This window comes from Streptomyces sp. x-80 (genome assembly GCF_046549095.1).
GTDB lineage: Bacteria > Actinomycetota > Actinomycetes > Streptomycetales > Streptomycetaceae > Streptomyces > Streptomyces celluloflavus.
Genome location: NZ_JAJPWM010000018.1, coordinates 172,202 through 215,156 on the forward strand (window position 1 = coordinate 172,202; position 42,955 = coordinate 215,156).

Sequence of the window (42,955 nt, forward strand, 5' to 3'; positions counted from 1 at the left end):
CGAGCCTGGCGGCCGTCTCACTGCGCCGGTTGGGCCTGACCCGGGCCACCGACCTGATCGGCGGCTTCCAGGCATGGCGGGCGGCGGGACTGCCGGTGGTGGCACCGCCTGCGGAGTCCCAGTGATGGCCGGGGCTCCGGGGTGGCTGCGGGATGGCAGCGGCCAGGGGGACGGCCAGGGTCACGGTGACGGCCGGGGGCACGGTGGCCCGCACGTGGATCGGGCCGAGCGCAGCGGGAATGTGCAGGCGATTGGGCTGACAAGCCGGTAGACCACGGGAGTTGAGGCGGTTTCGGGCGCGGCCCGGTGCGGAGCAGGGCATGCGTGGCGCCGCCGTCGGCGACCGGGAGCAGGGCAGCCGTGGCCGCCCCGGCGGGGTGTGCCACGGCGTGACGTGGTGGGGCGCGGCGTGATGGGGATGTGCCGCAGCTTGACGTGGCGGGCGCGGCTTGATGAGGCGGGGCCGGGGCCGTCCGCCCACGGCGTGACCGAACGCCTCGTCGCACGCCTCGTCGAATGCCTCGCCGGACCGGAGGCCAGAGATACGGCGCGCGGAGATCGGGACCGCGGCCCGCCCGGGGACCGAGGAGACCGCGAAGCCCCCGTGGCTCGTGGCCATCAGCACGTCGCACACGACAGGCCGGAGGGCGGCGGAGGCACGGCGCCTTCGCCGGTCCGGTCCGAGTGCCTACGGCAGGCCGGCGTCCCCCTGAGACCGGCCACTCCCCCACTCTCCACGGACCGGCAGCTCCCACCCACCCACGGCCGGACGGACCGATCCTCAACTCCCGTTCACCGAAGTCCCATTACCGCACGAAGAAACTCGGCTCGCCCCTCGACTCGGTAGTCAACTCGGCCCTCAACCCGGCCCCTTGAAGGCCGACGCCCCTCGGCCATTCGCAGGAGGTCGCCCGTCGGCACCCGCGAGCCGGGCGTCCGTCAGTCGTCGGGCAGATGCCGCTCCAGCAGCTCCGGGTCCTCGCCCTCCTCTTCCAGGGCCCGGCGGACGACCCGCAGGGCGAGGCCCTCCGGGTATCCCTTACGGGCCAGCATCCCGGCCAGGCGGCGGAGACGTTTCTCGCGGTCCAGTCCTCTGGTCGTGCGCAGTTTGCGGTCGACCAGTTCGCGGGCCGTGGACTCCTCCTGGTCGGCGTCGAGGCGGCCGACGGCCACCTCGATCAGCGCGGAGTCCACGCCCTTGGTGCGCAGTTCGCGGGCGAGCGCGCGGCGGGCCAGGCCACGCCCACGGTGGCGGGACTCCACCCAGGCGTCGGCGAAGGCCGCATCGTCGATCAGTCCGACGCCCTCGAAGCGGGACAGCACTTCCTCGGCGACCTCCTCGGGGATGCCCCGCTGATGCAGGGCGTCCCCGAGCTGCTTGCGCGTCCGCGGATTCCCGGTGAGCAGGCGCAGGCAGATGGCCCGCGCCTGCTCCTCGGGCGTACGCGGTGGCCCCGGCTCGGCCCTCGACGAGGCGGGGCCACCGCTGCTCTCCCGGCCCTCCCGGCCGTTACGGTTCTCGGCGTCGCCCGCAGCGCTGCTGGTGTCGCACGCGCTGCCCGGCCAGTCCGTTCGCCGTGTCATGACGGGCTAGCTCTTGGCCGCGGCGGCCTTGGCACCCTTGGCGCCCTTGGCCGCCGGTGCCGCGACGGCAGCGGTCTGGCCGCCTGTCGCGCCTGCGGCGTCCGGACCCGGCTCCGCCGCCGGCTCCTGGGGCCGCACGCCGACGCCGAGCTTCTCCTTGATCTTCTTTTCGACCTCATTGGCGAGGTCGGGGTTGTCCTTGAGGAAGTTGCGGGCGTTCTCCTTGCCCTGGCCGAGCTGGTCACCCTCGTAGGTGTACCAAGCGCCGGACTTGCGGATGAAGCCGTGCTCCACGCCCATGTCGATCAGGCCGCCCTCGCGGCTGATGCCCTGGCCGTACAGGATGTCGAACTCGGCCTGCTTGAAGGGCGGCGCGACCTTGTTCTTGACGACCTTGACGCGGGTGCGGTTACCGACCGCGTCCGTGCCGTCCTTGAGGGTCTCGATGCGGCGGATGTCGAGGCGCACCGAGGCGTAGAACTTCAGCGCGCGCCCACCCGTCGTGGTCTCCGGCGAGCCGAACATCACGCCGATCTTCTCGCGGAGCTGGTTGATGAAGATCGCGGTGGTCTTGGACTGGTTGAGCGCGCTGGTGATCTTGCGCAGGGCCTGGCTCATCAGCCGGGCCTGGAGGCCGACGTGGGAGTCGCCCATCTCACCCTCGATCTCGGCCCGCGGCACGAGCGCGGCGACCGAGTCGATCACGATCAGGTCGAGCGCGCCGGAGCGGACCAGCATGTCCACGATCTCCAGCGCCTGCTCGCCGTTGTCCGGCTGGGACAGGATCAGGGCGTCGGTGTCCACGCCGAGCTTCTTGGCGTATTCGGGGTCGAGCGCGTGCTCGGCGTCGATGAAGGCCACGGCGCCGCCGGCCTTCTGTGCGTTCGCCACGGCGTGCAGCGTCAGGGTCGTCTTTCCGGAGGACTCCGGGCCGTAGACCTCGACGACACGGCCGCGGGGGATGCCGCCGACGCCGAGTGCGACGTCGAGCGCGGTCGACCCGGTCGGGATGACCTCGATGGGTTCGTTCGGCCGCTCCCCCATGCGCATCACGGCGCCCTTGCCGAATTGCCGTTCAATCTGTGCGAGTGCGGCGTCGAGCGCCTTCTCGCGGTCAGTGCCTGCCATGGGTTCCACCCGATTTGCTTGAGTCGATCGCTTCACGTCCACGACGCTAACGCCTGCCACTGACAATGCGCCCGGACCCGCCTCCGACCTGTGGATAACTCTGTGGAAAGTCACCAGAACACCGGCCGGACCCCTAATGAGAATGGATGTTCGATTTTGGTGTCAAGCGCACCACGTCACGCCCGGGGCAGGATGCCCCGCGCCACTGAAGGTAGAGCGCCCGTGAAGGTTGAGCGCGGGCAATCGAGCCTTCAGTGGCGCAGGACACACGGACCGGGACCGACCGGAACAGGTCGGGTGCGCGCCGCTGGACTCCGGACGAGCGGTGGCGCCGCGGACCGTACCTCGACCGCCGTGTCCAGCCGGGCCGGCCGGACGGCGCCGCATTCCCATCGCGGCGTCCCCGGCCGGGGCCCTACGAGGACCGGCGCGCTCGCTGGATCATCCGCAGCTCCGCTTTTGCCACTCCAGCAAGAAACTTTGTCACCCACGAGGAATGGGCGGACTCTCTCCCATGAACGGAGGTACCGCGCATGACCGAACAAAAGGAACAGACAGTGGCCGCTGACCTGACGGGTGCGGAACGGCACCGGAGTGGGGAACGACACCATGACGTCGTGGTCGTCGGTGGTGGCGCCGCGGGGCTGAGCGCGGCGCTGACCCTGGTACGGGCGCGCCGCTCGGTACTGGTGATCGACGCCGGGCAGCCGCGCAACGCTCCGGCCGCCCATGTCCACACGTACCTGGCGCGCGACGGTGTATCCCCCTCGCAGCTGCTGGCCGCGGGCCGTGCCGAGGTGACCGGTTACGGCGGCGAGATCGTGACGGGCGAGGTCCTGGCGGCCGAGCGTCTGGCCGCCGGGGGCTTCCGCGTCGTACTCGACGACGGATCCGCGGTCGCCGCGGACCGGCTGCTGGTGACCACCGGCCTGGTCGACGAACTCCCCGACGTGCCCGGGGTGGCCCAGCGGTGGGGACGCGAGGTCCTGCACTGCCCGTACTGCCACGGCTGGGAGGTGCGCGACCAGGCGATCGGCGTCCTGGCCACCGGGCCACTGGCGGTCCGGCAGGCCCTGCTGTGGCGGCAGTGGAGCAAGGACGTGACGCTCCTCCTGCACACCGCGCCGGAGCCGGACGACGACGCGTACGAGCGGCTGGCCGCCCGGGGCATCGCCGTGCTGGACGGCGCGGTGACCGGCCTGGAGGTGACCGGCGACCGGCTCACCGGTGTGACCCTGGCCGGTGGCCGGCGGCTGCCCTGCCGGGCTCTGGTGGTCGCCCCGCGCTTCACCGCGCGCGCCGACGTCCTCACCGGCCTGGGCCTTGAGACGGCCGAGCAGGAGGCGGACGGGCACGCCCTCGGCACCTGCGTCGCCGCCGACGCGTCCGGGGCGACCGCGGTGCCCGGGGTATGGGTGGCCGGCAACGTCACCGCGCCGGCCGAGGCGGTCATCGGCGCCGCCGCAGCGGGGATGCGCGCCGCCGAGGCGATCAACGCCGACCTGATCGCCGAGGAGACCCGCCGGGCCGTCGTCGCCCGCCGCCGACCCTTCTCCCCGGGGATGGAACGGGAGGTCAGCGCGCGCGTACTCGGCGACCGCCGGCACGGCCTGTCCCCGCGCCCCGTATGACGGCACAAGGGCCCGAAGACACCGGGACGTGAGGAACGGCTGGAGCTCGAAGACTCTTGGGCACGGAGGCGCAGAGGCACGGAGGCACGGAGGCACGAAGGCGTGAAGGCGTGAAGGCTGAAGGCGCGAAACATGCGGCACGAAGACGCCGAGACCCATAAGACGCGGGGCACAAGGCGCGGGGCGGAAAACGCGGGGACACGAAGTCGTCGAGGAGGGCACGTCGACGGCTGGTGGCCACGGTGGCCGCAGCACCTCGCACGAGGAGTTCCGGGACACCCGTCCCGTACCACCGCCTGAGCGACCTGCTCCGGTGGGGGGGGATCCCCCCCCCGTCCCGGTACGTGAAACCGCCGGTCCGATGTCAGGCAGGGCGACGGGCCCGCAGGGGGCGCCGGGCGGCCGGGACCGGCACGCGAGGGATCAGCGCGCGAGGCGCCGGCTCCGGATCAGCGGCCGCCCGAGGCCACCTGCGGGTCCGGCTCACTCTGCCCGTCCGGCTCTCCCCGCCCGTTACGCCCGTCCTGCCCGTCCCGTTCGCCTCGCAGGGTGCGCCGGAGCTGTGCGAGGGCCCTGGCTCCCCCGCCACGGCGCTTCCCGCCGTGTACCCGCGGATCGTCGGTGACCTCGTACCGCTTGACGTACGCGCCCAGGAACGCCTGCAACGTCGCGGTCGCCGGGATGGCGATCAGCGCGCCGACCGCGCCCATCAGGGCCGTACCGGCGATCACCGAGCCGAAGGCGACGGCCGGGTGGATGTCCACCGTCTTGGCCGTGATCCGCGGCTGGAGGAGGTAGTTCTCGAACTGCTGGTAGATCACCACGAACGCGAACACCCACAGCGCGTACCAGGGGTTGATGGTGAACGCGATGAGGATGGGCAGCGCGCCCGCGAGATAGGTGCCGATGGTCGGGATGAACTGCGAGATCAGGCCCACCCACATGCCCAGCGCCGGGGCGTACGGCACGCCCAGGACCTCCAGCAGGACATAGTGCGCGAGCCCGGATATCAGCGCCATCAGCCCGCGGGAGTAGAGATATCCGCCGGTCTTGGCGACCGCGATCTCCCAGGCACGCAGCACCTCCGTCTGGCGGCTCGGCGGGAGCACGGAGCACAGGGCACGGCGCAGCCGGGGGCCGTCGGCGGCGAAGTAGAAGGAGAACAGCGCCACCGTCAGGAGATTGAACAGACTGCCGAGCACCGTCGCGGAGACCGCCAGGACGTTGTTGGCGCTGTCCTGGACGTACTTCTGCAACCAGTCGGAGTTGAGCAGGTTGTTCTGCACCTCGACCCGCGAGAGGTGAGTGTGGAAGGTGCTGTTCGTCCAGCTGATGACGGAGTCCAGATACTGCGGCAGTTCCTCGACCATCGTGGCTATCTGGCCGGCGAGCATGGATCCCAGGAGCGCGAAGAAGCCGGCCGTGGCGACGAGGATGCCGAGGAACACCGCGCCGGTGGCCACCCCGCGCCGCATGCCCCGGGCCGCCATCCAGTCCACCGCGGGCTCGACGGCCAGCGCGAGGAAGAACGCGATCAGCACATTCAGCAGCAGCGAGATCAGCTGGTGGAACGCCCAGCTGCCGAGCTGGAAACAGGCCACCAGGGCGAGCGCGAGCACCATGGCGCGGGGCAGCCAGCGCGGCATCCGCGCACCGGGCCGGTCCTCGGGTCGTGGGGCATCGCTGCTGGTGATCTCATCTGTCGCTGACACGGGCCAAGTGTCGCGCATGGGTGTGACAGTCCCGGGCCTGCCCCGTGCCACCGCCGCCGACCGGCCGGTCCGCCGCCCCGGCAGAGCCGCCCACAAGCAGGACGGGAAGACACTCCAGCTCCGCCCCGCCCCACTCACTGCTCACTGCTCACTGCTCACTGCTCACTGCTCACTGCTCACTGCTTGTCGTACGGCACATCCATCGACGAGCACACCACCCGCCACACCTCTTTGGCGCTCCATCCCGCGTCCAGCGCCTGGTGGACGGTCCGGCCGCCGAGTCCGGACATCACGTGATCGCGTGCGAAGGAGTCGGCGTACGCCGCACCGAAGTGATCCGCCATCCGCTGCCAGAAGACCGTCAACCGCATGCTCTCTGCCCCATGTCCACTCTGACCTGCACGTTTCCCTCCCCTTACGCTCGCCGGCCCCAGCCGGGAGCGTCCAGGGAGTTCCCTCCCCACGGAACCAAGCATCCATGACGCCGCAGCCACGCACGTCCGCATCAGACCCGAAGCGCGGGCACGCGAGCGTCCGCGCACCTACGCAGGGTGAATCCTGATCGGTGTGCCCCGGCCAACGGGCAAGGGAGACGATCGGTTCCCGCAGCAGGTGGTCGGTCTGTGATCCCGCGCAACGGTGACAGCGTCACGGGCCCACGGGACCGGAAGCGCGGGTGCCCCGGCAGCGGCCAGGCAGCCGCTACAGAGTTCCGGCGTCCGGCCAGTGGGACCAGTGGGTGTTCGCCGGGAGCGTCGGCCGGTACCGGGTCGGGTCCCCGGATTCCAGCACCTCGGCGATCATCTGGAAGGTTTCGTGCTCGCTGGGCCTGACGTCCCGGAACTCCTCCGGCTGATTCCACTCGTCAAGCCGCAGCAGCTCCGGCAGGTCCGAGGGGATGCCGGCCCGCAGCTCCGTCTCGTCGCAGAAGCCTCCTGCGCGCCGGGGCCAGCAGCCGGAACAAATCCTGGAGCGGTGTGCCGCGTTCCAGGAAGAGGCTCAGGGCCGCGTTGACGAGCGCTCTGCGTGTGGCTGCCTTCTTGTGCTTCCGTCGGCCCGTTGCCAGTGCTCGTCGTCATGACTTCACGGGTCCAGCCGAGTGTTCCTCGTCGGCGACGCCGCGCACATCCATCTGCCTGCCGGAGGGGCAGGGGCTCAACCTGGGCGTACAGGACGCGAGATAGCCAGTTTCGGCCTCCCCAAGGTGTGCGACGAGGGACCAAGGCGGGAATCGGCCAATCCATCGGCATCGGCATCGGCATCGGCATCGGCATCGGCATCGGCATCGGCATCGGCATCGGCATCGGCATCGGGGATGATGCCCCGGATCGGCGCCCGGCAGCAGGTAGGTCAGTGGCCGACCGGCGGCGTCAGGCAACCGTGCTCGATGTAGCGGCCGTTGACATCGGCCCATACCTTCTCCCGGTTCACCGCACCGGTCACGCAGCCCGTCTTGCCCACCCAGATTCCGTAATCCGTGCCGTCGGTCTTCTTGTTCGCCGCACCGACCAACAGGACCCCGGCCGCTACACGGCGACCGTCGGCGGCCTGTTCGAGGAGCGGGCGCACCTCATCAGGGCTGATCCTGCCCTGCTTACGCAGTCGCTCCAGCCCTGGCCCCACCACACCCGCGATCCGCTTCGCCACCGCCTCGTCCTCGGGGCTCATGTCCTGCGGCCACTTGTGCCGGTTGTTGTCCCAGTAGTGGGGAACCGCCGGGTCCACCTGCCTCGACCCCACCGACGGCGACGCCTCCGCAGAAGGCTCGGCGCCGGCCTTCGGGTTGTAGTTCTTGAACAGTTCGTCCTCGGCCGGCTTCCCGCATCCGGTTACCCCCAGCACCGACACCGCGGCGGCCACCGAACGAACAAGCACGCTCCGTATCTTCATGCCCGGCATCCTCCCGTCTCCAGCCGCATACCGCAGGAGTATCTCTGCTCGCGCCAGACGCACCTTCTGCCGTGAATCCCGCACCCCGAAGCAGCCGGCGCTGAGGGGTGGCGTATTCGGCGGCGTCCCGGATCCGGCGCGGCTGTGCCTCTGGAGACCGCACACGGAGGCCGCGGGCCCGCAGCTGCCGGGGAACAGGCGGCTCAGGATGACGCGAAGTCGCCAGGTGCCCATGCCCACCCCGATCTCGGCGTCGGTCCCCCCCCCGTCCCGGGGCAACGGCCTCGATCCCAGGGTCCCAGGGTCCCGGGATCCCGAGATCCCAAGGTCGCGAGATCCCGTGCCCGGATCCGTGGAATACCCCCCGGGGTATGCCTGCTAACGTAAGGGAACGATACCCCCGGGGGTACACCGATCGGAAAGGAGCCATCACCGTGTTCTTCGTCGACACCCTGGAATTCGAGGGGCTGGGCAACCGCAGCTATCTGGCCGGCGGGTCCGGTGCCGCGGTGGTGGTGGATCCGCCGCGGGACATCGACCAGGTCATTGCGGCCGCTGCCCGGCGCGGGGTGCGTATCGCCTACGTGGCCGAGACCCACCTGCACAACGACTACGTCACCGGAGGGCTGGAGCTGGCACGCGTGAGCGGCGCCCGCTATCTGGTGCCGGCCGGCGCTTCGGTCGCCTTCGCCCGTACCCCGGTCGCGGACGGTGACGCCGTCCCGGTGGACGAGGGTCTGGCGCTGCGGGCGATCGCCACCCCTGGCCACACCCCCCACCACACGTCCTACGTCCTGGAGCAGGACGGCCGAGGGGTCGCGGTGTTCACCGGCGGGTCGCTGCTGATCGGCACCGTGGGGCGGCCGGACCTGGTCGAGCCGCGTCTGACCGAACAGCTGGCCCGCGCCCAGCACGCCTCGGCCCGCCGCCTGGCGGACGAACTCGATGACGAGGTGCCGGTCCTGCCCACGCACGGGTTCGGCAGCTTCTGCTCCTCGGCACAGGCCGAGGGCGCCACGACCACGATCGGCGCGGAGCGCGAGCACAATGACGCGCTGACCAAGGACGTGGACAGTTTCGTCGCCGAGCTGCTCGCCGGTCTGGAGGACGTACCCGCCTACTACGCGCACATGGGCCCGGCCAACGCCGCGGGCCCCGCCCCGGTGGACCTCACCCCGCCGCGGCGAGCCGACGCCGCGGAGATCGCCGCACGGCTGGCGGCCGGGGAGTGGGTGGTGGACCTGCGTAACAGGGTCGCCTTCGCCGAGGGGCATGTGGCCGGCTCGTTGAACTTCGAGGGTGCGGGACGGCTCGCCACCTATCTGGCCTGGCTGATCCCGTGGGGCAAGCCCGTCACGCTGCTCGCCGACACCGGCGAGCAGGTCGCCGACGCGCAGCGGGAACTGGTCCGGGTGGGCATCGACCGCCCGAGCGCCGCCGCCACCGGCGATCCGTATTCCTGGATCCGCGAGGGCGAGCGCTTGAGTTCCTTCCCGCGCGCCGCCTTCGCCGACCTGGCCGCGGCCCGTACCCGCGAGGAGCGGATGGTGGTGCTCGACGTGCGCCGCGACTCCGAGCGCGCCGGCGGTTTCATCGACGGCTCCGTACACATCCCCGTCCACGAGCTCCACGGCCGCCTCGGCGAGGTGCCGCCCGGGGTGGTGTGGGTGCACTGCGCGGGAGGCATGCGCGCGGCGATCGCCGCCTCCTTGCTGGACGCCGCGGGCCGGACGGTGGTCGCCGTCGACGACGGTTTCGACGCCGCCGACCGCGCCGGGCTCCCCCTCGCCCAAGCCGACAGCGCTCGCTGAGCGACGCTCCGCGCCACCCCCCACCTGGAGTGATCCCTCATGTTCTGCCGTCGCGGCGCCGGCCGCCGCTCCCCCGCACACACCCACCGGCACACCTCGGGCGGCCGGGCCGTCCTGCCCGGGGTCCGCGCGGCAGCCGAGCGGCCGGCCGGGTACGTGCCCGGCGCACCGCACCTGCCGCCGAGCCGCCTCCCGGCCGCCGCACCCGGCAAGCCCGTGTGGACGATCTGCCGCGACGGCCGCCGTTCCCGGGAGGCCGCCGAGGTACGGGCCGACGGCGAGGCGCGCGGCGTGGCGGGCGGCAGGGCCGCCCGGGTCCGTGGCGGTCTGCCGGTCACCGGCCGGAACGGCAGTACCGGAGTCGTATCGTGACCGCGCTGATCCTGTCCCTGGTCGCCGGCGGCGTGGTCGGTCTGACGCTCGGTGCCCTCGGCGGGGGCGGCAGCCTCCTGGCCGTACCCGCACTGATCTATCTGCTCGGCTTCACTCCGGCCGCCGCCACCACCGCCGGTCTCCTGATCGTCACCGCCACCTCCGTCACCGCCCTGTACACCCACGCCCGCGCCGGGAACGTGCGGTGGAGAGCGGGTGCCCTGTTCGCCGCGGCCGGGCTCCTGCCCGCCGCGGCGGCCGGCGCCGCCGCGGCCCGTCTGCCGCAGCCGGTGCTGACCGCCGCCTTCGCCGCCGTCGCCGCGCTCGCGGCCGTCAAGATGCTGCGCCCCGCCCGCGCGACGGCCGGCCGGGGCGGGGCCGCGGTACGGCCGGCCGGTGCCGCCGCGGCGGGTGCGGGGCTGGGGGCGCTGACCGGGCTGCTCGGGGTGGGTGGGGGGTTCCTCGCCGTCCCGGCGCTGGTCACGGTGGTGCGGTTCGAGATGCGGGCCGCGATCGGCACCAGCCTGCTGGTCATCTCGGCGAACTCGCTGGCCTCCCTGGCCACCCGTGGAGCCACCGCGGACGGACTCGACTGGGCGGTGATCGCGCCGTTCACCGCGGCCGCGATACTGGGCGCCTGGGACGGCAGACGCCTGGCCGCCAAGGTCGCCGGCCCCTTGCTGCAACGCGCTTTCGCGGCGGTGCTGCTGGCGGTGGCCGCCTTCATGCTCGTCGATGCCCTGGTCTGACCGTCCCTGGCCTGAGCGGGACGCCCCGGTCCGGCCCGCTCAGGCCAGGGAGAGGAAGAGCTTCTCCAGGCGGGCGCGGATCTGCTCCCGGTCGCCCCCGGCGGCGATGTCCGAGTCGGTCAGGCAGTGCTCCAGACCGGTGGCGATGATCGCGAAGCCCGCTCTGTCCAACGCTTTCGAGGCGGCGGCGAGCTGCGTGACCACCTCCTCGCAGTCCCGGCCCTCCTCGATCATCTTGATCACTCCGGCAATCTGGCCCTGTGCCCGGCGCAGCCGGTTGACCACCGTCTTCAGTTCCTCGGCCGCCATCGCCAGTTCCACAACCACTCTCCGTTCCGTATACCCCCGCGGGTATCATACCCAGCACAGAAAAGGAAAATCCGCACCATGAACGCCACCACCGCCCTCACCCCGGAGCAGGCCCGCGCCCGGCTCACCGAGCTGACCGTCATCGACGTACGCACCCCCGGCGAATACGCCTCCGGCCACCTGCCCGGCGCCCACAACATCCCCCTGGACCACCTCGACCGGGCACTGCCCGCCCTGAGGACCGCGGCCGATCGCGGTGTCCTCCTCGTGGTGTGCGCCTCCGGCAACCGCTCCGCGACGGCCTGCGAGCGACTCGCCGGGCACGGCATCACCGTCGCCTCCCTCACCGGCGGCACCGCCGCCTGGACCCGGCTCGGCCACGACCTGCACCACCCCTCGCACGATCGCGCGGCCTGGGCCATGGAGCGCCAGGTCCGGTTCGCCGCCGGGTCCCTCGTCCTGACCGGGCTGGCCGCCGGACTGCGGTGGCGCCCGGCCCGCTGGCTGTCCGCCGGTGTCGCCGGTGGTCTGGTCTTCTCGGCCCTCACCGACACCTGCGGCATGGCCCGGCTGCTGGCCAAGCTCCCCCACAACCGGCCCCGCGCCACCGACCTGGACGCCACCCTCACCGCCCTGACCACCTCGTGACACCGCACCAGGGTTCGTGACGCCGCGACCCGCCTGATGACGCCGCGTCACCGTCTTGCGAGACGGCGACGCGCGACAACGGGACGACGGGACGACGGTGCGTGCGCGACGGCCCGACGACCGCCCGGGTATCGGGGCCGTCGCCGTACCGGGTGCCTTACGGGCCGCCGGCTTACGTGGCCCAGGAGCCCAGGGCCCAGGAGCCCGGGGCCTCGGGGTGACTCCACGCCTGCTGTTGGCCGGCAGCGCACGGGACCTGGCCGTAGGAGAGGCGGGCGGAGCCGGGGCCGGCCGTACCACCATCGGCGTGGATGCGACCGGCAGAGGTGCGTGTTGGCGCTGTCCGCCGGGGAGCGCTTCATACGTTCGCCCCATGACGGCGAAACTCAGACATACCGCATATGGCGGCCGCAGCGGGGCCCGCCGGGTACGCGGCTGGGCTGTGGCCGGGCTGGGTGTGCTCAGCGTGGTGGCCACGGCCCTCGGCCTGCCGGTCACCGCCCAGGCGCAGCCCGCGGGCGTGCCACTGGTGAACGAGACGTTCACCGGGGCCACGGCGCATCCGGAGTTCGAGGGCTTCGGGCCCGCGTGTCTGACCGGAGCACCCCAGGGGTCCGCCCCCGGACCGGGCACCCATCCGCTCACCGGCTGCCCGGCGGGTGCGGCCGGCCCCGTGCCCCCGGACAACGCCGCACCGCACGGCTATCTGCGGCTGACCAGTGCCAACACCGACCAGTCCGCCGCGGTGCTCTACAACCACGCCCTGCCCGCCAACCAGGGTCTGGTCACCACCTTCGACCAGTGGCAGTACGGCGGCACCACCACTCCCCCGGCCGACGGCATCTCCTTCTTCCTCATCGACGGAGCCGCCTCCCTGACCGCCCCGGGTGCCTTCGGCGGCAGTCTCGGCTACGCGCAGAAGCTGCCCGACGACAACCCGGCCGAGCCGTTCCTGCCCGGTGTCAACCACGGCTATGTCGGCGTAGGGCTCGATGTCCTGGGCAACTACTTCGGCGACTGGGAGCACCGGGGCAACGGCTGCGCGACCCGTTCCCCGGCCGGCACCGCGTTCCGTATCCCCGCACCGGGCGAGAACATGGTGACGCTGCGCGGACCCGGCGACGGCACCGAGGGTTACTGCTTCCTGACCGCGACCACCAGCAACTTCTCCACGACCGGCCCCTGGCCCTCCACCTTGCCGGGGCTGCTGCACGGGCCGGCCACCTCGCTGCCCGCTAGCGTCACCCCCGTGGAGGCCGAGACACTGCTGGAGCCCTCACGGCGCACCGTCACGGTGGAGGTCTCGCCGGCTCCCGATCCGGTGATCACGGTCTCGATCGACTTCCACGACGGCAACGGCACCCGGCAGGTCCTGTCCACCCCGGCCCCGCAGCCGGTGCCGAGCACGTACAAGTTCGGTTTCGCTGCGTCGACCGGCAGCTTCACGGACGTCCACCTCATCCGGAACGTCTCCGTGCACCCGGCCGCCGCGCTGCCGCAGCTGAACCTGGTCAAGCAGGTTCCCGAGAATCCCCCGGTGCCCCTGCCGCTGACGCCGGGCCGTCAGGTGCCCTACCAGTACGTGGTCACCAACAGCGGAAACACCACCCTCACCGGCGTGACCGTGACGGACGACCACGTCACGGACATCACCTGCCCGAAGACCACCCTGGCCAGCGGCGAGACCATGACGTGCACGGGGACGTACACCGTCACCGACGCGGACGGCCAGGCCGGTTCGGTGACCAACACGGCCGTCGCCCGGGGCAGCTCCGACGGTACGGAGGTGACGTCGCCACCCGATGACGTGACCCTGCCGGTCCAGCGGGGACCGGGCGTGCGGCTGGTGAAGTCGGCCGACGAGACCCGGGAATACCGCGTGGGTGACCAGATCACGTACACCTACACCGTCACCAACACCGGCCCGCAGGAGCTGACGGGACTCACCGTCACCGACGACCACGTGGACGGGATCACCTGCGCGTCCACCACCCTTGCCCCGGCCGGGCAGAGCGATGACAGCACCACCTGTACGGGTACGTACACGGTCACCGCGGCGGACGGCCGGGCCGGATCGGTGACCAACACCGCCATCGCGCGGGGAGAGTCCGACGGCACCCCGGTGGAGTCACCGCCGGAGAGCGTGACGCTCGCGGTCGCCTCCGAACTCTCGCTGGGCCTGGAGAAGAGCGTCGACAACTCGCACGCCTACCAGGTGGGGGATCAGGTGACCTACACCTACCGGGTCACCAACACCGGGGACCAAGAACTCACCGGCATCGCCGTCACCGACGACCGCGCCACCGACGTCACCTGTGAGGCCACCACGCTGGCCCCCGGAACGACCACCACCTGCACCGGCACCTACACCATCACCCAAGCCGACGCCCAACACGGCAACGTCACCAACATCGCCGTCGCACACGGACAATCCGACGGCACCCCCATCGAATCCCCACCCGACACCGCACGCGTAGACGTCACCACCACCCCCACCCCCCAACCCGCCCTCCAACTCCACAAAACCGTCAACAACACCCACCCCTACAACATCGGAGACCACGTCACCTACACCTACACCGCCACCAACACCGGAAACCAACAACTCACAGACATCCACATCACCGACGACCACGTCACCAACATCACCTGCCAAACCACCACACTCGCCCCCGGAGCAACCACCACCTGCACCGGCACCTACACCATCACCCAAGCCGACGCCCAACGTGGCAGCGTCACCAACGTCGCCGTAGCGACCGCCGACAACGGCACTGTCCGCTCGGAACCCGCCCGCGCCACCATCCAGGTCCAGAAGAAGCCCTGTCACGGCAAGGACTGCAACAAGCCGTGCCACGGCAAGGAGTGCAAGCCCTGTCATGGCAAGGAGTGCAACAAACCCTGCCGTGGCAAGGACTGCAAGCCCTGTCACGGCAAGCACTGCGACAAGCCCTGCCGCGGCAAGCACCACGACAAGCCGAAGTTGAGGCACGCGATGCAGAAGTGAGGCACGCGCACCGCTGAACCTCGCATCAGGGGCGTCCGCCGGCCACCGGCGGACGCCCCCGTTTGCGCTTGCGGCCACGGCTGCCCGTGTCATGGCCACCGCCGCCCAGGAGGCGGCCTCACGCGGTCGACGGCAGCGGCGCTGCGGTGCTTGAGGGGCACCCACGGCGCGGGGACCGGCGCCCGGATGGACCGGGTGCTCTTCCTCAGGTTCCGGGCTCCGCACAACAGTGCAGGTCATAGCGCGAATTGACGAGTTTCCCGGCAGACCGGCGGAGGATCCGCCGCCGGACGGCCGTCAACCGCATGCCTTCGGTTCCCGCCCTGGGAGGGCAGCCGTCCACCTTCGCGCCGCCGGGGGGATTTCGCCCCTACGGTCGGGCCATGGCCGAAAACGCAAGTCCCCCACCGACCCCTCTGGCGCGCGCCGAGCGCTTCGTCTGGCTGACTGCCCGGGTGCTCGAACAGCGGCTCTTCGAGCACCACTTCCTCGGCGGCACGGCGGACGCGGTCGAGACCGCGCTCGCCGCGTACCGCAACGATGACAACGGCTACGGCCACGCTCTGGAGCCCGATCTGCGCGGTCCGGTCAGCCAGCCGCTGCACACCGCGCACGCGCTGCGGGTGCTGGACCGTATCGGGCGCTGTGACGGCCGCCAGGTGGAGCAGATCTGCCGCTATCTGACGAGGATCTCGACCCCGGAAGGCGCACTGCCCGCGCTGCACCCCTCACAGCGCGGGTATCCGGCCGCGCCCTGGATCCCGGTGGTCGACGATCCGCCGAGCGCCCTTCTGGCCACCGGCCCGGTGGTGGGTGTGCTGCACCGCAACGAGGTGTGGAACGCCTGGCTCTTCCGGGCCACGGACTACTGCTGGGCGGCCGTGGAGTCGCTGGCGCAGACCCATCCGTACGAGGCCGAGGCGGCGGTGGCCTTCCTGGACGGCGCCCCGGACCGCCCGCGGGCGGCCGCCGCGGCGCATCGCCTGGGCCGGCTCGTCCGGGACCAGGGCCTGGTACTGCTGGAGCCGGAGCGGGCGGCGGAGGTCCCGGTGGCGCAGGGGTACGCCCCGGGGGAGCACCACTTCGCGTACGACTTCGCGGCCGCACCCGGCTCACTGGCCCGCCGCTGGTTCACCGACGCGGAACTGGACCGGTCGCTGGACCATCTCGCGTCGCTCCAGCAGGAGGACGGCGGCTGGCCCGTCAACTGGCGGGCGTGGGCACCGGGGACGGCGCTGGAGTGCCGCCCGATGGTGACACTCGACGCGCTGCTGACCCTGCACGCGTACGGGCGTCCCATCGGCTGACCCGGCGGGGCGGGCCGTTCCCCGGCGGCCCGACGCGGTCATCCGCCCAGGGCCCGCACCCCGGCGGTGATGATCACCGCGAGGCCGACGACCAGGAGGAACGGCGCCCGCAGGACGAGCGCGCCGGCCGCGGCGGTGAGCGGGTTGCCGCCCGCGGCGAGCGCACCGACGAGGGCGAACTGCGAGGCCCCGGTGAAGACCAGCAGGCTCAGCGCGCAGGTCTGGAAGATGCCGAGGCCGGCACCGGCCGAGGTCACCCCGAAGGCGAAGCCGGAGAGGCCGACGGCGACGCCGACGCCCAGGGAGTCCCGGATGACGGCGGAGTCGGGCCGGGCCGCTCCGGGTGGTCCGGCCCGCTCCGTGGTGGAGGTACGTATGTCCGACTGTTCTGCCACGCCCGGGACCTTAGGAGGCGGCGCCCTCAGCGGTCTTGTACGTTCTTGCGCCCCCGGGCCGCGCCGCGCGCTCCCTGCGGTACGCGCCGGGCGGTACGCCGACGATCCGGGTGAAGTGCCGGTTCAGGTGCGGCTGATCGGTGAAGCCGACGGCGAGGGCGGTCTCGGCGGGTGCGCCGCCCGCCTCCAGCAGCCTGCGGGCGCGGCGCACCCGGGCATCGGTGAGCCAGGTGTGCGGCGGCATCCCGTACACGTCCTTGAAGGCCCGCAGCAGGGCGAACTGGCCGGTCCCGAGCTCCTGCGCCAGCTTCGCCAGCGAGGGCGGGTGGGCCATCCGCTCCTCCAAAACGGCCTTGGCGCGGGCGGCGGTGGCGGCGCCCGCCGTACGGGGCGGGCGGACCGGCAGCGGGCCTCCGTAGCGGCACAGCAGCCGGGCGACGGAGATCCGCAGCAGGCTGTCCGCGGTGAGGGCGTCGCCGGCCTCGGCGGCCCGGTGGACGCCGAGGATCAGGCGGCCCAGGTGCGGGTCGTCGGCCACGGTCTCGGTGAATCCCGCGGTGCCGCGCAGGGTGGTGGTCTCCGCGGCGATCTCCGCGACCAGCCCGGCGGACGGGTAGAGCGTGGCGTACGCCCAGCCTTCGGGGACGCCGGCCCGCGCGGTGTGCGGAACCTCCGGATTGATCATGATGACGCCGCCGTGGCCGCTCCGTATGGCGCCCGCCGGGAGCCCGACCTCCTCGATCCCCCTCGTGACCGCGCCGACGACATAGCCGTCGTGGGAGTGGCGCGGGAAGGAGTGCCGTACGTAGCGGGCGCGCAGCAGGTCGAGGCCGGGCAGTGCGGCGTAGTGCCAGTGGCGGGCCCATTCCCCGCCGCGGCCGCCCGCTTCCCCGCCCACCGGCCCGCCGCGGTCGTCCGCCGCCCCGCCGCCCACGTCCCCCTCGACCATGGGCCCATTCTGCGCCCGCGCCGCGGCCGCCGGCCCGCCCGTCCGCGCCGTGGGCCGCCCGGGACCCCGTGAACGGCCCGGACCCGGGCGGCCGCCGGACCCCGCACACCCCTCCGACCTGGGCAAAGGCGTGCCGGGCGGTGTCGCGGGACCGCCGGGGCGCCGCATTGTCAGTGGTCCGGTGCACGATGGGGGACATGGCCAAGGCAGCGCTCGACTCCTTCTCCCCCGCGACCCGCGGCTGGTTCGCCGGGGCGTTCAGCGCGCCCACCAGCGCGCAGGAGGGCGCCTGGCGGGCGATCGGCGAGGGGGCGGACGTCCTCGTGGTGGCGCCGACCGGTTCCGGCAAGACCCTCGCCGCCTTCCTCGCCTCGCTGGACGCCCTGGCGTCCACGCCCCCGCCCGCCGAGCCGAAGAAGCGCTGCCGGGTGCTGTACGTCTCGCCCCTGAAGGCCCTCGCCGTCGATGTCGAGCGCAATCTGCGCAGTCCGCTGACGGGTATCCGCCAGGAGTCGGTCCGGCTGGGGCTGCCCGAGCCGGACATCACGGTGGGCATCCGTTCCGGCGACACTCCGCCCGCCGAGCGCCGGTCGATCGCCAACCGCCCGCCGGACATCCTCATCACGACCCCCGAATCGCTCTTCCTGATGCTGACGTCCTCAGCCCGGGAGGCGCTGGCCGGCGTCGAGACGGTCATCCTGGACGAGGTGCACGCGGTCGCCGGTACCAAGCGCGGCGCGCACCTGGCGCTCTCCCTGGAGCGGCTGGACGAGCTGCTGGACCGCCCGGCCCGCCGGATCGGCCTGTCGGCGACTGTGCGCCCGGTCGAGGAGGTGGCCCGCTATCTGTCGCCGCGGCGCCGGGTGGAGATCGTCCAGCCGCCGTCCGGCAAGCGCTTCGACCTGTCGGTGGTCGTCCCCGTGGCGGACCTGGGCGAGCTGGGCGGTTCCCCCGTCCAGGAGGGCGACACCGGCGAGCGGCCGTCCATCTGGCCGCATGTGGAGGAGAAGATCGCCGATCTCGTCCAGGCCCACCGCTCCACCATCGTCTTCGCCAACTCCCGCCGCCTGGCGGAGCGGCTGTGCAACCGCCTCAACGAGATCGCCTACGAGCGCGCCACCGGAGAGGCCCTGCCGGAGGCGCACTCCCCCGCGGAGATCATGGCCGAGTCCGGTGCCGCCAAGGGCGCGCCCCCGGTACTGGCCCGCGCCCACCACGGTTCGGTGTCCAAGGAGCAACGCGCCCAGGTGGAGGAGGACTTGAAGGCGGGCCGGCTGCCTGCCGTGGTCGCCACCTCCAGCCTGGAGCTGGGCATCGACATGGGCGCGGTCGATCTGGTCGTCCAGGTCGAGTCACCGCCGTCGGTCGCCTCCGGCCTCCAGCGGGTGGGCCGGGCGGGCCATCAGGTCGGCGCGGTGTCGACGGGCATCGTCTTCCCCAAGTACCGCGGTGATCTGGTCCAGGCCGCCGTGGTCACCGAGCGGATGCGCGCCGGTGCCATCGAGGCGCTGCGGGTGCCCGCCAATCCGCTGGACGTGCTCGCCCAGCAGATCGTCGCGATGACCGCGCTGGACAGCTGGGACGTCGAGGAGCTGCTGGCCGTCGTGCGCCGGGCCGCGCCGTTCGCCGCGCTCCCCGAGTCGGCGTTCACGGCGGTGCTGGACATGCTGGCCGGCCGCTATCCGTCCGACGCCTTCGCGGAGCTGCGGCCGCGCCTCGTGTGGGACCGCGTCGCGCAGACCGTCACGGGCCGCCCCGGCGCCCAGCGGCTGGCCGTCACCTCCGGTGGCACGATCCCCGACCGCGGCCTGTTCGGCGTCTTCCTGGCGGGCGGCGACACCGGCAAGGGCGGCGGCCGCCGGGTCGGCGAGCTGGACGAGGAGATGGTCTACGAATCCCGCGTCGGCGATGTCTTCACGCTCGGCACGACGTCCTGGCGCATCGAGGACATCACCCGCGACCGGGTGCTGGTGACCCCCGCCCCCGGGGTCCCCGGCCGGCTGCCGTTCTGGAAGGGCGACCAGCTGGGCCGCCCCCTCGAACTGGGCCGTGCGCTCGGCGCGTTCCTCCGGGAGCTCGGCTCGCTCGCCCCGCCGGACGCCCGCGCCCGGCTCTCCGCCGCCGGCCTCGACGAGTGGGCGGCCGACAACGTCCTCGGCTATCTCGCCGAGCAGCGGCAGGCGTGCGGGCACGTCCCGGACGACCGCACGATCGTCGTCGAGCGGTTCCGTGACGAGCTCGGCGACTGGCGGGTCGTCATCCACTCCCCGTTCGGCGCGCAGGTCCACGCCCCGTGGGCGCTCGCCCTGGGCGCCCGGCTCGCCGAGCGCTACGGCATGGACGCCCAGGTGATGCACGCCGACGACGGCATCGTGCTGCGGCTGCCCGACGCCGACCTGATGGGCCTCGACCTCCTCGACGGCGGTTTCGGTCCGGCCGCCGCGGGCACGGAGTACGACCCGGAGCAGTCCCCCGTGGGCGCCGCCGATGTCGCCTTCGACCACAACGAGATCGACCAGCTCGTCACGGACCAGGTCGGCGGCTCGGCGCTGTTCGCCTCCCGCTTCCGCGAATGCGCCGCCCGCGCCCTGCTGCTGCCGCGCCGCAGCCCCGGCAAACGCACCCCGCTCTGGCAGCAGCGCCAGCGCGCGGCCCAGCTGCTCCAGGTGGCGAGCGAGTACGGGTCCTTCCCCATCGTGCTGGAAGCCGTCCGCGAGTGCCTCCAGGACGTCTTCGACGTACCGGGCCTGACGGAGCTGATGGGCGACATCGAGGCCCGCCGGGTCCGGCTCGTGGAGGTCACCACCCCCGAACCGTCCCCGTTCGCCCGCTCCCTGCTCTTCGGCTATGTCGCCCAGTTCCTGTACGAGGGCGACTCCCCCCTCGCCGAACGCCGCGCCGCCGCCCTCTCGCTGGATTCCCGGCTGCTCGCCGAACTGCTGGGCCAGGCCGAGCTGCGCGAGCTGCTGGACGCCGGCGTCCTGGCCGAGCTGGAGCGCGAGCTCCAGTGGCGTACGGACGACCGCCGCGCCAAGGACGCCGAGGGCGTCGCCGACCTGCTGCGACTGCTCGGCCCGCTGACCGATGCCGAGCTGGCCGAGCGGGGCGCGGAGCCGGCCTGGCCCCGGGAGCTGGCCGCCGCCCGCCGCGCCATCACGGTGCGGATCGCCGGTGCCGACCACTGGGCGGCCGTCGAGGACGCCGGGCGCCTGCGCGACGCCCTGGGCACGGCCCTGCCGGTCGGCGTCCCGGAATCCTTCACCGAGCCGGTCAAGGACCCGCTGGGCGATCTGCTCTCCCGGTTCGCCCGCACCCACGGCCCGTTCACCTCCGAGCGGGCGGCCGCCCGCTTCGGCCTGGGCACGGCCGTCACGGACGGCGCCCTGCACCGCCTCACCGCCGCCGGCCGCGTCGTCCAGGGCGAATTCCACCCCGCCGGGACGGGCCAGGAGTGGTGCGACGCCCAGGTGCTGCGCAGACTGCGGCGCCGCTCGCTCGCCGCGCTGCGCGAGGAGCTGGAGCCGGTGCCGCCCGCCGCGCTCGCCGCCTTCCTCCCCCAGTGGCAGCATGTCGGCCCGCCGCCGCCCGCGCCGGGCACCGGGGGCCGGGCAGCGCGCGGCACCGCGCACGGCCTGCACGGCGTCGACGGCCTGGTCCGTGCCATCGAGCAGCTCCAGGGCGCACCGGTCCCCGCGTCGGCCCTGGAGAAGCTCGTACTGCCCTCCCGGGTCGGCGACTACACCCCCGCCCTGCTGGACGAACTCACCGCCACCGGCGAGGTGTTGTGGGCCGGTGCCGGTGCCCTGCCCGGCAAGGACGGCTGGCTCTCCCTCCATCTCGCCGACTCCGCCCCCCTCCTGCTCCAGCCGCCGCTCCCGCTCGAACTGTCCGCGCTGCACGAGTCCGTGCTGACCGCCCTCGCCCCCGGCTACGGCCTGTTCTTCCGCCAGCTCGCCGACCGGATCCGCGCCACCACCCACCCCGAGGTCACCGACCCGCAACTGGCCGACGCCCTCTGGGAGCTGGCCTGGTCGGGACGGCTCACCAACGACACCCTCGCCCCGCTGCGCGCCCTCCTCGGCTCGGGCCGTACGGCCGGCTCGACCGCCCACCGCGCCCGGCGGACGGTGCCCCGCGGCCGGTACGGCTCACTGACCGCCGCCACCGGCCGTACGGGCCGTCCCACGGCATCCCGCTCCGGCCCGCCGACGGTCGGCGGCCGCTGGTCCCTGCTGCCCGCCGTCGAACCGGACGCCACCCACCGCGCCCACGCGCTGGCCCGCACGCTCCTGGACCGGCACGGCATCGTCACCCGCGGCGCGGTCGCCGCCGAGGGGGTCGCGGGCGGGTTCTCGGCCGCGTACCGGGTACTGGCCGCGTTCGAGGAGTCCGGCCAGGCGCGCCGCGGCTATGTCGTCGAGGGGCTGGGCGCCGCCCAGTTCGCGATGGACGGCGCCGTCGACCGGCTGCGTGCCGTCAGCACCCAGCGGGAGCGCACCACCGACGCCCTGCCGGACGGCGGTGCGGCCGGGTCCGCGCGCGGCGGCCCGCGGCGCGCCGTCGTGCTGGCCGCCGCCGACCCGGCCAACGCCTACGGCGCCGCCCTGCCCTGGCCCGATCCGCCCGCGGGCTCGACACACAAACCGGGCCGCAAGGCGGGCTCCGTCGTCGTCCTGACCGACGGTGAACTGGCGCTCTACATGGAGCGCGGCGGCAAGACCCTGCTGCTCTGGCCGCTCACCGACGACCCGGCGGGCCACCCCGCCGACGCCCGCCTCCACTCCGCCGTCACCGCGCTCACGGACGCCGCCCGCGCGGGCGCCCTCGGCACGATCACCACCGAACGCATCAACGGCGCCGCGGCCCTCACCTCCCCCTTCGCCCCGGTCCTGGAGGCCGCCGGTTTCCACCCCACCCCGCGGGGGCTGCGGCTGCGCGGCTGACGGGACGCGGCCACCGGCCCCGGCGCCACGGCCGGCCGCCGCGCAGCCCCGGGCCGTCCCCGGGCTCCGGCCCCGACCGGCGGCCCGGAGCGGATGCGCCGCCCGCCCCGCCGTTCCCCCTGCGCCGGGAGGTCCGCGCCCCGGTCCGCCTGCCCCGGCATGATGGCTGCCATGCCCGAAGGTGACACGGTCTGGCGCACGGCCCAGCGCCTCCACGACGCGCTGGCCGGACAGCCGCTGACCCGCTGCGACCTGCGCGTTCCCCGGCTCGCGACGGTGGATCTGACCGGCCGCCAGGTGCTGGAGGTCCGCTCGCGCGGCAAGCATCTCCTCATCCGCTTCGCGGGCGGTCTGACCCTCCACTCCCATCTGCGCATGGACGGTGCCTGGCGGCTCTACGCCCCGGCGGAACGCTGGCGCGGCGGTCCCGCCCATCAGATCCGGGCGGTCCTCGGCACCGCCGGCCGCACCGCCGTCGGCTACCGTCTCCCCGTCCTCGACCTGCTGCGCACCGCCGACGAGTGCCGCGTCGTCGGCCACCTGGGCCCCGATCTCCTCGGCCCCGGCTGGGATCCGGCCGAGGCACTGCGCCGCCTGCTCGCCGCCCCCGCACGCCCGCTCGGCGAAGCCCTGCTGGACCAGCGCAATCTCGCCGGCATCGGCAATGTCTACAAGTCCGAGCTGTGTTTCCTGCTGCGCGCCTCCCCCTGGCTCCCCGTCGGACGCCTGCCCGCCCCGGAACGCGCGCCCGCGCTCGCCAAGAAGCTCCTCGAAGCCAACAAGCGCCGCCCCGCGCGCCGTACCACCCCCGACCCCCGCCCCGATCGGCGCCTGTGGGTCTACGGCCGCGCGGGCCGCCCCTGTCTGCGCTGCGGCACCCCCGTCCGCACCACCGACGGGGGCCCCGCCGTGGAAACACGCGCCACCTTCTGGTGTCCGGCCTGCCAGCCCGCCCCACCCGACTGACCTCGCCGCACTCCCCCTCCGTCCCGCGAACCCGGCCCCGACTCTCGACCCCCGAGACGTCAACAAGCACCCTCTGCACGCTAATTGACGCTCCGTCAGATCTGTCCCTACCCTCACCTCATGCCCCTCAGCGCGTACGACCTCACGGGCCGCACCGCGATCGTCACCGGCGCGGCGAGCGGTATCGGCCGCGCCACCGCCGTGCTCCTCGCCGAGGCCGGCGCCACCGTCCACTGCGCGGACCTCGACGGCGAGGGCGCCCGCGCGACCGCCGCGGCCATCGCGGACGCCGGCGGCTCCGCCCGCCCCCACCGCCTCGACGTCACCCGGCGCGACCAGATCGCCGCCGCCGTCGACGAGGCCCGCAGGCACACCGGCCGCCTCGACGTGATGGCCAACATCGCCGGGATCATGCACACCTCCACCGTCCTGGAGACCGCGGACGCGGATCTGGACCGGGTGTGGAACACCAACTTCAAGGGCGTCCTGTACGGCTGCCAGGAGGCCGCCCGCGCCATGATCGCCGCCGGTACCGGGGGCAGCATCGTCACCATGGCCTCCGGCGCCATCGACACCGGCGCCGCGGGCCTGCTCTGCTACGGGGCGGCCAAGGCAGCCGTCGTCCAGCTCACCAGGACGCTGGCCACCGAGGTCGGCCGGCACGGTATCCGGGTCAACGCCGTCGCCCCGGGCTGGGTCCGTACGGCGATGACCGACCGGCACACCGCCGAGGCCCGGCGGCAGGCCGAGGAGCCGATGAGCCGGCGCTCCCCCCTGGGCCGGGTGGGCGAGCCCGAGGACATCGCCCACGCCGTACTGCACCTGGCGTCGGACGCCTCGTCCTTCACGACCGGCCAGATCCTCCGCCCGAACGGCGGCGTCGCCATGCCGTGGTGAGCGCCGCCCGCCCGCCCCCGCGCCGCACCGCTCCCGTGGGCGCCGCACCGCGCGCCGCCCACGGAACGCAGTGCACGGGCAGCAGACTCAGCCCCCAGCCGCCCGCCGCCACCGCACCCTCGATCACGCCCGCCGAGTGGGGCCACAGCGTCAGCCGGAGCACGGCCCACCACCACAGCCCGCCGACGAGCGCCGCGGCCGTCCAGCGCCCCGGACCGGCCCCGGAACGCCCTCGGCGGCCCGGTATCCGGTCACCGGCATCCCGTGCGACCGGTCCGCGCGCCGCAAAGTCGTGCCACGCCATGGCTGCCTCCTCCGGCCGACGCTAGACGGGGCCCGCCATCCGGCGGCAGGGCGCACCGGGGCATTTCCGGCGCGACGCGGGGCACCCGCCCACCGCTCCGGGGGCGGCACGGCCCCTCAGCCGACGCCGCGGCCCGTCACTGGGACTCGGCCTGGAACATCCAGTGGTGCTTCTCCAGGTCGGCGGTCAGGCCGATGAGGATGTCCTGGGTGACCGGGTCGGGCTCCGCGGTGTCGGTGATCCGCCGACGCATCCGCCCGATGACCGCGGCCAGGGCCGCCACCAGCGCGGCCACGGCGTGGTCATCCTTGATCCAGCCGTCCGTCACCTCGCCGATACCGCTGGTCTTGGCGACGGTCACGGACCGGCCGTCGGGCGAGACGCTGATCGCCGCCGCGCGCTCGGCCACCGTGTCGGCGTGCAGGCGGGCGGTGGCGACCACCTCGTCGAGCTGGAGATGCACGGAGCGGAAGCGCGGGCCGACGACGTTCCAGTGCACCTGCTTCGCGACGAGGGAGAGGTCCACCAGGTCGACCAGGGCTCCTTGCAGAGCGTTCCCGACCACGGTGCGGTCGGCGTCGGACAGCGTGCTTGTGACAACAGACATCCGGATACTCCTGTTCGGGGCGAATGCACCTATTGCGTCATCGTATAAACGATGTCGCGAGGTGAGCGGGCCAAACGGTCCACGCGGGCGCGTCCCCTCCGGTCCGTGCCCGGACGCACACAGCCCGAAGCCCCGGCCGGCTGTTGCCGACCAGGGCTTCGGGCAGGTTCAGGGATGTCAGGCCGCGACGACATCCACGACGTCTGCCGGCGACTTGATGGTCACGCGGTCCTCCGGCACACCGGCCAAGGAGGCGACGGACACCGAATTGAGCTTCGGCCGTACCGGTGCGTGCACCGGGTCGCTCGCGGCGGCGGACTGTGCGAGTTCGGCGAGTGCCAGCTCGTCGCTGACCTCTCGCATGAGTTCGGACATGCGCACATCCAGCGCGTCACAGATCGACGAGAGCAGTTCGGAGGATGCCTCCTTCTGCCCCCTCTCGACCTCGGACAAATAGCCGAGCGACACCCGGGCGGAGGAAGAGACCTCGCGCAGGGTTCGGCCCTGGCGCTGACGCTGTCGGCGCAGCACGTCACCCAGCAGGCGACGAAGCAGAATCATCGCTGGCTCCCTCCTCGGACCTCGGATCCGGATCCTTCTCGACCCACCGTACCGCCTCGGGCGGTAGCCGTGCCGGGCGCAAGTTCGTGTTCTCTCAGGGCTGCAAACATCCATTCCCCCCGTGTTGTTCCGTATCCTGTGCCCGCGCATTTTCTGTCAGTTCGCTCAGCAGCAAGGCGAGCACGGCTTCGACGCTGTCCGTGCGGATCCGCGCACGATCCCCGGCCAGCGTGAGCCGACGGACCGCTCCGGCGCCCGCCGGCCCCCGGACCGCGACGAAGACGGTGCCCACCGGCTGCCCGTCCTGGGGATCGGGCCCGGCGACCCCTGTGGTGGCGAGGCCCCAGTCGGCGCCCAGCACCCGCCGCACGCCGTCGGCCATCTGCCGGGCGACCTCCCCGTCCACGGCCCCGCGCGCGGCGAGCAGCGCCCCGTCCACGCCCAGTACGTCCCGTTTGAGGTCGGTGGCGTAGGCGGTCACCGCGCCGCGGACGACCCGCGAGGCGCCGGGGACGGCGGTCAGTGCCCCCGCGACCAGTCCGCCGGTCAGCGACTCGGCCACCGCCAGCGTCTGCCCTCGGCCGGCGAGCAGCGTCAGCGCTCCGGCCGCCGCGTTACCCGCCGGTCCGTTCACCGTTCGGCGTCCCGCCCGGCCCGCTCCCGGGCCAGCCCGGCCCGGCGCAGCACCACGGCCTGGCGGACGTAGTCCAGCCCCGTGGCGACGGTCAGCACCACCGCCACCGCCATCACCCACCAGCGGAAAGTAGCCAGCGGGCCGGTCAGCACCAGGACGTACATACCGACCGCGGTGCCCTGGGCCAATGTCTTGATCTTGCCCCCGCGACTGGCCGGAATGACACCGTGCTTGATCACCCAGAACCGCATCAGCGTGATGCCCAGCTCGCGGAAGAGGATCACGCCCGTCACCCACCAGGGCAGATCGCCCAGCACCGACAGGCAGATCAGCGCGGATCCCATGATCGTCTTGTCCGCTATCGGGTCGGCGATCTTCCCGAAGTCGGTGACCAGGTTGTACGCGCGTGCCAGATGCCCGTCGAACACGTCGGTGATCATGGCGACGGCGAAGGCGGCCCACGCGAAGGCGCGCCAGGACGGGTCCGTGCCGTCGCCGTGCATCAGCAGCATGACGAAGGCCGGGACCAGCAGCAGCCGCAGCATCGTCAGGACGTTGGCGATGTTCCACAGCCCGGCCTGCCGGACGGCCGGCGCCGGGCGCGGCCTGCCGGCTGCGGAAGCCGGGACTCCGCTCATCTGCCCGCCTCCTCGGCACGCTCCGGACCGTCCACCGACAGCACCTCGGCCACCAGGTCCACGCCCTCGCTGGCCACCACCTTTGCTTCGACCATACGACCGGGTGCGAGCTCCCGGCCGGTCGAGAGCAGGGTGACTCCGTCGGTCTCCGGCGCCTGGTGCGCGGCCCGCCCGACGACGCCCTCCTCCTCGTCGATCCGGTCGACCAGCACCCGGACGCTCTCGCCGACCCGCTCCTCCGCGCGCTGTGCGGTCAGCTCCTCGGCCAGCCAGGAGACCCGCGCCAGCCGCTCGGCGACCACCTCCGGGTCGACCTTGTCCGCGTATGACGCGGCTTCCGTGCCGTCCTCGTCCGAGTAGCCGAAGATGCCGATGGCGTCGAGCCGGGCCTCGGTGAGGAAGCGTTCCAGCTCCGCGACGTCGCTCTCGGTCTCGCCCGGGAAGCCGACGATGAAGTTGGAGCGGGCGCCGGCCTCGGGCGCCTTCGTCCGGATCTGCCGGAGCAGTTCCAGGAAGCGGTCGGTGTCACCGAACCGCCGCATCGCGCGCAGCACACCCGGCGCCGAGTGCTGGAAGGACAGATCGAAGTAGGGCGCCACCTTGTCGGTGCCGGTCAGCACGTCGATCAGTCCGGGGCGCATCTCGGCGGGCTGGAGGTAGCTGACCCGGATCCGCTCGATGCCGTCGACGTCCGCCAGCTCCGGCAGCAGCGTCTCCAGCAGCCGGATGTCGCCGAGGTCCTTGCCGTAGGAGGTGTTGTTCTCGGAGACCAGCATGATCTCTTTGACGCCCTGGCCGGCCAGCCAGCGGGTCTCGCCGAGCACATCGGCGGGCCGGCGCGAGATGAACGAGCCGCGGAAGGACGGGATGGCGCAGAACGAGCAGCGCCGGTCGCAGCCGGAGGCGAGCTTCACCGAGGCCACCGGGTTGCTGCCGAGCCGGCGGCGCAGCGGCGCGCGCGGCCCGGAGGCGGGCGCGACGCCCTCGGGCAGGTCCTCGGGCGGGGTGTCCTGGGCGTGGCCGGGCAGCGCCACATCGGCGGCGCCCTGGCGCTCGGCCGGGCTGATCGGCAGCAGCTTGCGGCGGTCGCGCGGGGTGTGCGAGGCGTGGATGCCGCCGTTGAGGATGGTCTGGAGGCGGTCGGAGATATCGCTGTAGTCGTCGAAACCGAGCACACCGTCGGCCTCGGGCAGCGCCTGGGCCAGTTCCTTGCCGTAGCGCTCGGCCATGCAGCCCACGGCCACCACGGCCTGGGTCCTGCCGTGATCCTTCAGGTCGTTGGCTTCGAGCAGGGCATCGACGGAGTCCTTCTTGGCGGCTTCGACGAATCCGCAGGTGTTGACGACGGCGACATCGGCATCGGCGGCTTCTTCGACGAGCTCCCAGCCGTCCGCTGCCAGGCGGCCTGCGAGCTCCTCCGAGTCCACCTCGTTACGGGCGCAGCCAAGAGTGACAAGGGCGACGGTACGGCGTTCGGGCATGGGGCTCAGCCTACTTCGTCCCGGTCGTGCCCATGGCGTGCAGGTCTGCGGCCGCCGTCCCAGGGCACCCCGGCCGGGGAGCGCTGGGGCAGCGGCCGCAGCTCAGACGCGGTCTCAGCCCGCCTGGGGGTCTCCGGGGGTGTAGCTCAGCCGCTCCACGGACCCCTCGTCGCCGACCTCCTTGACCTCCTTGCCGTTGACGTACAGCTGCACGGCTCCGGCGTTGCCCAGGACCAGGTCGATCCGCTTCTTGTCGGTGAAGGTCATGGACTCGCCCTGCTCCAGCAGGCCGTCCTCCAGGAGCTTGCCGTTGGCGTCCTTGGCGGAGACCCAGCTCTTGCCGTCCCGGGCGGTGACCTTGATCGTCACCTTGTCCTTGGGCAGCCCGGCGATGGCGCCGTCGGAGGGCTCAGGGGCGGGCTTGGCCGGCGGTGCGGAGCGGCTGGGCGCCGGTGCGGGCTTCTCGGCGTCGGCGGAGTCCCCCGCGGCGACCGGGTTGCCGGTGGTCTTGCCGCCGCTGAAGAGCGTGAAGCCGACGAAACCGACGACCGCGACGATCGCCGCGACCATGGCGGCGGTCCAGTTGGGCCGGCGCCGCTCGGGCCGGATCCGCTCGGCCTCGAACAGCGGCGCGGCCGGGGTCGGTGCGGGCCGGCCGCCGTGCTCGGCGTCGTACCGGGCGATCAGCACCTCGGGATCGAGCGAGACGGCGCGGGCGAGCGCACGCAGATGCCCCCGCGCATAGACCTCGCCGCCACAGCGCGAGAAGTCGTCCATCTCGATCGCCTGCACGATGGGGATGCGCACCCGTGTCGTCGTACTGACCTCTTCGACGGTCAGTCCTGCGTCGGTACGGGCCTGCTGGATGGCGCGACCGACGGAAGGCCGGTCGGCTTCGGGAGAGTTGCCGATGGACACGGGGGCGCCTTTCGAGCGTGTAGCCACCTGCTGGAGGTTCAGTCTAGGGGTGGACCGAAAGGGTGGGGCAAGCGGGAGAGCGGAGTTTGTACGCCATCAGAACGCCCGTGGACGGCGCCGCCGGGCCTGCATGATGAAGCATCGTTCCCTCACCTCCTTCCGCTTGACGTATCAGCAGGCGAAACGGTTGCTTTCTCTCGTACGAGTGACCCGCAAATGGGTGCTACGCCGGAGAGTCCCCCCGGATCAGGGCGAGTGCCCCGTCCAGTTCGTCCGGCTTGACCAGCACGTCGCGGGCCTTGGAGCCCTCGCTCGGCCCGACGATGTTCCGCGACTCCATCAGGTCCATCAGCCGCCCGGCCTTGGCGAAGCCCACCCGCAGCTTGCGCTGGAGCATCGACGTCGATCCGAACTGGGTGGACACCACCAGTTCGGCGGCCTGGCAGAGCAGATCGAGGTCGTCGCCGATGTCCTCGTCGATCTCCTTCTTCTTCGCCGTACCGACGGTGACGTCCGCGCGGAAGACCGGCGCCATCTGGTCCTTGCAGTGCTGGACCACCGCCGCGACCTCGGCCTCGGTCACGAAGGCGCCCTGCATACGGACCGGTTTGTTGGCGCCCATCGGCAGGAAGAGCCCGTCGCCCTTGCCGATCAGCTTCTCGGCGCCCGGCTGGTCGAGGATGACCCGGCTGTCGGCGAGCGAGGAGGTGGCGAAGGCGAGCCGGGAGGGCACATTGGCCTTGATCAGACCGGTGACGACATCGACGGACGGGCGCTGGGTGGCCAGCACCAGGTGGATGCCGGCGGCGCGGGCGAGCTGCGTGATGCGGACGATGGAGTCCTCCACGTCCCGCGGCGCGACCATCATCAGGTCCGCCAGCTCGTCGACGATGACCAGCAGATACGGGTACGGGGCCAGCTCGCGCTCGCTGCCCTCGGGTGAGGTGACCTTGCCGTTGCGCACCGCTTCGTTGAAGTCGTCGATGTGCCGGAAGCCGTACGCCGCCAGGTCGTCGTAGCGCAGGTCCATCTCGCGCACCACCCACTGGAGCGCCTCGGCGGCACGCTTGGGGTTGGTGATGATCGGCGTGATCAGGTGCGGGATGCCCTCGTAAGCGGTCAGTTCCACCCGCTTGGGGTCGACCAGCACCATCCGCACGTCGTCCGGGGTGGCGCGGATCATCACCGAGGTGATCAGGCAGTTGATGCAGGAGGACTTGCCGGAGCCGGTCGCACCGGCGACCAGGACGTGCGGCATCTTCGTCATGTTGGCCATGACATAGCCGCCCTCGACGTCCTTGCCGAGCGCCACCAGCATCGGGTGGTCGTCGCCCGCGGCGTCCGCGAGCCGCAGGACGTCGCCGAGGTTGACCATCTCGCGGTCGGTGTTGGGGATCTCGATGCCCACCGCGGACTTGCCGGGGATCGGGCTGATGATGCGGACATCGGGGCTGGCCACCGCGTAGGCGATGTTCTTGGCCAGCGCGGTGATCTTCTCGACCTTGACGGCCGGACCCAGCTCGACCTCGTAGCGGGTGACCGTCGGCCCACGGGTGAAACCGGTGACCGCGGCATCGACCTTGAACTCCTGGAAGACCGTGGTCAGCGCCGCCACTATCGCGTCGTTGGCGGCGCTGCGGGTCTTGCCGGGGCCCCCGCGGGAGAGCAGGTCGAGGGAGGGCAGCGCGTAGCTGATGTCACCGGCCAGCTGGAGCTGTTCGGCGCGCGGCGGCAGATCCGCGGGCGGCTCCGGCGCTGCCTTGGTGAAGTCCGGCACCGACGGGGTGGGCTCGGCGCCGGCCGGCTGCGCGCCACGGGCCGCCGGCACAGCGCCGCTGTCCGCCCCGGCCCGCTCCCGCCGCTCCCCGGAGATTCCGCTGCTCAGGCCCGCGACGAGCGGGGACGGCTGGACGCCGTGCAGCACCGCGCCGTCCAGCGCGGCGGCGGCCGCGGCGGCCACGTCGACCGCGTCCATCGGCCGGTCCGGGTCGGGCACCGCGGCGGCCCGGCGCGGGCGGCGGCGCTTGGCCAGCGCCTCTTCCTCGCTCGCGTCCGGGTCCGCCGGACCGCCCGCCGCGGCGCCGCGGCGCCGGCCGCGCGCCGGCTGCTCCCGCCACTCCTCCGCGTACTCCTCCGCCTCCCAGTCCGACGGCTCGGGCTCGGTGGGCTCCAGCACGCCCAGCTTGACGCCGAGCGCGCGCAGCCGCTGCGGAATGGCGTTCACCGGCGTCGCGGTGACCACCAGCAGCCCGAAGACGGTCAGCAGTACCAGCAGCGCCACCGCCAGGGTCTGGCCGACGGCGAAGACCAGCGGTTTGGACGCGGCCCAGCCGACATACCCACCGGCGTCCTGTACGGCCGCGATGCCGGCGCTCCGGCCCGGCGAACCGCAGGCGATCGCCACCTGTCCGAGGATGCCGAGGACCAGCGCGGACAGCCCGATGATGATCCGGCCGTTGGCCTCCGGCTGCTCGGGGTGGCGGATGAGCCGGACGGCGATGCCGCCCAGCAGGATCGGCACGACCAGGTCGAGCCGGCCGAACGCGCCGGTGACCAGCAGTGCGACGAGGTCCCCGACCGGGCCGCTGAGGTTGGACCAGGTGCCGGCCGCGACGACCAGCGCCAGGCCGAGCAGCAGCAGACCCAGCCCGTCCTTGCGGTGCGCCGGGTCGAGGTTCTTCGCACCGTGGCCCATCCCGCGGAACATCGCCCCGATGGCGTGCGCCAGCCCGAGCCAGCAGGCGCGGACGAGGCGGTAGACACCGCCGGTGGGTGACGGCGCCGGTTTCGGGGCGGCCTTCTTGGCGGGCGCCCTCTTGGCCGGTGCCTTCTTCGCGGCCACGGGCTTCTTCAGCGGCGGCTTCTTGGCGGGAGCCTTCTTCGCGGCGGTCTTCTTGGCCGCGCCCGCGGGCTGTCCGGCGCGCTGCTTCGAGGGGCCCGCCGAGCTCTGGGTTCCCTTGCCGGACGTACGTGAGGCCATGATGAGGAGGTTACAGGCGACGGCGGGCGTGACACGAGCGCACGACGCTTCACCCATCCGTGTCGTGCGCCCGTCTCATGAGCGGGCGTCAGTCAGCCCACGCCGTTGCCCGAGCCCGGCTCCAGTGCGTCCAGCGCCCTGCGCAGGCCGGTCAGTTTGCGTTCCAGATGTGCCGCGGTGGCCACCGCGGCGGCGTCCGCCGCCTCGTCCAACTGCTTGGACAGCGCCTCGGCCTGCTCCTCGACCGCGGCCAGCCGCGCCGACAGCTCGGCGAGCAGCCCCGCGGACTCCTTCGTCTCGTCGGCGCTCGGGCGCCCGCCCTCCAGCTGCAACCGCAGCAGGGCTGCCTGCTCACGCAGTTGGCAGTTCTTCATGTAGAGGTCGACGAAGACCGAGACCTTCGCGCGCAGCACCCACGGGTCGAACGGCTTGGAGATGTAGTCGACCGCACCGGCCGCGTAACCGCGGAAGGTGTGGTGCGGGCCGTGGTTGATGGCCGTGAGGAAGATGATCGGGATGTCCCGGGTGCGTTCACGGCGCTTGATGTGCGCCGCGGTCTCGAATCCGTCCATCCCCGGCATCTGCACATCGAGCAGAATGACCGCGAAATCGTCCGTGAGCAGTGCTTTGAGCGCTTCCTCCCCGGACGATGCCCGCACCAGCGTCTGATCGAGCGCGGAGAGGATCGCCTCCAGCGCCAGCAGATTCTCCGGCCGGTCATCGACCAGGAGGATCTTGGCCTTCTGCACCATGGCCCGTCCTCCTCGCCCCGGCAGTACACCGGACGCCGCCCCAGGGGACGACTCCGTCATGCCGCCCGTCCTTGTGCCGGTCATGGTAGCTGCACCCCGCCTGTCGCCACACCCTGTCACCGCGATGTCACTGTGCACGTAGCAGAAACGCAGGGAGAGACCAGAAGGTTCCCCGAACCGCGCGCTTCCACACGTCCACGGCCACACTGCGTCAGCACGCGGTGATCCTCGTACGCCTCCATAGTGGACGCCCCGTCACTCCGCGCGCATCCATTGCTCCATGACCGACAACAGATGATCGGTATCCACCGGCTTGGTCACATAGTCGGAAGCTCCGGAGTCGATGCTCTTCTCCCGGTCGCCCTTCATCGCCTTCGCGGTCAGCGCGATGATGGGCAGCCCGGCGAACTGCGGCATCCGGCGGATCGCGGCCGTGGTCGCGTACCCGTCCATCTCCGGCATCATGATGTCCATCAGCACCAGGACGACATCGTCGTGCTGCTCCAGCACCTCGATGCCCTCCCGGCCGTTCTCCGCGTACAGCACCGAAAGCCCGTGCTGCTCCAGGACGCTGGTGAGCGCGAAGACATTGCGGATGTCGTCGTCGACGATCAGCACCTTCTCACCGTGGAACCCGCTCTCGCCCACCGGGTCCACCAGATCCTGGCCGTTGCCGATCCAGGGCTCCTCCACGGGCTGCTGGGCGGCCGGCGGCAGGGACGGCAGGGGCGCCCGCTGCGGCGGGGCGGCCGGGGAGCGGCCCGGCAGTGCGAAGCGGCGGGCCGCGCCCGAAACCGCGCGGCGGCGGCGCCGGTTGAGCGCACCGCCCGCCCGCTCGTCGGCCTGCCGTTCGTCGGCCTCGGCCTGCCGGCCGACCTCCGTCTCGCGCGCCTCCGCGTCCATCGCCAGGCCGCCCGCCACCAGCTGCGGGTAGCCCTGTGGCGGCAGACCGCCCTGATTGTGCGGCAGGTAGAGCGTGAAGGTGGAACCGCGGCCCGGCTCACTGGCGGCGTGGATCTCGCCGCCCAGCAGCCGGGCGATCTCCCGGCTGATGGACAGTCCCAGGCCCGTGCCGCCGTACTTGCGGCTGGTCGTGCCGTCCGCCTGCTTGAACGCCTCGAAGATGACCCGCATCTTGCTGGACGCGATACCGATGCCGGTGTCGGTCACCGAGAACGCGATCATGGCGGCGTCCGGATCGCGCAGCGCACCGTGCTCCAGCAGCTGCTCGCGGATCGCCACCGGCACCTCCGCGCCGGCCGGCCGGATGACCAGTTCGACGGCGCCGCTGTCGGTGAACTTCACCGCGTTGGAGAGCAGATTGCGCAATACCTGGAGCAGCCGCTGCTCATCGGTGTGCAGCGTGGCGGGCAGCTCCGGGGAGACCCGCACGGAGAAGTCGAGTCCCTTCTCCGCGGTCAGCGGCCGGAACGTCGCCTCGACGTAGTCGACGAGCTGGACCAGCGCGATCCGCGTCGGGCTGACGTCCATCTTGCCCGCCTCCACCTTCGACAGGTCGAGGATGTCGTTGATCAGCTGGAGCAGGTCGCTGCCCGCGCCGTGGATCGTCTCGGCGAACTCCACCTGCTTCGGCGAGAGATTGCCCTCGGCGTTGTCGGCCAGCAACTTGGCGAGAATCAGCAGGGAGTTGAGCGGCGTGCGCAGCTCGTGCGACATGTTCGCCAGGAACTCCGACTTGTAGCGCATCGAGACCGCGAGCTGCTCGGCACGCTCCTCCAGGACCTGCCGCGCCTCCTCGATCTCGGTGTTCTTCACCTCGATGTCGCGGTTCTGCTCGCGCAGTTGCTCGGCCTTCTCCTCCAGCTCGGAGTTGGACAGCTCCAGCGCCTTCTGCCGGCTCTCCAGCTCCCCGGACCGCTCCTTGAGCTGCTCGGTCAGCTCCTGCGACTGCTTGAGCAGCACCTCGGTCTTGGTGTTGACCGAGATGGTGTTGACGCTGGTCGCGATCATCTCGGCGATCTGGCTGAGGAAGTCCTTCTGGATCTGCGTGAACGGCTGGAAGGAGGCCAGCTCGATCACCCCGAGCACCTTGTCCTCGAAGAGCACCGGCAGCACGATCACATTCGCCGGCGGCGCCTCACCGAGCCCGGAAGCGATCTTGAGGTAGCCGGCCGGGACGTTCTCCACCAGGATGGTGCGCCCCTCCGCGGCGGCCGTGCCGATCAGCGTCTCGCCCGGCCGGAAGGTCGTCGGCATCCCGCCCATCGCGTAACCGTAGGAGCCCATCAGCCGCAGCTCGTACGCGCCCGCCTCGCCACCGTCCGTGCGCAGCTCCCGGCTGTCGGGCCGGTCCGCGAGGAAGAACGCGCCGTGCTGCGCGGAGACCGCGGGGGACAGCTCGCTCATGATGAGCGTGGCGACGTCCTTGAGGTCACGGCGGCCCTGCATCAGACCGGAGATCCGGGCCAGATTGCCCTTGAGCCAGTCCTGTTCCTCGTTGGCGAGAGTGGTCTCACGCAGCGTGGAGATCATGGTGTTGACGTTGTCCTGGAGCTCCAGGATCTCGCCGGCCGCGTCCACATCGATGCGGACGTTGTGGTCGCCGAGGGTGACCGCGGCGGCGACCGCGGCGATGGCGCGCACCTGACGGGTCAGGTTGCCCGCCATCTCGTTCACCGATTCGGTCAGGTCCTTCCAGGTGCCGGCCACGCCCCGCACCTGCGCCTGGCCGCCGAGCTGGCCCTCCGTACCCACCTCGCGGGCCACCCTGGTGACCTGCTCGGCGAAGGACGACAGCTGATCGACCATGGTGTTGATGGTGGTCTTCAGCGCGAGGATCTCGCCGCGCGCATCGATGTCGATCTTCTTGGTCAGATCACCCTTGGCGATGGCGGTGGTGACCATGGCGATGTTGCGTACCTGGCCGGTGAGGTTGTTGGCCATCGAGTTCACCGACTCGGTGAGGTCCCGCCACGTGCCGGCGACACCGGGGACGCGGGCCTGGCCGCCCAGGATGCCGTCGGTGCCCACCTCACGGGCCACCCGCGTGACCTCGTCGGCGAACGACGACAGCGTCGTGACCATCGTGTTGACCGTGTCGGCGAGCTGTGCGACCTCGCCCCGCGCCTCGACCGTGACCTTCTTCGTCAGATCGCCGTTGGCGACCGCCGCCGAGACCTGCGAGATGTTGCGCACCTGGATGGTCAGGTTGTTGGCCATCAGGTTGACGTTGTCGCTGAGGTCCCGCCAGATACCGGTGGCACCCGCCACCCGCGCCTGGCCGCCCAACTGCCCCTCGGTGCCCACCTCACGGGCCACCCGCGTCACCTGCTCGGCGAACGAGGAGAGCTGGTCGACCATGGTGTTGACGGTCGTGACGAGTTCGAGGATCTCGCCCTTGGCGTCGACGGTGATCTTCTTGGACAGGTCGCCGCGGGCCACCGCGGTCGTCACCTCGGCGATGTTGCGGACCTGGGACGTCAGGTTGTTCGCCATGAAGTTGACGGACTGGGTGAGGTCCTTCCACGTCCCGCTGACACCCTGCACCTCCGCCTGGCCGCCCAGCATGCCCTCGGTACCCACCTCGCGGGCGACCCGGGTGACCTGCTCCGCGAAGGACGACAGCTGGTCGACCATCGTGTTCAGGGTGTTCTTCAGCTCCAGGATCTCGCCCCGGGCGTCCACGTCGATCTTCTGCGACAGATCACCGCGCGCCACCGCCGTGGCCACCTGGGCGATGTTGCGGACCTGCGCCGTCAGGTTGCCGGCCATGCCGTTCACCGAGTCGGTCAGATCGCGCCAGACGCCCGCGACGCCCGGCACCTGCGCCTGGCCGCCCAGCCTGCCGTCCGTACCGACCTCCCGGGCGACCCGGGTGACCTGCTCGGCGAATGCGGAGAGCTGGTCGACCATCGTGTTGATGGTGTTCTTCAGCTCCAGGATCTCGCCGCGCGCGTCCACGTCGATCTTCTGCGACAGATCGCCACGCGCCACCGCCGTCGTCACCTGGGCGATCTGCCGCACCTGTGACGTCAGGTTTCCCGCCATGAAGTTGACGGAGTCGGTCAGTTCCTTCCAGGTGCCGCTGACGCCGTCCACCCGGGCCTGCCCGCCGAGCTGGCCCTCCGTCCCCACGTCCCGGGCCATCCGCGTGACCTGGTCCGCGAACGACGACAGCTGATCCACCATGGTGTTCACGGTGTTCTTCAGCTGGAGCATCTCGCCGGAGACATCGACGGTGACCTTCTGCGACAGATCGCCGTTGGCGACCGCCGTCGTCACCTGCGCGATATTGCGCACCTGCCCGGTCAGGTTGCGGAAGGCCGTGTTCACGGAGTCCGTGAGGTCCTTCCACGTGCCCGCCGCGCCCGGCACCGCCGCCTGACCGCCCAGTTCGCCCTCGACGCCGATCTCCCGCGCCACCCGCGTCACTTCGGCACCGAACGACGACAGTTGCCCCACCATCGTGTTGACGGTGTTCTTCAACTCCAGCATTTCACCGGCCACATCGACGGTGACCGTCTGCGACAGGTCACCATTGGCGACCGCCGTCGTCACCTGCGCGATGTCCCGCACCTGCGCCGTGAGATTGCGGAACGCGGTGTTCACCGAGTCGGTGAGGTCCTTCCACGTCCCGGCCGCGCCCGGCACCTGCGCCTGCCCGCCGAGCTGCCCCTCGGCGCCGACCTCGCTCGCCACCCGCGTCACTTCGTCCGCGAAGGTCCGCAGCGTCTCGGTCATGGTGTTGATGGTGTCGGCGAGCTGCGCGACCTCGCCGCGCGCGCTGACCGTGACCTTCTGCGACAGATCGCCGCTCGCGACGGCGGTCGTGACCTGGGCGATGCCCCGTACCTGCGCGGTGAGGTTTCCGGCCATGAGATTGACCGAATCCGTCAGGTCCTTCCACACCCCGGCGACACCGGGGACCTGCGCCTGCCCACCGAGTTCCCCCTCCGTACCGACCTCGCGCGCGACGCGGGTCACTTCGGAGGCGAACGAGGACAGCTGGTCCACCATCGTGTTGACGGTGTTCTTGAGCTCCAGCATCTCCCCGGCCACGTGCACCGTGACCTTCCGGGACAGATCACCCTTGGCGACCGCGGTGGTCACCAGAGCGATGTCCCGCACCTGCGCGGTCAGCCGGGAGGCCATCGTGTTGACGGACTCGGTGAGGTCCTTCCACGATCCGGACATACCGCGCACCCGCGCCTGCCCGCCGAGCTTGCCCTCCGTACCGACCTCGCTGGCCACCCGGGTGACCTCGTCGGTGAACGCCGAGAGCTGGTCCACGAGCCCGTTGACCGTACGGCCGACCTTCAGGAACTCGCCCCGCAGCGGATGCTCCGAGGCCCCGTCGGAACTCCGTGAACGCAGATCCATCCGCTGTTCCAGATCGCCCTCGGACACCGCCGACAGCACCCGTCCCACCTCGGAGACGGGCCGTACGAGGTCGTCCACCAGGGAGTTCGAGGCGTCGATGGCCGCGGCCCAGGAGCCCTCGCAGGCGCCGACCTCCAGCCGTTCCGTGAGCTTTCCCTCACGTCCGACGACCCTGCGCACCCGGGCCAGCTCGCCGGTCAGATGCAGATTGCGGTCCGCGACCTCGTTGAAGACCGCGGCGATCTCCGACATGACACCGTCGCCGGACACCGTGAGCCGTTTGCGGAAGTTCCCGTCCCGCATGGCGACCAGTGCGACCAACAGCCGGTTCAGCGCAGCCGTATCCACTTCGGTCGTCCCACTACTCCGGGATCGTCCGCTCTTTGTGCGCGTGCTCACGCCCCGCGCCGCTGCGCCAGACTCCACCGTGTCCCTCCCGCAGGGTCGACCGTTCCACCCGGGCTTTCTCCTGATACCTGCCCAGTGTTTCACCCCGGCGCACCGAAGCCGCCGGAGGCCGAAACGTAACCACACCCCCGCCCGGTCACTGAAACCGCAAACCGCCGGACATCGCCGCCGGAGTGCGTCTGGTCCCGGAAAGCATCCCTTCGTTCCCACTCCGCGCACCGACGGTCTAGCCTGGCTAGCGCATCGAGGCCGCGAGAAACGGGCACAGGACTCGGGGGAGCGACGAACAACCAATGGGGAGTGCTGTGATCACCGCGCGGGCCGCTGCCACGTTCGAGCCGGTCGGGCGCTCGGTTGCCAGCGCCCGCGCGTTCGTCCGCGACACCCTCCAGGGCTGGGGACACGGCGACATCGTCGACGACGCCGTCGTCCTGACCAGCGAGCTGGTCACCAACGCCGTCGTACACGCCGGCACCTCCGCCGACGTGCTCTGCCTGCGGACGGACGGCGGCGTGCGCATCTCGGTCGCCGACCGCTACCCCGAACGCGAGATTCCGCTCCAGCACTCCGGCCGGACCGTCGTCCCCCCCGACCGCGAGGGCGGCCGCGGCCTGCTGCTGTGCGGCGCGCTGGCCTCCCTCTGGGGCGTGGAGTACACCGCCGCCCAGAAGCACGTCTGGTTCCAGCTCGACCTCCCCGAGCGCCCGGCCGGCACCCGCTCCGCCGGCCCCGCGCTCCCCGTGGACGCCCTGCCCGCCACCGACGGCCGGGTACGGGTCGCCGTGCTCCAGATCGACCGCGGCGGCTGCGTCACCTCCTGGAACGACGACGCCCGGGACCTCTTCGCCTACGGCCCCGAACAGGTCGTCGGCAAACCCCTCACCGACTTCGCCGCCTGGCCGCACACCCCCGGCACCGGCACCGGCATCGCCGAGGCGCTCCGGCTCTCCCGCTGGGAGGGCTCCTACGGCATCCGGGGCGCCGACGGCCGGGTCGTCCCCGTCTACGCCTCCCACCTGCGCGTCCGCGACGCCGACGGCGAGGCGTCCACGGTCTGCCTCCTGGTCCGCGACCACGAACGGGCGATCCTCCAGAGCCCGCAGCGCACCCCCGCCCCGGACGCGGCCGCCCAGCCCGAGGGCCGCCCGTCCGACCCGTTCGAGGTCTTCATCGGCTCACCGGCCCCCGACGACCTGGACGGACTGCTCCAGCGCACCGTCGAGCGCGCCCGCGACATGCTCGACGGCGACGCCGCCTACCTCCTGCTGGCCACCGACGACGAGACCGAGCTGGAGGTCCGCGCCTCCACGGGCCTGCCCTCGGCCCGCCAGCGCTTCGCCCGCGTCCCCGTGGAGGCCGGATCCGGACGCTACGGCTCCGCCCGGATGCCCGCCGTCCACGAAGACCTCAGCGCCGTCCCCGGCAGCGTCCCCCTGCTCAGCGGCACGGGCATGCGCTCCGTCGTCACGGTCCCGCTCAAGGTCGAGGGCCGGCTCACCGGCTCCCTCGGCGTCGCCGCCGAGGCCGCGGGACGCTACTCCAACGAAGAGGCGCTGCGCCTCCAGTTCGCCGCCGACCGCATCGCCCTGGCCGTCGAACGCGCCCGGCTCACCGAGCTGGAGCGGCTGCGCCGCGGTTCGCTCTCCTTCCTCGTCGAGGCGTCCGACCTCCTGGCCGGCACTCTTGACCGCGACCAGACCCTGGCCCTGATGGCCCAGATGACGGTCCCCACCCTCGCCACCTGGTGCGCCGTCTACACCGTCGCCGACCAGACCTCCGAACCCGAGCTCTCCTACGTCCTGCACGAGGACGAGGACCGCATCGACGGCCTCAAGACCCTCCTGATGAAGGTCGATCCGCCCGAGCCGGTCCCGACCCCCGGCGCCCGCGTCTGGACCGCGCCCACCGACGCCGCCCACGATGCCGCGCTGCGCACCTCGCTGCGCAACCTGGGCCTGGGCAGCCCCGCCCGTCCCGGCACGGGCCCCGGCCCCTCGCTCGCCACCGCCTCCGCCGTCGGCGGCGAGACCGTCGTGCTGCCCCTCGTCGCGCGCAACCGCGTCATCGGCATGCTCACCCTCGGCAAGCCCAGCGAGGAGCACTTCCGCCAGGAGATCCTCGAACTCGCCGAGGACCTCTCCCGCCGGGCCGCCCTCGCCCTGGACAACGCCCGCCTCTACTCCGAGCGCACGGCCATCAGCCAGTCCCTCCAGCGCAGCCTGCTGCCCCCGGAGCTGCCCGAGGTCCCCGGCGTCGAGGTCGAGGTCATCTACCGCGCCGCCGGCGAGGGCAACGAGGTCGGCGGCGACTTCTACGACCTCTTCCCGATCCGCGACGGTGCGTACGGCTTCGCCATCGGCGACGTCTGCGGCACGGGCCCGGAGGCCGCCGCCGTCACCGGCCTGGCCCGGCACGCCCTGCGGCTGCTCGCCCGCGAGGGCTTCGGCGGCCCCGCGGTACTGGAGCGGCTCAACGCCGCCATCCTCGACGAAGGCGCCCGCAGCCGTTTCCTCACCCTCCTCTACGGCGAGCTCTGGCCGCAGCGCGACGGCAGCGCCGTCCTCAAGGTCGTCTGCGCCGGCCACCCGCTACCGCTCCGCCTGCGCCAGGACGGCACGGTCGAACCGGCCGCCGAACCCCAGCCCCTTCTCGGCGTCATGGACGACCTGGAGCTCTACGAGCAGACCATCACCCTCGACCCGGGTGACGTCCTCCTGTGCGTCACCGACGGCGTCACCGAACGCCGCGAGGGCACCCGCATGCTCGGCGACGACGGCCTCACCGACGTCCTCACCACCTGTACGGGCCTGACGGCGGGCGCCGTCGCCGCCCGCGTCCTGCGCGCCGTGGAACGCTTCGCCGCAGAGCCCGCCTCCGACGACATGGCCATCCTCGCCATGCGCGTCCCCGAATTCCCGGCCGGCTGACGGACCGGGCCACGGCCGGGCATCGGCCAACCGCCCCGAAGCCGACCCCGTTACGCCCCTTATCCCCACGCAAAAAGGCCCCCGCCATGTGGCGAGGGCCTTTTCTCTGGAGCCCCAATACGGAATCGAACCGTAGACCTTCTCCTTACCATGGAGACGCTCTGCCGACTGAGCTATTGGGGCGCGGCAACGAGAGAAAGCATACCCGAAATCCCCCGCACCGCCGAATCGCCCGCCCACTTAAAAGGCCGGCTGCAACAATCCACCCAGCGCATTGCAGGCACTGACTATCTTGTGCAGCTCCCGACGTGACAATCCCGCATGCACGGGCAGCGCCAGCGTCTCCTCGACGGCCCGCTCGGTGCACGGCAGAAACACCTCCCGCCGCAGCCCCGGCATCCGGTACACAGGCGCCCGCACCGGCACCTGGCATGCGACACCTTTGGCCCGCAGCGCTCGCGCGAACGCATCCCGGTCCGGCCGCCCGTTCCCCGGCACCCGCACCACATACCGCTCGTAGGTATGCCCCGCCGCGGCCGTCGGCGTCACCACCCCGCTGAGCCTGCCGTCCAGATACGCCGCATGCGTCCGCCGCCGCTCCACTCCGTCCGGCTCCGCCCCAAGCTCTCCCTCGACCACCACCAACAGCCCGTGCCGTCGCCCGACTTCACGGATCCGTCCCACGTCCGCCTGCCGCCCGAACCGATGTACCGCGACGACCGCGACCGTGCGGCCGGACACGGCAGCCGATACCGCGGCAGGGTCGAGGCAGTAGCTGTCGGCGTCCACATCGGCGAACACCGGCACCGCGCCCACCCGCACCACCGCCTCCGCCACCTCGGCGTTGCCATACGCCGGCACCACGACTTCGTCGCCTGCGTGCACACCGGCCGACTTGAGCGTTCCCGCTGTCCCCATGACTGCGGATCCTGACCACACAAAGTGAACGCCGCGTTACACCCATCGCGGTAAAAACGAAACAAAAAAGCTCCGGTCCCTGAACCAAAAGGTTCAAGGACCGGAGCTGAAAAATTGTTCGGCGGCGTCCTACTCTCCCACAGAGTCCCCTCTGCAGTACCATCGGCGCTGAAAGGCTTAGCTTCCGGG

Annotated in this window: 31 protein-coding genes, 1 tRNA gene and 1 pseudogene (1 of these 33 only partly in view); 13 read left to right on the forward strand and 20 right to left on the reverse strand. The window is 72.0% G+C overall.

From position 1 onward, the window contains the following. Window positions 1–125: the 3' end of a rhodanese-like domain-containing protein gene (locus ACLJWH_RS31155; protein ID WP_411145108.1), read on the forward strand. It extends 271 nt beyond the left edge of the window; only the last 125 of its 396 coding nucleotides appear in the window; its start codon lies off the left edge, out of view; the stop codon is at window positions 123–125. A gap of 814 nt (window positions 126–939) precedes the next feature. On the opposite strand, the gene recX is transcribed toward ACLJWH_RS31155, so the two are convergent. After that, window positions 940–1,584: a recombination regulator RecX gene (recX, locus tag ACLJWH_RS31160; protein WP_411145109.1), complete on the reverse strand. Its 645-nt coding sequence runs from the start codon at window positions 1,582–1,584 to the stop codon at window positions 940–942. Window positions 1,585–1,590: 6 nt separating this feature from the next. Then, on the reverse strand, window positions 1,591–2,712 hold the full coding sequence (recA, locus tag ACLJWH_RS31165) for a recombinase RecA (protein WP_411145110.1): 1,122 nt from the start codon (window positions 2,710–2,712) through the stop codon (window positions 1,591–1,593). Window positions 2,713–3,245: 533 nt separating this feature from the next. Here recA and ACLJWH_RS31170 point away from each other — a divergent pair. After that, window positions 3,246–4,343 carry an NAD(P)/FAD-dependent oxidoreductase gene (locus ACLJWH_RS31170; RefSeq protein WP_411145111.1) on the forward strand — a complete coding sequence of 366 codons (1,098 nt, stop codon included), beginning with the start codon at window positions 3,246–3,248 and terminating at the stop codon, window positions 4,341–4,343. Between the two features lie 449 nt (window positions 4,344–4,792). Here ACLJWH_RS31170 and ACLJWH_RS31175 read toward each other — a convergent pair whose 3' ends face one another. The 3 genes from ACLJWH_RS31175 to ACLJWH_RS31185 form a co-directional block, all read right to left on the reverse strand. Further along, entirely contained in the window at window positions 4,793–6,055 is a 1,263-nt protein-coding gene (locus ACLJWH_RS31175) for an AI-2E family transporter (RefSeq protein WP_411145112.1), read from the reverse strand. A gap of 176 nt (window positions 6,056–6,231) precedes the next feature. Beyond that, the gene (locus ACLJWH_RS31180) at window positions 6,232–6,426 is read right to left on the reverse strand and encodes a DUF3046 domain-containing protein (protein WP_411145113.1); all 195 of its coding nucleotides are present in this window, start codon (window positions 6,424–6,426) and stop codon (window positions 6,232–6,234) included. 331 nt (window positions 6,427–6,757) lie between these two features. Beyond that, window positions 6,758–7,021, reverse strand: coding sequence for a DUF7003 family protein (locus ACLJWH_RS31185; protein ID WP_411145140.1), 264 nt, complete (start codon window positions 7,019–7,021; stop codon window positions 6,758–6,760). A gap of 133 nt (window positions 7,022–7,154) precedes the next feature. Here ACLJWH_RS31185 and ACLJWH_RS31190 point away from each other — a divergent pair, with 133 nt between their 5' ends. Further along, complete coding sequence (locus tag ACLJWH_RS31190) at window positions 7,155–7,448, forward strand: hypothetical protein (RefSeq protein WP_411145114.1); 294 nt, start codon at window positions 7,155–7,157, stop codon at window positions 7,446–7,448. Here the strand turns inward: ACLJWH_RS31190 and ACLJWH_RS31195 are convergent. Further along, on the reverse strand, window positions 7,406–7,954 hold the full coding sequence (locus ACLJWH_RS31195) for a hypothetical protein (RefSeq protein WP_411145115.1): 549 nt from the start codon (window positions 7,952–7,954) through the stop codon (window positions 7,406–7,408). The genes ACLJWH_RS31190 and ACLJWH_RS31195 overlap by 43 nt on opposite strands. Window positions 7,955–8,379: 425 nt before the next feature. Here ACLJWH_RS31195 and ACLJWH_RS31200 point away from each other — a divergent pair, with 425 nt between their 5' ends. From ACLJWH_RS31200 to ACLJWH_RS31210, 3 genes are read left to right on the forward strand one after another with little or no spacing between them, the layout of a single operon-like run. Next, window positions 8,380–9,756, forward strand: coding sequence for a rhodanese-like domain-containing protein (locus tag ACLJWH_RS31200; protein WP_411145116.1), 1,377 nt, complete (start codon window positions 8,380–8,382; stop codon window positions 9,754–9,756). 39 nt (window positions 9,757–9,795) lie between these two features. Continuing rightward, window positions 9,796–10,128, forward strand: coding sequence for a rhodanese-like domain-containing protein (locus tag ACLJWH_RS31205; protein ID WP_411145117.1), 333 nt, complete (start codon window positions 9,796–9,798; stop codon window positions 10,126–10,128). Further along, window positions 10,125–10,877: a TSUP family transporter gene (locus ACLJWH_RS31210; protein WP_411145118.1), complete on the forward strand. Its 753-nt coding sequence runs from the start codon at window positions 10,125–10,127 to the stop codon at window positions 10,875–10,877. Before ACLJWH_RS31205 ends, ACLJWH_RS31210 begins: the two co-directional genes overlap by 4 nt. A 39-nt stretch (window positions 10,878–10,916) precedes the next feature. Here the strand turns inward: ACLJWH_RS31210 and ACLJWH_RS31215 are convergent, their stop codons facing one another. Beyond that, entirely contained in the window at window positions 10,917–11,198 is a 282-nt protein-coding gene (locus ACLJWH_RS31215; RefSeq protein ID WP_411145141.1) for a metal-sensitive transcriptional regulator, read from the reverse strand. 66 nt (window positions 11,199–11,264) lie between these two features. Between ACLJWH_RS31215 and ACLJWH_RS31220 the strand changes: the two genes are divergently transcribed. The 3 genes from ACLJWH_RS31220 (at window position 11,265) to ACLJWH_RS31230 (ending at window position 16,148) form a co-directional block, all read left to right on the forward strand. Then, the gene (locus ACLJWH_RS31220) at window positions 11,265–11,834 is read left to right on the forward strand and encodes a rhodanese-like domain-containing protein (protein WP_411145119.1); all 570 of its coding nucleotides are present in this window, start codon (window positions 11,265–11,267) and stop codon (window positions 11,832–11,834) included. 373 nt (window positions 11,835–12,207) lie between these two features. After that, window positions 12,208–14,841: a hypothetical protein gene (locus tag ACLJWH_RS31225; RefSeq protein WP_411145120.1), complete on the forward strand. Its 2,634-nt coding sequence runs from the start codon at window positions 12,208–12,210 to the stop codon at window positions 14,839–14,841. Window positions 14,842–15,224: 383 nt separating this feature from the next. Next, the gene (locus ACLJWH_RS31230) at window positions 15,225–16,148 is read left to right on the forward strand and encodes a hypothetical protein (RefSeq protein ID WP_411145121.1); all 924 of its coding nucleotides are present in this window, start codon (window positions 15,225–15,227) and stop codon (window positions 16,146–16,148) included. Between the two features lie 110 nt (window positions 16,149–16,258). On the opposite strand, the pseudogene ACLJWH_RS31235 reads toward ACLJWH_RS31230, so the two are convergent. After that, a pseudogene (locus ACLJWH_RS31235) lies at window positions 16,259–16,525 on the reverse strand (AzlC family ABC transporter permease); the annotation flags it as partial. Between the two features lie 28 nt (window positions 16,526–16,553). Beyond that, window positions 16,554–17,492 carry an AraC family transcriptional regulator gene (locus ACLJWH_RS31240; RefSeq protein ID WP_411145122.1) on the reverse strand — a complete coding sequence of 313 codons (939 nt, stop codon included), beginning with the start codon at window positions 17,490–17,492 and terminating at the stop codon, window positions 16,554–16,556. Between the two features lie 197 nt (window positions 17,493–17,689). Here ACLJWH_RS31240 and ACLJWH_RS31245 point away from each other — a divergent pair, with 197 nt between their 5' ends. From ACLJWH_RS31245 to ACLJWH_RS31255, 3 genes are all read left to right on the forward strand, one after another. Then, a complete protein-coding gene (locus tag ACLJWH_RS31245; protein WP_411145123.1) occupies window positions 17,690–22,435 on the forward strand; it encodes an ATP-dependent helicase in 4,746 nt (1,581 codons plus the stop codon). Between the two features lie 171 nt (window positions 22,436–22,606). Next, the gene (locus ACLJWH_RS31250; protein ID WP_411145124.1) at window positions 22,607–23,401 is read left to right on the forward strand and encodes an Fpg/Nei family DNA glycosylase; all 795 of its coding nucleotides are present in this window, start codon (window positions 22,607–22,609) and stop codon (window positions 23,399–23,401) included. A 120-nt stretch (window positions 23,402–23,521) separates the two neighbouring features. Then, a complete protein-coding gene (locus ACLJWH_RS31255) occupies window positions 23,522–24,298 on the forward strand; it encodes an SDR family NAD(P)-dependent oxidoreductase (protein WP_411145125.1) in 777 nt (258 codons plus the stop codon). Between the two features lie 440 nt (window positions 24,299–24,738). Here the strand turns inward: ACLJWH_RS31255 and ACLJWH_RS31260 are convergent, their stop codons facing one another. From ACLJWH_RS31260 to ACLJWH_RS31300, 9 genes are all read right to left on the reverse strand, one after another. Next, window positions 24,739–25,209 (reverse strand): Dps family protein, encoded by a 471-nt coding sequence (locus ACLJWH_RS31260; RefSeq protein ID WP_411145126.1) that lies wholly within the window; start codon window positions 25,207–25,209, stop codon window positions 24,739–24,741. 177 nt (window positions 25,210–25,386) lie between these two features. Then, on the reverse strand, window positions 25,387–25,770 hold the full coding sequence (locus tag ACLJWH_RS31265; protein WP_411145127.1) for a helix-turn-helix domain-containing protein: 384 nt from the start codon (window positions 25,768–25,770) through the stop codon (window positions 25,387–25,389). A 94-nt stretch (window positions 25,771–25,864) separates the two neighbouring features. Continuing rightward, on the reverse strand, window positions 25,865–26,404 hold the full coding sequence (locus ACLJWH_RS31270; protein ID WP_411145128.1) for a CinA family protein: 540 nt from the start codon (window positions 26,402–26,404) through the stop codon (window positions 25,865–25,867). Continuing rightward, window positions 26,401–27,042: a CDP-diacylglycerol--glycerol-3-phosphate 3-phosphatidyltransferase gene (gene pgsA, locus ACLJWH_RS31275; RefSeq protein WP_411145129.1), complete on the reverse strand. Its 642-nt coding sequence runs from the start codon at window positions 27,040–27,042 to the stop codon at window positions 26,401–26,403. The genes ACLJWH_RS31270 and pgsA overlap by 4 nt, the downstream gene beginning before the upstream one ends. Continuing rightward, the gene (gene rimO, locus ACLJWH_RS31280; RefSeq protein ID WP_411145130.1) at window positions 27,039–28,523 is read right to left on the reverse strand and encodes a 30S ribosomal protein S12 methylthiotransferase RimO; all 1,485 of its coding nucleotides are present in this window, start codon (window positions 28,521–28,523) and stop codon (window positions 27,039–27,041) included. The genes pgsA and rimO overlap by 4 nt, the downstream gene beginning before the upstream one ends. Before the next feature lie 114 nt (window positions 28,524–28,637). Further along, a complete protein-coding gene (locus ACLJWH_RS31285; protein ID WP_411145142.1) occupies window positions 28,638–29,441 on the reverse strand; it encodes a helix-turn-helix domain-containing protein in 804 nt (267 codons plus the stop codon). 223 nt (window positions 29,442–29,664) lie between these two features. Next, window positions 29,665–32,421 carry a DNA translocase FtsK gene (locus ACLJWH_RS31290; protein WP_411145131.1) on the reverse strand — a complete coding sequence of 919 codons (2,757 nt, stop codon included), beginning with the start codon at window positions 32,419–32,421 and terminating at the stop codon, window positions 29,665–29,667. A gap of 92 nt (window positions 32,422–32,513) precedes the next feature. Further along, window positions 32,514–33,173, reverse strand: coding sequence for a two-component system response regulator (locus tag ACLJWH_RS31295; protein WP_094792028.1), 660 nt, complete (start codon window positions 33,171–33,173; stop codon window positions 32,514–32,516). A 255-nt stretch (window positions 33,174–33,428) separates the two neighbouring features. Continuing rightward, entirely contained in the window at window positions 33,429–38,939 is a 5,511-nt protein-coding gene (locus ACLJWH_RS31300; RefSeq protein ID WP_411145132.1) for a HAMP domain-containing protein, read from the reverse strand. 287 nt (window positions 38,940–39,226) lie between these two features. Here ACLJWH_RS31300 and ACLJWH_RS31305 point away from each other — a divergent pair, with 287 nt between their 5' ends. Then, window positions 39,227–41,848 (forward strand): SpoIIE family protein phosphatase, encoded by a 2,622-nt coding sequence (locus ACLJWH_RS31305; protein WP_411145143.1) that lies wholly within the window; start codon window positions 39,227–39,229, stop codon window positions 41,846–41,848. A gap of 107 nt (window positions 41,849–41,955) precedes the next feature. On the opposite strand, the gene ACLJWH_RS31310 is transcribed toward ACLJWH_RS31305, so the two are convergent. Both ACLJWH_RS31310 and ACLJWH_RS31315 read right to left on the reverse strand, forming a co-directional pair. Further along, window positions 41,956–42,031 (reverse strand) — tRNA-Thr (locus tag ACLJWH_RS31310). Window positions 42,032–42,088: 57 nt separating this feature from the next. Beyond that, window positions 42,089–42,766: a DegT/DnrJ/EryC1/StrS family aminotransferase gene (locus tag ACLJWH_RS31315; protein WP_411145133.1), complete on the reverse strand. Its 678-nt coding sequence runs from the start codon at window positions 42,764–42,766 to the stop codon at window positions 42,089–42,091. Between the last annotated feature and the right edge of the window lie 189 nt (window positions 42,767–42,955).

What these genes read in the sequence shown, in the direction of transcription:
- ACLJWH_RS31290 (WP_411145131.1), bottom strand. Translation starts at nt 32,421, where the DNA reads ATGGCCTCACGTACGTCCGGCAAGGGAACCCAGAGCTCGGCGGGCCCC.
- ACLJWH_RS31250 (WP_411145124.1), top strand. Translation starts at nt 22,607, where the DNA reads ATGCCCGAAGGTGACACGGTCTGGCGCACGGCCCAGCGCCTCCACGAC.
- ACLJWH_RS31195 (WP_411145115.1), bottom strand. Translation starts at nt 7,954, where the DNA reads ATGCCGGGCATGAAGATACGGAGCGTGCTTGTTCGTTCGGTGGCCGCC.
- ACLJWH_RS31220 (WP_411145119.1), top strand. Translation starts at nt 11,265, where the DNA reads ATGAACGCCACCACCGCCCTCACCCCGGAGCAGGCCCGCGCCCGGCTC.
- pgsA (WP_411145129.1), bottom strand. Translation starts at nt 27,042, where the DNA reads ATGAGCGGAGTCCCGGCTTCCGCAGCCGGCAGGCCGCGCCCGGCGCCG.
- recA (WP_411145110.1), bottom strand. Translation starts at nt 2,712, where the DNA reads ATGGCAGGCACTGACCGCGAGAAGGCGCTCGACGCCGCACTCGCACAG.
- ACLJWH_RS31255 (WP_411145125.1), top strand. Translation starts at nt 23,522, where the DNA reads ATGCCCCTCAGCGCGTACGACCTCACGGGCCGCACCGCGATCGTCACC.
- ACLJWH_RS31170 (WP_411145111.1), top strand. Translation starts at nt 3,246, where the DNA reads ATGACCGAACAAAAGGAACAGACAGTGGCCGCTGACCTGACGGGTGCG.
- ACLJWH_RS31315 (WP_411145133.1), bottom strand. Translation starts at nt 42,766, where the DNA reads ATGGGGACAGCGGGAACGCTCAAGTCGGCCGGTGTGCACGCAGGCGAC.
- ACLJWH_RS31230 (WP_411145121.1), top strand. Translation starts at nt 15,225, where the DNA reads ATGGCCGAAAACGCAAGTCCCCCACCGACCCCTCTGGCGCGCGCCGAG.
- recX (WP_411145109.1), bottom strand. Translation starts at nt 1,584, where the DNA reads ATGACACGGCGAACGGACTGGCCGGGCAGCGCGTGCGACACCAGCAGC.
- ACLJWH_RS31240 (WP_411145122.1), bottom strand. Translation starts at nt 17,492, where the DNA reads ATGGTCGAGGGGGACGTGGGCGGCGGGGCGGCGGACGACCGCGGCGGG.
- ACLJWH_RS31265 (WP_411145127.1), bottom strand. Translation starts at nt 25,770, where the DNA reads ATGATTCTGCTTCGTCGCCTGCTGGGTGACGTGCTGCGCCGACAGCGT.
- ACLJWH_RS31260 (WP_411145126.1), bottom strand. Translation starts at nt 25,209, where the DNA reads ATGTCTGTTGTCACAAGCACGCTGTCCGACGCCGACCGCACCGTGGTC.
- ACLJWH_RS31180 (WP_411145113.1), bottom strand. Translation starts at nt 6,426, where the DNA reads ATGCGGTTGACGGTCTTCTGGCAGCGGATGGCGGATCACTTCGGTGCG.
- rimO (WP_411145130.1), bottom strand. Translation starts at nt 28,523, where the DNA reads ATGCCCGAACGCCGTACCGTCGCCCTTGTCACTCTTGGCTGCGCCCGT.
- ACLJWH_RS31225 (WP_411145120.1), top strand. Translation starts at nt 12,208, where the DNA reads ATGACGGCGAAACTCAGACATACCGCATATGGCGGCCGCAGCGGGGCC.
- ACLJWH_RS31295 (WP_094792028.1), bottom strand. Translation starts at nt 33,173, where the DNA reads ATGGTGCAGAAGGCCAAGATCCTCCTGGTCGATGACCGGCCGGAGAAT.
- ACLJWH_RS31205 (WP_411145117.1), top strand. Translation starts at nt 9,796, where the DNA reads ATGTTCTGCCGTCGCGGCGCCGGCCGCCGCTCCCCCGCACACACCCAC.
- ACLJWH_RS31245 (WP_411145123.1), top strand. Translation starts at nt 17,690, where the DNA reads ATGGCCAAGGCAGCGCTCGACTCCTTCTCCCCCGCGACCCGCGGCTGG.